At 40.6% G+C, this 57,671-nt stretch carries 43 protein-coding genes (2 of these 43 cut by a window edge); 20 read left to right on the forward strand and 23 right to left on the reverse strand.

What is annotated here, in order from left to right:
• From SNE25_RS17345 to SNE25_RS17405, 13 genes are all read left to right on the forward strand, one after another.
• Positions 1 to 266: the 3' portion of an ABC transporter permease gene (locus SNE25_RS17345; protein WP_321560256.1), read on the forward strand. The gene continues 1,738 nt to the left of window position 1, outside the view; the window shows 266 of its 2,004 coding nt (coding positions 1,739-2,004); the start codon falls outside the window, past its left edge; it ends in the stop codon at positions 264 to 266.
• Between the two features lie 42 nt (positions 267 to 308).
• The gene (locus tag SNE25_RS17350; protein WP_407667049.1) at positions 309 to 662 is read left to right on the forward strand and encodes an ABC transporter permease; all 354 of its coding nucleotides are present in this window, start codon (positions 309 to 311) and stop codon (positions 660 to 662) included.
• Between the two features lie 224 nt (positions 663 to 886).
• Positions 887 to 1,297 (forward strand): GNAT family N-acetyltransferase, encoded by a 411-nt coding sequence (locus tag SNE25_RS17355; protein WP_321560257.1) that lies wholly within the window; start codon positions 887 to 889, stop codon positions 1,295 to 1,297.
• Positions 1,298 to 1,518: 221 nt separating this feature from the next.
• Positions 1,519 to 3,936, forward strand: coding sequence for an ABC transporter permease (locus tag SNE25_RS17360; protein WP_321560258.1), 2,418 nt, complete (start codon positions 1,519 to 1,521; stop codon positions 3,934 to 3,936).
• A 37-nt stretch (positions 3,937 to 3,973) separates the two neighbouring features.
• The gene (locus SNE25_RS17365; protein ID WP_321560259.1) at positions 3,974 to 6,331 is read left to right on the forward strand and encodes an ABC transporter permease; all 2,358 of its coding nucleotides are present in this window, start codon (positions 3,974 to 3,976) and stop codon (positions 6,329 to 6,331) included.
• A gap of 108 nt (positions 6,332 to 6,439) precedes the next feature.
• Complete coding sequence (locus SNE25_RS17370) at positions 6,440 to 8,830, forward strand: ABC transporter permease (protein ID WP_321560260.1); 2,391 nt, start codon at positions 6,440 to 6,442, stop codon at positions 8,828 to 8,830.
• Positions 8,831 to 8,860: 30 nt separating this feature from the next.
• Positions 8,861 to 11,239, forward strand: coding sequence for an ABC transporter permease (locus SNE25_RS17375; protein WP_321560261.1), 2,379 nt, complete (start codon positions 8,861 to 8,863; stop codon positions 11,237 to 11,239).
• A 143-nt stretch (positions 11,240 to 11,382) separates the two neighbouring features.
• Positions 11,383 to 13,755 (forward strand): ABC transporter permease, encoded by a 2,373-nt coding sequence (locus SNE25_RS17380; protein ID WP_321560262.1) that lies wholly within the window; start codon positions 11,383 to 11,385, stop codon positions 13,753 to 13,755.
• Between the two features lie 76 nt (positions 13,756 to 13,831).
• A complete protein-coding gene (locus tag SNE25_RS17385) occupies positions 13,832 to 16,231 on the forward strand; it encodes an ABC transporter permease (RefSeq protein ID WP_321560263.1) in 2,400 nt (799 codons plus the stop codon).
• Positions 16,232 to 16,478: 247 nt separating this feature from the next.
• On the forward strand, positions 16,479 to 17,156 hold the full coding sequence (locus SNE25_RS17390) for an ABC transporter ATP-binding protein (protein WP_321560264.1): 678 nt from the start codon (positions 16,479 to 16,481) through the stop codon (positions 17,154 to 17,156).
• Between the two features lie 10 nt (positions 17,157 to 17,166).
• The gene (locus SNE25_RS17395; RefSeq protein WP_321560265.1) at positions 17,167 to 18,621 is read left to right on the forward strand and encodes a TolC family protein; all 1,455 of its coding nucleotides are present in this window, start codon (positions 17,167 to 17,169) and stop codon (positions 18,619 to 18,621) included.
• Positions 18,622 to 18,820: 199 nt separating this feature from the next.
• On the forward strand, positions 18,821 to 19,426 hold the full coding sequence (locus SNE25_RS17400) for a porin family protein (protein WP_321560266.1): 606 nt from the start codon (positions 18,821 to 18,823) through the stop codon (positions 19,424 to 19,426).
• Positions 19,427 to 19,567: 141 nt separating this feature from the next.
• On the forward strand, positions 19,568 to 21,019 hold the full coding sequence (locus SNE25_RS17405; protein WP_321560267.1) for an IS1182 family transposase: 1,452 nt from the start codon (positions 19,568 to 19,570) through the stop codon (positions 21,017 to 21,019).
• Between the two features lie 211 nt (positions 21,020 to 21,230).
• On the opposite strand, the gene SNE25_RS17410 is transcribed toward SNE25_RS17405, so the two are convergent.
• The 8 genes from SNE25_RS17410 to SNE25_RS17445 form a co-directional block, all read right to left on the reverse strand.
• Positions 21,231 to 26,828 (reverse strand): alpha-2-macroglobulin family protein, encoded by a 5,598-nt coding sequence (locus SNE25_RS17410; RefSeq protein WP_321560268.1) that lies wholly within the window; start codon positions 26,826 to 26,828, stop codon positions 21,231 to 21,233.
• A 78-nt stretch (positions 26,829 to 26,906) separates the two neighbouring features.
• The gene (locus tag SNE25_RS17415; protein WP_321560269.1) at positions 26,907 to 27,311 is read right to left on the reverse strand and encodes a hypothetical protein; all 405 of its coding nucleotides are present in this window, start codon (positions 27,309 to 27,311) and stop codon (positions 26,907 to 26,909) included.
• A 62-nt stretch (positions 27,312 to 27,373) separates the two neighbouring features.
• A complete protein-coding gene (gene topA / locus SNE25_RS17420) occupies positions 27,374 to 29,776 on the reverse strand; it encodes a type I DNA topoisomerase (RefSeq protein ID WP_321560270.1) in 2,403 nt (800 codons plus the stop codon).
• 191 nt (positions 29,777 to 29,967) lie between these two features.
• Positions 29,968 to 31,056: a tRNA 2-thiouridine(34) synthase MnmA gene (gene mnmA, locus SNE25_RS17425; RefSeq protein WP_321560271.1), complete on the reverse strand. Its 1,089-nt coding sequence runs from the start codon at positions 31,054 to 31,056 to the stop codon at positions 29,968 to 29,970.
• Positions 31,057 to 31,258: 202 nt separating this feature from the next.
• Positions 31,259 to 31,723: a hypothetical protein gene (locus tag SNE25_RS17430; protein WP_321560272.1), complete on the reverse strand. Its 465-nt coding sequence runs from the start codon at positions 31,721 to 31,723 to the stop codon at positions 31,259 to 31,261.
• A 31-nt stretch (positions 31,724 to 31,754) separates the two neighbouring features.
• Positions 31,755 to 32,270 carry a DUF4468 domain-containing protein gene (locus SNE25_RS17435; RefSeq protein ID WP_321560273.1) on the reverse strand — a complete coding sequence of 172 codons (516 nt, stop codon included), beginning with the start codon at positions 32,268 to 32,270 and terminating at the stop codon, positions 31,755 to 31,757.
• A 34-nt stretch (positions 32,271 to 32,304) separates the two neighbouring features.
• On the reverse strand, positions 32,305 to 32,850 hold the full coding sequence (locus SNE25_RS17440; RefSeq protein WP_321560274.1) for a hypothetical protein: 546 nt from the start codon (positions 32,848 to 32,850) through the stop codon (positions 32,305 to 32,307).
• 60 nt (positions 32,851 to 32,910) lie between these two features.
• A complete protein-coding gene (locus SNE25_RS17445; protein WP_321560275.1) occupies positions 32,911 to 33,297 on the reverse strand; it encodes a hypothetical protein in 387 nt (128 codons plus the stop codon).
• 76 nt (positions 33,298 to 33,373) lie between these two features.
• Between SNE25_RS17445 and SNE25_RS17450 the strand changes: the two genes are divergently transcribed.
• Together SNE25_RS17450 and SNE25_RS17455 are read left to right on the forward strand one after the other, a co-directional pair.
• Positions 33,374 to 33,601 (forward strand): helix-turn-helix domain-containing protein, encoded by a 228-nt coding sequence (locus SNE25_RS17450; RefSeq protein WP_321560276.1) that lies wholly within the window; start codon positions 33,374 to 33,376, stop codon positions 33,599 to 33,601.
• Between the two features lie 331 nt (positions 33,602 to 33,932).
• Positions 33,933 to 34,808 (forward strand): IS982 family transposase, encoded by an 876-nt coding sequence (locus SNE25_RS17455; protein ID WP_321560277.1) that lies wholly within the window; start codon positions 33,933 to 33,935, stop codon positions 34,806 to 34,808.
• A gap of 832 nt (positions 34,809 to 35,640) precedes the next feature.
• Here the strand turns inward: SNE25_RS17455 and SNE25_RS17460 are convergent.
• Complete coding sequence (locus tag SNE25_RS17460; protein ID WP_321560278.1) at positions 35,641 to 36,888, reverse strand: glutamate-5-semialdehyde dehydrogenase; 1,248 nt, start codon at positions 36,886 to 36,888, stop codon at positions 35,641 to 35,643.
• A gap of 3 nt (positions 36,889 to 36,891) precedes the next feature.
• Positions 36,892 to 37,971 carry a glutamate 5-kinase gene (gene proB, locus SNE25_RS17465; protein WP_321560279.1) on the reverse strand — a complete coding sequence of 360 codons (1,080 nt, stop codon included), beginning with the start codon at positions 37,969 to 37,971 and terminating at the stop codon, positions 36,892 to 36,894.
• A 605-nt stretch (positions 37,972 to 38,576) separates the two neighbouring features.
• Here proB and SNE25_RS17470 point away from each other — a divergent pair.
• Positions 38,577 to 41,537 carry a TonB-dependent receptor gene (locus SNE25_RS17470; RefSeq protein ID WP_321560280.1) on the forward strand — a complete coding sequence of 987 codons (2,961 nt, stop codon included), beginning with the start codon at positions 38,577 to 38,579 and terminating at the stop codon, positions 41,535 to 41,537.
• 78 nt (positions 41,538 to 41,615) lie between these two features.
• Here SNE25_RS17470 and SNE25_RS17475 read toward each other — a convergent pair whose 3' ends face one another.
• The 8 genes from SNE25_RS17475 to SNE25_RS17510 all read right to left on the reverse strand — a co-directional run bounded on the left by SNE25_RS17475 (position 41,616) and on the right by SNE25_RS17510 (position 48,963).
• Positions 41,616 to 42,242, reverse strand: a complete 627-nt coding sequence (locus tag SNE25_RS17475; RefSeq protein WP_321560281.1) for a LysE family translocator — start codon at positions 42,240 to 42,242, stop codon at positions 41,616 to 41,618.
• A 95-nt stretch (positions 42,243 to 42,337) separates the two neighbouring features.
• Positions 42,338 to 43,048: a phosphoadenylyl-sulfate reductase gene (locus tag SNE25_RS17480; RefSeq protein WP_321560282.1), complete on the reverse strand. Its 711-nt coding sequence runs from the start codon at positions 43,046 to 43,048 to the stop codon at positions 42,338 to 42,340.
• A 1-nt stretch (position 43,049) separates the two neighbouring features.
• The gene (locus SNE25_RS17485; RefSeq protein ID WP_321560283.1) at positions 43,050 to 44,531 is read right to left on the reverse strand and encodes a TSUP family transporter; all 1,482 of its coding nucleotides are present in this window, start codon (positions 44,529 to 44,531) and stop codon (positions 43,050 to 43,052) included.
• Between the two features lie 51 nt (positions 44,532 to 44,582).
• Positions 44,583 to 46,673: a nitrite reductase gene (locus SNE25_RS17490; protein ID WP_321560284.1), complete on the reverse strand. Its 2,091-nt coding sequence runs from the start codon at positions 46,671 to 46,673 to the stop codon at positions 44,583 to 44,585.
• Positions 46,674 to 46,913: 240 nt separating this feature from the next.
• On the reverse strand, positions 46,914 to 47,348 hold the full coding sequence (locus SNE25_RS17495; protein ID WP_321560285.1) for an RrF2 family transcriptional regulator: 435 nt from the start codon (positions 47,346 to 47,348) through the stop codon (positions 46,914 to 46,916).
• A 96-nt stretch (positions 47,349 to 47,444) separates the two neighbouring features.
• Entirely contained in the window at positions 47,445 to 47,723 is a 279-nt protein-coding gene (locus SNE25_RS17500) for a SelT/SelW/SelH family protein (RefSeq protein ID WP_321560286.1), read from the reverse strand.
• Between the two features lie 17 nt (positions 47,724 to 47,740).
• Positions 47,741 to 48,136: a VOC family protein gene (locus SNE25_RS17505; protein ID WP_321560287.1), complete on the reverse strand. Its 396-nt coding sequence runs from the start codon at positions 48,134 to 48,136 to the stop codon at positions 47,741 to 47,743.
• Complete coding sequence (locus tag SNE25_RS17510; RefSeq protein ID WP_321560288.1) at positions 48,133 to 48,963, reverse strand: MOSC domain-containing protein; 831 nt, start codon at positions 48,961 to 48,963, stop codon at positions 48,133 to 48,135. Before SNE25_RS17510 ends, SNE25_RS17505 begins: the two co-directional genes overlap by 4 nt.
• Before the next feature lie 244 nt (positions 48,964 to 49,207).
• Here SNE25_RS17510 and SNE25_RS17515 point away from each other — a divergent pair, with 244 nt between their 5' ends.
• Both SNE25_RS17515 and SNE25_RS17520 read left to right on the forward strand, forming a co-directional pair.
• Positions 49,208 to 50,917 (forward strand): GMC family oxidoreductase, encoded by a 1,710-nt coding sequence (locus tag SNE25_RS17515; protein WP_321560289.1) that lies wholly within the window; start codon positions 49,208 to 49,210, stop codon positions 50,915 to 50,917.
• Between the two features lie 13 nt (positions 50,918 to 50,930).
• Positions 50,931 to 51,662, forward strand: a complete 732-nt coding sequence (locus SNE25_RS17520) for a ThuA domain-containing protein (RefSeq protein ID WP_321560290.1) — start codon at positions 50,931 to 50,933, stop codon at positions 51,660 to 51,662.
• A gap of 70 nt (positions 51,663 to 51,732) precedes the next feature.
• Here the strand turns inward: SNE25_RS17520 and SNE25_RS17525 are convergent, their stop codons facing one another.
• From SNE25_RS17525 to SNE25_RS17540, 4 genes are all read right to left on the reverse strand, one after another.
• Positions 51,733 to 52,992, reverse strand: coding sequence for a nucleoside permease (locus tag SNE25_RS17525; RefSeq protein ID WP_321560291.1), 1,260 nt, complete (start codon positions 52,990 to 52,992; stop codon positions 51,733 to 51,735).
• Between the two features lie 160 nt (positions 52,993 to 53,152).
• Entirely contained in the window at positions 53,153 to 53,755 is a 603-nt protein-coding gene (locus SNE25_RS17530; protein ID WP_321560292.1) for a bifunctional nuclease family protein, read from the reverse strand.
• 25 nt (positions 53,756 to 53,780) lie between these two features.
• On the reverse strand, positions 53,781 to 54,758 hold the full coding sequence (locus tag SNE25_RS17535; protein ID WP_321560293.1) for an electron transfer flavoprotein subunit alpha/FixB family protein: 978 nt from the start codon (positions 54,756 to 54,758) through the stop codon (positions 53,781 to 53,783).
• Positions 54,759 to 54,793: 35 nt separating this feature from the next.
• Positions 54,794 to 55,531, reverse strand: coding sequence for an electron transfer flavoprotein subunit beta/FixA family protein (locus SNE25_RS17540; RefSeq protein ID WP_321560294.1), 738 nt, complete (start codon positions 55,529 to 55,531; stop codon positions 54,794 to 54,796).
• 45 nt (positions 55,532 to 55,576) lie between these two features.
• Between SNE25_RS17540 and SNE25_RS17545 the strand changes: the two genes are divergently transcribed.
• Both SNE25_RS17545 and chrA read left to right on the forward strand, forming a co-directional pair.
• Complete coding sequence (locus SNE25_RS17545; RefSeq protein ID WP_321560295.1) at positions 55,577 to 55,918, forward strand: tetratricopeptide repeat protein; 342 nt, start codon at positions 55,577 to 55,579, stop codon at positions 55,916 to 55,918.
• Between the two features lie 124 nt (positions 55,919 to 56,042).
• Positions 56,043 to 57,242 (forward strand): chromate efflux transporter, encoded by a 1,200-nt coding sequence (gene chrA / locus SNE25_RS17550; RefSeq protein ID WP_321560296.1) that lies wholly within the window; start codon positions 56,043 to 56,045, stop codon positions 57,240 to 57,242.
• Between the two features lie 155 nt (positions 57,243 to 57,397).
• Here the strand turns inward: chrA and dnaB are convergent, their stop codons facing one another.
• Positions 57,398 to 57,671 carry the 3' portion of a replicative DNA helicase gene (dnaB, locus tag SNE25_RS17555; protein WP_321560297.1) on the reverse strand. 1,292 nt of this gene lie beyond the right edge of the window, so 274 of the gene's 1,566 nt are visible here — the last part of the coding sequence; the start codon falls outside the window, past its right edge — the gene reads right to left on this strand; it ends in the stop codon at positions 57,398 to 57,400.

The raw sequence follows: 57,671 nt of genomic DNA on the forward strand, positions 1-57,671 counted from the left end.
GTAAATTTACGGCAGGCGATCTGTCTAATAACGCGGGCACAATAGTGGGGGTTGTGAAAGATTTTAATGCAAAATCATTGTATACACCAATTGAGGCAGAGTACATCAGTACTTTCCGGTCAGCCTATCAGTATATCGGGGTACGGATAAATATGAAAAACCAGTCGGCCGCAATGGCGCAGATACAAAAGACATGGCAGTCGGTTTTTCCGGATAATGTATTTGAATACCATTTTCTGGATGAACAGATAGCAGACTTTTATTAAAAAGAAGAACTGCTGAACAAACTTATTACATCAAGCGCTATTATAGCCATTTTTATAAGTTGCCTGGGTTTACTCGGTCTCATATCATTATTGACGCTGCAACGTACAAAAGAGATAGGCATAAGAAAGGTGCTGGGAGCGTCAATAACCAATATTACCACATTATTATCGGCCGATTTTTTAAAATTAGTGTTGATTGCGGTAATTATAGCATCTCCGCTCGCATGGTTCATGATGAGTAAGTACCTGCAGAATTTTGCTTACCGAATTGACATCCAGTGGTGGATATTTGCCGTTACCGCTGCTATCGCTTTACTAATTGCTTTTGTAACCGTTAGTTTTCAGTCTGTAAAGGCGGCTATGGCTAATCCAATAAATAGCCTGCGGAACGAATAACCTGTAAAAAATATGTAAACCTGTAATTAAGATTATACAAGTTACAGGCAATATCTCATTATGTTTGCTTATTAGATAATATAACAATAGAATTGTGACATTAACATGAGTTAAAGCCGGTTATAATCATAATTCCTGCCCCCGGAATGATTGGTGCAGTGTGTAAGAGTTAATTATGGCTTGGTTTTCAAATTAAAATTAACCTAATCATTAACACAATTGCTATGAGATCTGAAATTTACAATTTAATGCTCCCCTTACTTGACGACCCCAGCGGAATGTACGCTATGGACGATTTGAATGCTTATGTAGATAAGATCATGCAAAAAGCTTGTGTAATTTCGGTAATGGAGGAAGGGGTATTGCAGGGATTTTTAGCATATTATGCCAATGACCATGTAAATAAAGTTGCATTTTTATCAATGGTTGTGATTTCGCCATCCGTACGAAAAATGGGATATGGCAGAAGGCTGGTTGACTTTTTTATTGCCGACCTGGTACTTAAAGGGTTTAAGAAATGCCTTACTGAAGTAAGAGAAGACAATATAAAAGCCCAAAATATATGTAAGCGGGTTGGTTTTTCCTGTATAGGAAAAAAGGACAAATACCTGGTTATGGAGAAAATGTTATCGTGAACTTTTACCAGTCCTTTGCAACCATTGTTTAATATTCTAATTAATTCTGTACCAGCTTTATTGCGTACAATTAAACTCTTTAAAACACTGTATCATAACCGTACACATAGTGTTACGGTTGCGTACATGTTCTCTGTATGATTTTATATCAGTTAATTGATTTTCAGATAATTATGTTTTTGGTATAGGTTTTAGCCCGGTATGCTGATAACCTTAAAGATATGCTGAAAAATTATTTAAAAATAGCCTGGCGAAATATAATACGTCATAAAGGGTACTCCATTATTAATGTAGCCGGCTTAACTTTAGGGATTGCAGCTTGCCTGCTCATATTTATCATTATTAAATATGAATTAAGCTTTGATACCGCCCAACCTAATTTTAAGAACATATACCATGTAGTAATCCAGCAAATTCATGAGGATGGATTGCATTATACACCGGGTGTACCAGCGCCTGCAACAGATGCCCTCCGGGTTGATTTTCCACAGGCTAAGGTGGCGGCTTTAAATTCCAGTTATGGCAGCCAGATCACCGTGCCAGATAACAACACAGGCAATAGTACAAGCGATAAAAAGTTCACGGAAGATGTAGGTCTGGTTTTTATTGAGCCGCAATTTTTTGACATTTTTAGCTTTAAATGGCTGGCGGGTAATCCGGCTGTTTTAGCGGAGCCTAATATGGTAGTAATTAATAAAAGTACCGCCATAAAGTATTTTAACAACTGGAACGATGTTACCGGGAAAATCCTGAAAATGGACAACCTGATAAACCTGAAGGTAGCCGGCGTTGTTGATGACGCGCCGGCGAACAGCGATTTTCCATTTAAAGTAATGGTATCGTACATTACCTGGAAACAACACCCCAAAGAGTATGATTATGAAAACGACTGGGGATCTATAAGCAGCAGTCACCAGGTATATATGTTGTTCCCCAACACCGGTGTAAATAATATCAATAAACAACTCGTTGCATTTACCAACAAGCATTACGAAACCGGAACCAAACGCCGGGTAATTTTTGCCCAGCCTTTGTCGCAAATGCATTTTGACACGCGCTTTGGTAACACCATCGGCGATCATCAAATGAGCATGGCTACTTTACGCACCCTGTCATTTATTGCGGTGTTGATCATTATCATGGCTTCTATCAACTTTATAAACCTTGCAACGGCACAATCTGTTGGGCGGTCAAAGGAAGTGGGTATACGCAAAGTGTTGGGAAGCACCCGAAATCAACTGGTAATGCAGGTAATGGGTGAAACCGCCATCATTGTAACAGGAGCGGTTTTGCTGGCGGTTTTGGTAGCCAAAATAGCCATACCTTATTTAAAAAATATTGCCAGCGTGCCAGATAATATCAATTTGTTAAACACAGATAGCATATTGTTTTTAGCAGCGGTAACTTTTGTGGTGATACTGTTGTCTGGTATTTATCCGGCTTTAATAGTATCGGGTTTTAAACCGGTGCTGGCCCTTAAAAATAAAATCACTGCCGCCTCCATAGGCGGTATACCATTACGCAGGGTGCTGGTTATCGCTCAGTTTGCTATATCTCAATTGCTTATTATTGGTACCATTGTGGCTGTAAGCCAGATGGATTATGTGAACAAGGCCGATCTGGGTTTTAATAAAAACGCCGTACTGGTTATACCAGGTTATACCGATAGCCTGAGCCTGCGTAAAATGGATTCATTTAAGCAGCGTGTATTGCAAAATGCGCAGGTACAATCGGTAAGTTTTTCGTCAGATGCGCCATCATCTGATAATAACTCGTCGATGAATTTTTACTTTAACCATTCTACTAAAGATCCGGGTTTCAATACCTATTTAAAATATGGCGATGCAGATTATTTTAAAACCTTTCAACTCCATTTTGTAGCTGGAAAGGGATATGACGTAAGTGATACCGCCCGTCAGGTAGTAGTTAATGAAACATTTATTCACAAATTAAATATTCTGAACGCACAGGATGCCATAGGAAAAACCGTTCGTTTGGGTACGGAAGCAACATTGCCTATTAGCGGAGTGGTTAAAGATTTCAAGACTAACTCGCTGCGCGAAACGGTAAAGCCAATTGTGATATCGGCCCACAAAGCATATGAATCGCATGTAGCCATCAAAATAAGAACCAACAACCTCTCCAAAACCGTTGCCGAATTGCAAAAGATGTGGGAAAATACTTATCCGGAATATGCCTATAACGGGTATTTTCTTGATCAGAACATAGCCAATTTTTATAAGCAGGAAAATCAGATGGCATTGGTTTATAAAATATTTGCAGGTATAGCCATCTTTATCTCGTGTCTGGGTTTATATGGCCTGGTATCATTTATGGCGGTACAACGTACCAAAGAGGTAGGTATCCGTAAAGTTCTGGGCGCATCGGTTAGCAGTATTGTCTACTTGTTCTCTAAAGAGTTTATGGTGCTTATAACCATATCATTTGTTATAGCTGTGCCTACCGCCTGGTACCTGATGACCGGTTGGCTGCAAAATTTTGCATATCGCATTTCCTTAAGTATATGGGTGTTTGTACTGGCCATAGTAACATCTGTAATTATTGCGTGGATAACAGTGGGTTATAAGGCAATAAAAGCAGCGTTGGCAAACCCGGTAAATAGTTTGCGGAACGAATAAGGTTTATACCACAGATATAATCTAAAACACAATAGTCATGATAGGTAATTATTTTAAAACCACGGTGCGTAGCCTGTTAAACAACCGGGCTTATAGTTTTTTAAATATTGCCGGTTTGGCAATAGGTATAGCCTGTGCTTCCCTGATATTTTTGTGGGTACAGGATGAATTTACCTACAATCATAATTTTGAGAAAAGGAATAATCTGTATACCATTTATGAGAACCAGACCTACGAGGGCAAAAAATCTACCTTTCATGCTACTCCTGGCCCTATGGCCGCGGCGTTAAAAACAGAGATCCCCGGTATAAAAAACACTGCGCGAATTGCTGGTAAAGACAACCTGTTGTTTTCCCTTGGCGAAAAAGCCATCAGAGAAGAGGGAAGCTATACCGATCCGGAGATATTTTCGATGCTGAAACTATCGTTTGTTCAGGGCGATGAGTCAAATGTATTCAGAGAGTTACATTCGGTGGTAATTAACATAACCATGGCCAGGAAATTTTTTGGTGATGCCAATCCAGTTGGCAAAACCTTAAAAATGAATAATGAGCAGGAGTTTACCGTTACCGGAGTTTTTAATGATCTGCCTAAAAACTCAACCTTTCAATTTCAATGGCTTGCGCCCATAAAAAACATTGACCACAAAGCTCCCTGGATGAATGACTGGAGCGCCAACTGGGCGCATACCTATGTTGAGTTAGAACCATCAGCTGATGTAAACGCGGTAAACCAAAAGTTACTTCATTATATCAAAACAAAGAAAAACAAGAACACCACTGAGTGTTTCCTTTTCTCGATGAATGATTGGAACCTGCATGACAGCTTTACTGATGGAAAAATGGATGGGGGCCGTATAGAATATGTGTGTTTATTTGCGGCCATTGCCTTTATCATTTTAATTATTGCCTGCATTAATTTTATGAACCTGAGCACGGCACGTTCTGAAAAACGCGCTAAGGAAGTAGGTGTACGCAAGGTAATGGGGGCAGGCAAAGGCAAACTGATAGGCCAGTTTATAGGCGAGGCGGTTATTATGGCGTATATAGCCGTGTTTATGGCCATAGGCATCGTATATATAGCAATGCCATTTTTCAATAACCTTGTTCAAAAGGAGCTTGCCATTAATATTATGGAGCCCGGGCATCTTATTTACCTGATAGCGATAGGGTTGGTTACCGGTTTGCTGGCAGGTAGTTATCCGGCTTTTTACCTTTCGTCTTTTAATCCTATTACGGTTTTAAAAAGTATGAAACTGCCATCGGGCGCCGGAGCAGGTTTTATCAGGCAGAGTTTAGTGGTAATACAGTTCTCTGTTTCCATTATCCTGATCATCGGTACGGTTATCATTTACCAACAAATACAGCATGTAAAAACCAGGGACCTGGGGTATAACAAAAACAACCTTATTTATGTAAGTACCCAGGGTAAATTGATTGATCATTTTGAAAGCGTTTATAACGATCTGAAAGCAAGCGGAGTAGTAGAAGACGCTTCACTAAGTGATTCACGCGTATTGGAGGTTGGCACAAATACCGATAATTATTCATGGGATGGAAAAGACCCGTCAAAAAACCCGCTGATCAGCTGGGAAAATGTAAATGCTCAATTTATAAAAACTATGGGTATAAAACTGGCTGCCGGCCGGGGGTTTTATGCCAATGCCTCGCTTGATAGCAATAACGTAATTATTAACCAGGATTTGGCCCGGCAAATGGGTAAGCAAGGGCATATAGGCGGCATTATAAGAAATGGAGAAAAGAGTTTTCAAATAGTAGGCATCGTTAAAGATTTTCTTTACAATGATATGTATGCCGGAGGAGGCCCGCTTTTATTATATAATCATCCGACAGGAACCAGTGTATTAAGCATTCGATTTAAGGATCAGGCAAACATACAGGATGCGTTAAGCAAGATTGGTACTATCATTACGACAAACAATCCGGGTTACCCCTTTGAATATAAATTTATGGATGATGACTTTGACCAATTGTTCAAAACCGAAACCTTAACCGGGAAGCTGGCGGGTACATTCGCGTCACTGGCTATCATTATATCCTGCCTGGGCTTGTTTGGTCTGGCTGCCTACACAGCCGAACGGAGGATTAAAGAGATAGGTATCAGAAAGGTACTGGGCGCGTCGGTGACCGGTTTAACGGGCCTGTTATCAAAAGATTTTTTGAAACTGGTTGCAATTTCATGCCTTATCGCTTTCCCGGTTGCCTGGTGGGCCTTAACAAACTGGCTGCAAAATTATCAGTACAGGGTTAATGTTAACTGGGTTGTATTCGCGGCGGTAGGAGTGTTGGCTATGCTTATTGCGCTGGTAACCGTTAGCTTTCAGGCTATTAAAGCAGCGTTATCAAATCCTGTTAAAAACTTAAGGACAGAGTAGCAGCATAAAGCTTAAAGCCGAAGGCTGAAAGCTTTAAAATATTTAAGACGGAATAGAAACTTAAAAGCTTAAAGCCGCAGGCTTTAAGCTTTAGCTAAAGAAAGCATCATGATAAGGAATTACCTGAAAATTGCCTGGCGCAACATTATAAACAACAAAGTTTATAGCGCCATAAATATATTGGGGCTTGCCGCCGGTATGGCAGTTGCCCTGCTTATTGGTTTATGGGTGGTTAATGAGTATTCTTATGATCTTTTTTTTCCTAATTATAAGCAATTATACCGGGTTGAATTGAATTTTACATCGCAGCATGATGGCGAACATACCCAGACGGCTTTGTCAATTCCACTGGCTGATGTATTACGAAAGGATATTCCTGAAATTAAACGCGTTGCCGAAACCGATTGGGTGGGTTGGCAATGGCACTCATTAATGGTAGGTGATAAAAAGCTTTACCTGGGTGGTGGGGCAACAGCGCCCGATTTTCTGAAGATGTTTCAGTACCCTTTTATTCAGGGCAACAACAGGGCCGCGTTCACCGATCCTTATTCTATTATTTTAACAGCAGCTACAGCCAAAGCCTTATTTGGAAATGCCGATCCGATGAATAAGATGGTACGTATTGATAATCAGCAAAATTTAAAGGTAACCGGCGTTTTAAAGGATATCCCTAAAAATGCCACCCTGCAATTTAGCTACCTTACACCATTTAGTTTTAAGGAACAAACCGAAACCTGGATGAAGAACGCCCGCACAACCTGGACAAATAATTCATTCAACGCGTTTGTAGAATTGCAACCGGGCATAAGCCTTGAACAAGTGGCGCCTAAAATTAAGAATTTGGTATATGCTCATAGCCCGCAAATGCGGCCTGCGAAGCCCGTAGTAATCCTCCATCCGTTGAAAGACTGGCACCTTTATTCTGATTTTAAAAATGGCAAGCCTGTTGGCGGTTTTATTGATTATGTACGGATGTTCAGCATCATTGGTATACTGGTATTACTTATAGCTTGTATCAATTTTATGAATCTCTCCACCGCACGATCAGAGAGACGGGCACGAGAAGTAGGGGTCCGGAAAGCCATTGGTTCGCAGCGGAGTAATCTGATAGCCCAGTTTTTAGCTGAGTCTGTTTTGATAACCTTCATCGCCTTTTTCTTTTCTATATTATTTGTACAATTAGCGTTGCCTTCTTTTAACACTCTTGTAGAAGGCTCCATTCGTATCCCTTATGGTAACCCCGTATTTTGGAGTGTAATGATATGTTATGTATTGATAACCGGTTTACTGGCAGGAAGCAGACCTGCCTTCTATTTATCGGCATTTAACCCGGTAAAAGTTTTAAAGGGGGCAATAAAAGAAGGGAAAGGGGCAGCGTTACCACGCAAGGTATTGGTTGTGGCACAGTTTAGCTGCTCTATAGCTTTAATTATCAGTACTATTATAGTTTATCAACAAATACAGCATGCCAAAAGCAGGCCTACGGGTTATAATGCCGACAGGTTAATGATGTCTGATATGAGCAGCGACCTGAACAATAAGTACGATGCGCTTAAAAATGATTTATTGGCAAGCGGAATGGTTGAAAGTGTTGCTGCCGCTTCAAGTCCGATAACCAATATTTACAGCCACATGTCGCTTGATAAATGGCCGGGTAAAAATGCAGGTGACGAAGGCGTAAATATTGCAGCCATATTCGTGTCTGACAATTATTTTAAAACGCTTGGCATGCAATTAAAAGAAGGCCGGGATTTTACTAACAGCTGGACCGCCGACTCAACAACTGTAATACTCAACGAAACGGCAGTAAAAAGGATCGGACTTAAAAATCCCATAAATCAATTAATAACCTGGAATGGAAATACCACCCCGGTGCGGATTGTCGGCGTTGTTAAAGATGCCTTAATGGAGTCGCCTTTTACACCGATTTCGCCAACTATTTTTAGTCACGGGCACCAGGCAAACAATATCATGTACCGTTTATCGCCTAATGTTAACACGCATGATGCTATTGCAAAACTCACCAAAATATTTGATTCGTATAACCCGGCCTATCCGTACATATACCAGTTTGTTGATGAAGAATACAACCATAAATTTAATCTCGAAATGTTGGTAGGTAAACTGGCCGGTGTGTTTGCTGGGCTGGCCATTTTAATTTCGTGCCTCGGCTTGTTTGGGTTAGCAGCTTATGTTGCCGAACAGCGTACAAAAGAGATAGGCATCCGTAAGGTATTAGGAGCCTCTGTTACCCAGGTTTGGCTGCTGCTTTCAAAAGATTTTATTTTGCTGGTAACAATTAGTTGCGGAATAGCATCACCAGTAGCCTTTTACTTTTTGCAAAACTGGCTTCAAAAATATGATTACCGTATAACTATAGGGCCCTGGGTGTTTATAATTTCGGCTTTGGTGGCAATGGTTATTACATTGTTTACCATTAGTTTTCAGGCTATTAAAGCTGCACTTACCAATCCGGTTAAAAGTTTACGGAGCGAATAAAAAGTTAAAAGTTTTAGCATAAAAAATATCATGATAAAGAATTACATTAAAATTGCCTGGCGTAACTTAAAGCGTAATAAAGCTTATGCCGCTATCAGTGTTATCGGTTTGGCTTTGGGCATTGCCTGCGGTATACTGATTTTTACACTGATTACCTATCACCTGAGCTTTGATAATTTTCATAAGAACCCGGACAGGGTTTTCCGCATGTATACCGAATGGCATGATGATGGTATTGGCCGTTCGCAAGGAGTACCTCAGCCTTTAGGCAAAACTTTCAGGAGCGATTTTACACTGGCCGAGAAAACCGCACGGGTAATTAATTTCCGGAATAATTTAATTACAATAACCAAGGGGAATGATGTTAAAAAGTTCAGGGAAGAAAGTGGCGTTGTTTTTACCGAACCACAATACTTTGATATACTGAACTTTCCATTACTTAAAGGTGACAAAAAAACGGTATTGGTACGGCCAGGAGAAGCTATTATTACCGAAAAGATAGCGCATAAATACTTTGGCAGTGATAACGCGATAGGAAAAGTAATACGCCTGGATAATAAAGTTAATTTTACTATAACCGGGATATTAAAAGACCTGCCACCCAATACCGACCGCAAACAGGAAATATATGTATCGTATGGCAACATGGATGAATATACCGATAAGGGTCGTGAAGATAACTGGGGCGGAGTATATAGCGGTAGTGAAGCCTTTACCCGTTTAAAGCCCAATGTGAGCGTGGCCCAGGCAAATGCTGCCATGGCGCTTATCGTAAAAAAACATTATACCGGTCGCGATTTAAAAGTGTGGATGTTTAAATTACAACCGCTTAATGATATACATTTTAACGCCGATCTTGACGGCTATGCCGATAAGAAATACCTGTGGGCATTGTTCTTTATTGGCGTGTTCCTGATTATAACCGCCTGTGTAAATTTTGTTAACCTGGCAACAGCCCAAGCCCTTAACAGGGCAAAAGAAATAGGGATCCGCAAAGTACTGGGAAGCCTTCCGCATCAGTTGTTCTGGCAGTTTATTGCCGAAACGGCTTTAATTACTTTGGCTGCGGTTGTCATTGCCGTTGGCTTATCTTATGCAGCCCTCCCGGCTATAAACCATTTGTTTGAGTCAGAAATGCAGTTTGATAAAGGGCAGCTGTTGCTTTTTATAATTTTTGTAAGCATCGTAGTTGTTTTCCTTTCGGGTTCATATCCAGGACTTGTGCTGGCGCGGTTTCAGCCTATACTGGCGCTTAAAAGCAAGCTGTCACAAAAACATATTGGCGGTTTTTCATTACGCAGGATCCTTGTCGTTACTCAATTCTCTATTTCGCAGGTGTTAATTATAGGTGCTATCATCATCGTATCACAACTAAATTATTCACAAACTGCCGATCTGGGTTTTAATAAAGATGCCGTAGTGTTATTGCCCATTCCACAAAACGATAAGATGAAATTGAGCACCATGCGCAACCGCATAAACCAGGTGCAGGGAGTGGAAAAGGTGTCTTATTGTTACCGGCCGCCGGCTTCGCAATCAAATAACTCAACCGATATTTACTATAATAACCGGGCAGAGTCGGAACACTGGGGTATAAATACCAAACAAGGTGATGAAAACTTTCTGTCAACTTTTGGAATAAAGCTGGTAGCAGGCAGAAACTTTTTTCCGGCAGATAGCACGCGGGAGTTTTTGGTAAATGAAACTTTTGTAAAAAAACTTAACCTAAAACCGCAGGACGTTATTGGTAAAACAATAAGTATTGATGGAAAATCAATCAAGGCGCCGATAGTTGGGGTAGTTAAAGATTTTTATAATTATTCGTTCCATACTGAAATTTCGCCGATATGTATTATGCCCGATTATAGAGGGTATTCTACCTGTGCAGTTAAAATAAACATGCTTCATGCTAAATCTTCTCTTGCATCCTTAGAACGGATCTGGAATGAGACATTTCCGGAAGAACTATACTCTTATGAGTTTTTGGATGATAGCATCCGGAAATTTTATGAGATGGACAAAATACAGCTTAAACTGGTAGAGGCCTTTGCAGGTATTGCTATATTGATAGGCTGTTTGGGCTTATACGGCCTGGTATCATTTATGGCTGTGCGTAAAACAAAGGAAATAGGGGTACGTAAAGTATTGGGCGCAAACATACAGCATGTGTTATGGCTGTTTGGCAAAGAATTTACCAAATTATTGCTTATCGCCTTTGTAATTGCGGCACCCCTGGCCTGGTGGGCCATGCACAATTACCTGCAGGATTTTAAATATCGTATCACTATAGGGCCAGGCATATTCTTGGTGTCCATACTGTCAACATTTATTATTGCTGCCATAACGGTAGGCTACCGCTCTATTATCGCGGCATTGGCCAATCCGGTTAAAAGTTTAAGAAGTGAGTAGTGAGTAGTGAGTAGTGAGTAGTGAGTAGTGAGTAGTGAGTAGTGAGTGGTGAGTGGTGAGTGGTGAGTGGTGAGTGGTGAGTAAAAATGCCCGGCAATTTAGTATTTAGAGTTTAGCTTTTACGATTTAGAGTTTCCAATATAATGATCAAAAATTATTTAAAAATTGCCTGGCGCAATATCATTAATAACAAAGCATACAGCGCTATTAACATACTGGGTTTGGCTGCGGGAATGGCCGTGGCATTGTTGATCGCATTGTGGGTTGCCAATGAATATTCATACGATAAGTTTTTGCCCGATACCGACAGGCTATACCAGGTGAGGCGCAATTTTAACAGTAACGGAGAAACGCTTACGTTTAGTTCTACTTCGCTTAAGCTGGCTGATGCGCTTCGTAATAATTTTCCCGAAATTGAATATGTAGCCGAGACGGATGGTATTGGTTCGCACGGACTGATGGTAGATAATAAAAAGTTGTTCCTGAATGGTCCGCAGGTGGGAAGCGATTTTTTAAAAATGTTGAAATACCCGATGCTGCGGGGGAATGCAGGAAATGCGCTAAATGATCCTTTTTCCATTGTGCTTACACGGGCTACAGCCATAGCTTTATTCGGAAACGTAAACGTGATCAATAAAGTAGTGAAGATTGATAACGCTTATAACGTAAAGGTTACAGCCGTTTTAGATGATATTCCATCAAATTCATCCCTGCAATTTAAATATCTTTTACCATTTAGCTTTCTGGAGCAAACCCAGCGCGAAGGTATGAAAGGAGCACATGGCAGTTTTGGTAATAATGGTTATAACATTTTCGTAAAACTAAAACCAGGTATATCCTACACGCAGTTAGCTCCCAAAATAAAGAATATGGAAAAGGGCGAGGATAACATAAATGCCAAAAACTCTGATGTGATCATGCAGCCCATGCCCGATTGGCACTTATATTCCGACTATAAAAATGGTGTAGCGAGCGGCGGTTTTATTGAGTATGTACGCATTTTTAGCATTATAGGGATTTTAGTATTGCTGATTGCCTGTGTAAATTTTATCAACCTTACAACCGCCCGGTCAGAAAAGCGTGCACGTGAGGTGGGCATACGTAAGGCTATCGGGTCGCAGCGTAAGCACCTCATCTTTCAGTTTTTAACCGAGTCGGCGTTGATTACGTTTATATCGTTTCTATGTTCCGTAATGTTTGTGCAGATAGCGTTATCGCCGTTTAACGCGCTTACTGGTACAGCAATCAGCATACCTTTTCAAAGTATTTCTTTTTGGTTGATCGCATTGGGCTGTGTGTTATTTACCGCACTTATTGCGGGTAGCAAACCTGCTTTTTACCTTTCGTCATTTAATCCGGTTAAGGTTTTAAAAGGGACAATACAGATTGGCCGCTCTGCGTCTTATTCCAGAAAAATTTTGGTGGTAATGCAGTTTAGTTGTTCTATTGCTTTAATTATAAGTACGGTCGTAATTTACCGGCAGATCCAATTTGCTAAAAACAGGCCTGCTGGTTACAGCATCAACCGCTTGCTCACCACAAACTCCAACGCCGACCTGAATAAAAATTTCCAGGCCTTAAGAAACGAATTGCAGCAAAGCGGTATTGTTCAAAGTATTACGTCGGCCTCAAGCCCGGCTACTGATATTTACTGGCATAATAATATTGATCACTGGCCTGGTAAGTTTGCCGGTGAAACAGTTGAAATGGGCATAGTATTAATTACCAATGATTATTTTAAAACCCTGGGTATGCGCTTTGATCAGGGTAGGAATTATACCGGTGTAGCTTCCGATACTTTAAACTTAATATTTAATGAAGCTGCTATCAAACGCTTAAGGCTAAAAAATCCAATCAGTCAGATTATAAATTACAATGGCAGAAATATAAAGATCATTGGTGTGGTAAAAGACGCGCTGATGATTTCGCCCTTTGCCAAGGCTGATCCAACCATGTTTGTTTACAGCGCTAATACACAGGATAATATCATTTACCGATTGGCCTCAAATGTAAATCCGCATGACGCTATTGACAAACTCAATCAAATTTTTGCAAAATACAGTCCAGCATATCCGTTTACTTACCGTTTTGTTGACGATGATTATAACCGGAAATTCAGTCAGGAAGTGTTAGTAGGTAAACTATCTGGAATTTTCGCCTGTTTGGCTATTCTTATTTCATGCCTCGGTTTATTTGGGCTGGCCGCCTACATTGCTGAGCAACGCACCAAGGAGATAGGCGTACGTAAAATATTAGGTGCCAGCGTGAGCCAGTTATGGTTTTTGTTATCTAAAGATTTTGTGCTGCTGGTAATAATAAGCTGCATAATAGCTTCACCAGTGGCGCTTTACTTTTTGCAAAACTGGCTGCAAAAATATGATTACCGGGTAAGTATTGGTCCGGGAGTGTTCCTGACCTCGGCTGTTGCAGCTATCATTATTACGCTGATAACCATTAGCTTTCAGGCAATAAAAGCCGCCATTGCCAACCCGGTTAAGAGTTTAAGAAGTGAGTAGTAAGTGGTGGTAGTAAGTGAGTGGTGAGTGAAAATGCTCAACAATTTAGAAATTAGGATTTAGAGTTTCCAATATCATGATCAAAAACTATATCAAAATTGCGTGGCGGAACATTTGGAAAAACAAAGTTTTTTCGGCCATCAACATCGTAGGCCTTTCGGTAGGTATGGCCGCCTGCATTGTTATCATGTTGTTCGTTTTTTATGAGAAGAGCTTTGATAGCATGCACACCAAAAACATTTACAGGTTAAATGAAGTGCAAAAGTTTGAGGGAATGGCGGCGTCGCAAAAAGTGGCCTTATCCATGTTTCCGATGGGGCCTACGTTGAAAAATGAGTTTCCCGAAATTAAGAATTTTACACGTATACGTTGGCAGCAGAAATTCCAAATTACTTATGGCCTCAAGAAAATATTCTCGCCACAGGTGCTTTTTGTTGATTCGACATTTTTGAAAATGTTTGATTTTAAATTGATACGCGGTGACAGGGAAACAGCTTTGCTAAAACCTCACAGCGTATTACTGACCGAAGAAACCGCGAAAAAAATATTTGGAAATAACGATCCTATCGGTAAAACGATAACACATTATGGTGACGACACCACCAGTTATGCCGTTACCGGGATTTTGGCCAACGTTCCCAAAAACTCCCAGCTGCAGTTTGATGCTTTGTTTTCATTCAATACCATTTTTAAGCCTCAAATGTTTACAAACTGGGGCGGTAACTGGCTAAATACCTATCTTGAACTCGCGCCCGGTACCGATATAAGGGCCCTTGAAAAGAAATTTCCAGCCTATCAAAAAAAATATATGCGCAAGGACAACTGGAAATTTTACGATCTGTTCCTGTTATCGCTTAAAGATGTTCATTCCAATGCCGCCGATATAGGGTTGGATTATGTTAATTATCAAAAATTTGATCAGAAACTCACTAACCTGTTTGCTATAATAGCTTTAATTGTACTGGTGATAGCCTGTGTTAATTTTATTAACCTCTCTACGGCACGATCTGCAGAGCGGGCTAAAGAGGTTGGGGTACGAAAATCAATAGGTGCACAGCGTTTTCAGCTTGCTGTACAATTTTTGGGCGAAACGGTATTGCTCTCGTTAATAGCTTTGGTTTTTGCCGCAGTACTGGTTGCCATTGCGTTGCCGTATATTAATAACCTTAGTCAGCGCGATATCAGCCTGCCATTGATGAATAACGGCGGATTGATCATAATTATTTTCCTTTCTGCCATGTTTATAGGGGTTGTCTCAGGTATTTATCCCGCAGTATTTTTGTCTTCTTTTCAGCCGGTTAAGGTGCTTAAAGGTTCGGTTGAAATCGGTAAAAATAAGAGTTCATTGCGAAATGTGCTGGTTGTAAGCCAGTTCACAAGCGCTGTTATATTGATGATAGCCACCGTATTTGTTATTAAACAGCTGCGGTTTATGCAACGGCAGGACCCCGGATTTAGCCGCGACCAGGTAGTTACGGTACCATTGAATATGGTATCACCTGCCAAATATAGTTTGCTAAAGCAGGAATTGCTTAACAGTTCATTGATACAGGGCGTTACCGGAAGCCGGGATATTCTGGGCAGCCACCTTGATCAAACCGGGGTTGAATTTAAATTAGGTGATTCACCACTGCGCAACTTAACATCAACTATATTAATTGTTGATCCTGACTATTTAAATCTGTTCAAGATAAAGCTGCTTATGGGTAAAAACTTTTCTTCTGAAAAATCTTCAGAAGGAAAAGAGTATATTATCAATGAAGCTTTGGCCAAAGAGTTATTAAAGGATCATAAAAACAAACCAATGTCGTCGCTGTTGGGGCAGCATTTTGGCTTTGATTCATCAAATGTGATTACCGGGATAGCTAAAGATTTTAATTTTAATTCGTTGCATTACAAAATAGAAACCCTATTTATGGTTAGTTCTAAAGATAATGGTCTTAGGCAGTTATCAGTTAAAATTAACGGAGCAAGGGCTACAGAAGCTATAGCGTTTATCAGGTCTGTTTGGATGAAGGAACTTCCCGACCTGCCTTTTGAATATCAGTTTCTTGATGATCATTTCAGCGAAGTTTATCGTGTGGATAGCCAGGTAAGTACTGTGGTAAGTATTTTAGCGGGGCTCATTATCATTATTTCGTGCCTGGGCTTATTTGGCCTTGCCTCATATTCGGCCGAAAAACGGATAAAGGAAATTGGTGTGCGCAAGGTTCTGGGTGCATCGGTACAAAATATTGTTTTACTATTATCAAGCCATTTTATACGGCTTGTAATAATAGCCAATATTATTGCCTGGCCAATAGCGCTATATATAATCAATAGGTGGCTGCAGGGTTTTGCATACCGTATAAATATAGAATGGTGGGTGTTTGCCATAGCCGGAGGAGTATCCATCATTATAGCTTTTGCCACTGTAAGTTTCCAATCAATTAAGGCCGCCACGGCAAATCCGGTTAAAAGTTTAAGAAGCGAATAAAATTTAAAGCCGAAAGCTTAAGGCAAAGAGCGTTTGGCTTTATGCTTTAAACGTTCGGCTTTTTCGTTGTATCATAACCGTACGCTTCCTGTTACATAAGCGAACAGTATTTATATTATATGTTTGATATAATATACTGATTCTTAGTGTGTTAAAAGTTTGGTATATTATTGATACTTGATTGCACGAAATGAATTAATATTTTTAAAACAACTAACAAATAATTCACAAACTCAATAATCAACAAATGTTATCACTTCAGCATGTTTCGAAATATTACCAGGTAAGCGGACTTAAAAATTTTGTACTGAACGACTTGAGCCTTGATGTTGATGAAGGGGAATTTATCTCCATTATGGGGCCTTCTGGTTCTGGTAAATCATCATTGCTTAATATTATTGGTATGCTTGATGAACCTTCTGATGGGTATCATTATTTTGCCGATCACGCGGTACACCAGCTTAAAGAAAAACAGCGCTCGGCGCTATATAAACAATATATAGGTTTTGTTTTCCAGGCTTATCATTTAATTGATGAGCTTACCGTATATGAAAACATTGAAACTCCGCTTATTTACCAGGATTTTAAAGGCACCGAACGTAGGGCCATGGTAGCTGATATGCTCGACCGTTTCAGCATTGTTGGCAAGAAAGATCTTTTTCCGGCACAATTATCAGGCGGACAACAGCAACTGGTGGGTATTGCCCGAGCGTTAATAGCTAAGCCAAAATTGTTACTGGCCGATGAACCTACCGGTAACTTAAACTCTAAACAAGGAGAGGAGATCATGGAACTGTTCCGTAAGCTGAATAAAGAAGATGGGGTTACTATTATACAGGTAACACACTCCGAAAAGAATGCCGAATATGGTTCGCGTATCATTAACCTGCTGGACGGTAGAATAGAATCCTCAAAACAACTCTGATTATACAATAATGCGATATTTTAAATTTATATTTTTTGGTTTGGTTACGCTTTCTGCCGTTAAAGTGCAGGCGCAGGGCCAAACCCAATCGGCAACACTAACAGATTCTATACTATCCGTAAGGCAATGTGTTGAAATTGCTATAAAAAACAACCTGGAAGTAAGGCAAAGTGAGTTGGATATGCAACGTCTGCGTATAGGTTATAATCAGGCTAAAGAAAACCTTTTGCCTGCAATAAACGGTACTGTGAATCATAGTATAAACAGTGGGCGTAGTATCAACCCGTTTACCAATAGCTATGTAACCCAGTCATATACTTCGGGCGATTATAGTTTAAATGCCAACTTAACGATATTCAGCGGTTGGCAGTACTTAAATGCCATTAAGCAAACATCCTTAAATTACCAGGCAGGCAAAATGGATTTCCAGCAAGCCAAAGACCAGGTGACCATTAATGTAATAACCGCCTATCTTTTAGTGTTAGACAATACTGAATTATTGACCCAGGCTTATAACCAGCTCGATGTATCAAAAAAGCAAGTTGAACGGCTGGAGATCCTGGAAAAAGATGGCGCCAATAAATCAGCATCTGATCTGTATGATCTTAAGGGAACCTATGGTGATAATCAGATCAGCTTAGTTAATGCTAAAAATACCCTGGAGGCATCAAAGCTAAGTTTATTACAGATATTAAATGTTCCATACAAGAAAGATCTTAAACTTGAACCCGTTAGTGTAACGGATGTGGCTAAACAAACAGATGAAAATTCTGACCAGATATTTAATACATCCTTACAGCAACTTGCTTATGTAAAAGCTGCAGAATTGAGGCGCCAGGGGGCCGAAAAGGGAGTTAAAGTAGCTAAAGGGGCGTTAACACCCTCCATCTCGTTATTTGGGGGGATAACCACCAATTATTCGAGCGCGGCACAAAATGCTGTATTCAGAGATTCCTCCGTTGTCAACACAGGAGGATACGTAAATACACCAACAGGTCAGCAACCTGTTTTGGCGAAACAGGCTAATTTTGATAATCATAATATAGGCTATTACGACCAGTTTAAAAATAACTATGGTACTCAGTTTGGTGTTCGGTTAAGTATTCCCATTCTGAATTATTTTCAAAACCATAATAAAGTAAAACTGGCTAAAATTGATTTGCAGGAATCAAAATATATTGAAGAAAATACTAAAAATGTGCTGAGGCAAAATGTTGAACAGGCGTATTTGAACATGACATCGGCATACAGCAGGTATAATGCGCTTGTTGATCAGGTTAAGGCCTATACCGAATCATTCAGGACAATAGAGATAAGGTTTAACTCAGGTGTTATAACTTCTGTTGATTTTGTAATTGCCAAAAACAACCTCGATAAGGCTAATATAAACCTGATCAACGCCCGGTATGATTGCTTTATCTACAACAAAATACTTGATTACTATCAAGGCCGTTTAGCTTTTTAAAAACAAGAATTTCTATTGATTCTGTAAAAAATTTATACTTTTATTCCGGATTTAAACCCCCGATATCCGTCTTATAATGTTTTATTTACAAACCTGTAAAACATTATGAGCCGGATATTGCTAATTAATAGGTAGTTACTGTATGGTATCTGCTTATAAAAATTCAAAGCATCCATTACCTTAAAAACAAACAATTAATATGAAAAAAACAATTATCTTAACTTTAAGCATTTGCTTACTTTCTATTGGCATGGCATCGGCCCAGGTTATACCAAATTTTTCATTTGGTGTAAAAGGTGGTATAAACTACTCCAACTTCCCGTCAAATGGTATTTTTAATAACAGCAACCGTGCAGGTTACCTGGCTGGTGTTTGGGCGAGGGTAGGTGGTTTGGGTCTTAATTTTCAGCCGGAGCTTTATGTTACCGGTAAGAATATAAATGTTAAGGCTGATAACTCTTCTGTAGAGAATAAAGCTAAATTCACCAGTATTGATGTACCATTGCTGGTTGGCGGTAAAATTGGCGCATTTGGTTTGGGCGGTCGTTTTTACGGAGGCCCGGTATTTTCATTTACCGTTAATAAAGATCAAAGTGTCGGCAATGCTTTTTCTGACGCTACCGCTTTACGTTACAAAGATGCTAATTATGGCATTCAAGTTGGTGCAGGATTAGATATCAGCAGTCTGTCAGTTGACCTGAGATATGAAGGCGGTTTAAACAAAATACCTTACGGTAATGATAACTCACATACCCGCGTAAGTGTATTTAGCCTTTCTTTAGCTTATAAGCTGTTTTCTTTATAAGCAGGGGAATAACCACTTATAAAGAAAAGCCCTGTTAATATTAGAGGGCACTGAAAAAGTCCAAATGGACAAAAGGAGTAGAAGACGAGGGTTTTCTACTCTTTTTTTTGTATCTTAAATCGTCGAAAGAAAGCCACCAGGATGCTTGCCCAACAACAACAGATACAGTTTAGCGCGTTTTCAGGTCTTTATGAGCTGATCGTTCCTAAAGACAATCTTCTTCGGAAGATCAACGACCTGATAGATTTTACATTTATCTATGATGAACTGATCAGCAAATACAGCATTACTAACGGCCGGGCAGCAGAAAGCCCTGTACGGATGTTCAAGTATCTGTTGTTGAAAACGGTTTATACGGTTTCAGACGTTGATGTGGTTGAGCGTTCGCAGTATGATATGTCTTTCAAATATTTCCTTGATATGTCGCCTGAAGAAGAAGTTATTGATCCCAGTTCATTAACAAAGTTCAGAAAGCTGCGGCTAAAGGATAATGATCTGTTAAACCTGCTTATTGGTAAAACGGTGACCATAGCTATTGAAAAAGGGCTCATCCGCTCAAAATCCATTATTGTTGATGCTACCCATTCCCTGTCGAGATCCAACCCGTATTCAGCATTGGAAGTATTGCGGGAACGTTCAAAGTTACTCCGCAAAGCTGTTTATGCGATAGATGAAGATATGAAGGCAGGCATGCCCGAAAAGAACACAGCCGACGAATTGGAAAAAGAACTGGCTTATTGCAGTGCATTGGAAAAGTATATTGAAGCCGATCAACCGTTATGCCAGATACCTGCGGTAAAAGAAAAACTGAATCTATTGAAAGAGACAGTAGCAGATACTCAGGAGCACTATATAGTATCTAAAGACAAGGATGCCAAAACCGGCCATAAATCAGCTGATAGCTCATTCTTTGGTTATAAGACCCATTTGGCGATGACAGAGGAACGCATCATTACCGCTGCGGTAGTAACATCAGGTGAAAAAGGTGATGGTCCGGAGCTTCCCAAACTTTTAGAAATCAGCCAAAACAATGGGATCAACGTAGAAAAGATTATCGGGGATTCAGCTTATTCAGGAAAAGACAATCTTGAACTGACGAGCACTCAAGAGATAAAGATTGTAGCCAAACTAAACCCTTCCATCACTCAGGGTTTCAGAAAGGATGAGGACAGATTTGACTATAATAAGGATGCCGGCATGTTCGTCTGCCCGGCAGGGCATCTGGCTATCCGAAAAGCACGCGGCGGGAAAAAGAATATCGGCGAGAATCAGGTAGACACCTATTACTTTGATGTTGAAAAATGTAAGATATGCCCATTAAGAGAGCATTGCTATAAGCCCGGCGCGAAGGCTAAAACCTATTCGGTCAGCATTAAATCAGACATGCACCTGCAGCAGATGGCATTCCAGGAAACGGCAGAGTATAAAGAAAGTATCAAACACAGATATAAGGTCGAAGCGAAGAACAGTGAGCTAAAAAACGTTCATGGTTATGACCGGGCAATAGCTTACGGTATCGAAAATATGCAGATGCAGGGTGCGTTGGCCATCTTTACAGTAAATCTTAAGAGAATCATCAAGCTGATAAGCTAAGTGCCAAGTTAAAGCGGCTGCTTTGTCATCAATTGCACCTTTAATCGGCTCATATCAGCCCTAACAAATCACCCCATCCCCTAAAATAAAAAAGCGACCAAGTAAAAGTTGCCTTTTCTATTGGTCGCTTCAAATACTTCAGCTTATTAAGCTACTTTTTCAGTGCCCTCTCAATTTGACGGGACTTTTTTTTGCTCATTACTTTTCCTGATTATTTTGTTACATCAACCCATTGCCCTTTAATGAGGCTGTTGATGGAGTGATTGTACATGGCTTCGCAGTAAACCGCGGGCAGGTAGTAGTGACCGGCATAGGCCGCGTTCAGCATTACATAGTAGGTAACTTCCTTGCCTTCGGTTAAACTGAAATAGGTGTTCACCCGATCGTCGCGAATATCACGATAATCAGATGGTGATGATTTAAATGCCTCATCATTGTTTAGCATCCGGCTGTTCAGTATCTCCCAGCCCGAAGGGAATATCTGCGTAAGTGCCAGGTTATCATATCTGCCGCGCCTTCCCGGGTTTTTGATGTTCACCTGCGCTACAAAATCAGTTCCCTGTTTTAATGACGACGGATCGATTGGCTTACCGCTCATGGTAAAATACCCAATCCTCATCTGCATGATCTGTGGATCAATAAAGGTTTTAACATCCAGGCCAGATGATGGCTGCCCTTTTTGTATCAATCTTACATACAGCCGGTTTGCGCCGTTATTTTTAAGCGATACTTTGCCACCGGTTACAGATAAACCGGTTTGCCACATATACGATGATGAATTAACATTTGCTTTGGCGGCACCTGCCTGGTAATTAAAAGTAAGCTTACCATCCGATTTATTTTGCCCGCAATATTGCGCTATAGCAATGAGCGAATAGGCAGTAGTTTGGGTACTGTACCAATCGTCTTGCGATAAGCGTGCGGCTACGGTGCGCAGCAAACCAGCCGCCCTTTGCTGCTGGCCAAGCAAGGTAAGGGTTTCCAGGATCATAGCCTCATCGCGCAAATCAGAACCGTAAGTGCCGTACATGGTATAATAAGGCTTAATGTTGGTTGGTAAGCCTGCTACCATCCTTAAACCCATTTCCGGTTGCCCGGCAAGCTTATAAGCTGCTGCAAGGCGCCATTTGGCTTCTACGCTCAGGTATTTAAACTCCCGCAGGCGGTTCATGGCGCCCAGCTCTGGTGAACGTGCAAGCGCGAGCAGGTATAAACGATAAGCCTGGTTCAAGTCATCTCCATAAAAACTGCGTGAATCGGGTGCCCAGATTACTGCCTTTTGTTTTTGGTATTTCTTCCATTGTTCTAAAAAGCCCAGAGGCATGCTGTAACCTTTTGCCTGAGCTGCAAGCATAAAATGACCGGCATAATTAGTACCCCATTCGTCAGCGTTGCCGCCATCAGGCCAGTAGCTGAGGCCGCCCCCCTGTACCTGGAAGCCATTTAGCCGGGCAATGGTAGCCTTGATATTTCTTTCAGACTCGGCTTTTTGCCTTGGCGAAAGGTCAAGCAACTGATCAAGATATAGCTGTGGAAATGCCGCCGAAGTAGTTTGCTCCACACAACCATGCGGGTAGTCGATCAGGTAATCCAGCCGCTTATCTAAATTCAAAGGCGGTATGCTGGCTATTTCCAAAGTGTTTTTATTGGTTCCGTTAATGCCCACTGCCTGATATGCCGTATTCCAGGTTTCGCCGGGTTTAAGTTCTTTTTCTAAGATCCTTGTTACCGGCGGGTTAGGGTTTCGTACATTCAGCTCAACGTCATAAGCCGCTGTTTCCGAGCCGCTTTTGGCTATGATCTTTACTTTGCCTACACCCACAAAATCCTTTACATTTAAATCAAATGTCACCAGCTGATCGCCGGTTTTGGCAAAGGTGAGTGTTTGGGAATTATTACCCGTTAGGTTGCTAAACGCATTTGATTGTACGGTAATTGTAACCGTTTTAATATTCGGCTCCATAGCGAATACGGTAACAGGCAGCTGTACTTTTTCTGACGGGCCCAATACACGCGGCAGGGTGGCTAATATCATCAGCGGCTTTTTAACGGCAACGGCCTTTTCTGCCATACCATAGCCACCATCGTGCCCGGCAATAACCATAGCTTTAACAGAACCCACGTATTGAGGTAATTTAAAGGGCGTGGTTTGCTTTTCACCCTTGCTAAGGTGAAATGGCCCCATAAATTTCACAACGGGCTTAAATCGATTTACAGACACATTCTTGTTAGTGCCCAGGTTACCGTCGCCGCCTATACTTAAAATACGCTCCAGTCCACCTCCAAAAGCGCCTATCACGTAATCAAAGAGGTCCCAGGTTTTTACACCTAATGCTTCACGTGCATAAAAAGCATCATGAGGGTCGGGAGTTTTATAATTGGTAATATCGAGCAGGCCTTCGTCAACAATAGCGATGGTATAGGTCATTTCCTTGCCCGATGCCTCAGAAACCGTAATAGCCGATTGTGTTTCGGGTCTTATCTTATCAGGCATGCTGATCACCGGTTTCAGTATAGTTTCGGGGTTATCCACTTGTAGCGGTATAGCGCCGTACATACGTATGGGCAGGTCGTTCACTGTTTGGGAATGCCTTTGCAGCAGCGTAACATTCACAAAAACATTGGGGGCCATGGTTTCATCAACTGTGAAGCGGTACTGGGTTTGGCCTTTTTTTGTATCTATCCAGGTGGTTTTTAAAACTTTGCTGCCATTTTCAAGGCTGATCAGCGCGCGGCCGTCTGCGGCGGTTGGGATGGTAAGTGTAGCTTGTTCGCCAACCTTGTAACTTGGCTTGTCGGACGTGAATGACAGCATAGCCGCCTCGGTTGGGTTGGTCTGCTGTAATCTTTCCGACCAGTTTGGCCAATCAACGTATATAAACTTGCCTGTAGAGTGACCTGTTTGCTCATCCTTTACCTTGATCAGGTAACGTCCCCAATCGGCTTTAGGGATACGTAAGGTCCATTTACCGCGGCCATTATTGAGTTGTATGCTTTCGGTTTTAATAAGCTTGTTATACTTGTCCTGGGTGAAGTTACTTGTTTCATCGCCGGTCTGATCCCACCACCAGCGCCAGTGTACTTTATATAGTTCAAGCTGCACATTACGGGTGCCCGTCAAGGCGTTCCCATTTACATCAACATCTGCGATATCAACCTGATGATCTTTATCTGTAACCAGCATACCCGAAAGATCGCTGCCGGCAGGTGTTTTAATGCCCACATAACCCGTATAAACATTGTAAGGTAATGTGGTTTGCTGTATGCTGAAATTACCGCCTGGTTCAAAAACTTTTACCACAAAATTGGCTCTTAACTGTCCCGGCGCTTGTTTTTCTACATTGATATCGGCATTAACAGCGGCAATACCATCGGCACTAAGTTTACCATCAAATATTGTTTGGGTTTGTGTATTAAAGGCCAGTGTGGGATCGTCAAAAACATAATCAGGATATTTTTTGAAGTTTGTTGCCTGCGGCGATAAAAACGCGTCGACTTTAGCCTTCAGGCTTTGAGCAGCCCCGCCAAACAGCCATTGCGCGCTTAGCTTGCCATCTGCATTATTGCCTTTGGTAAGTTCAGTGGCACCACCAAATGTCAGGTTTAGCTTCATGCGGTTTGGCATGATGGTTTCAACCTTAATTTTCTTTTCAAACAAAGCACCGCCAACTTTTACTTTTGCTGTCCAGTTTCCGGTAGGTGAGGAGGTTTCGGTAGCGGTGTGAAAGCTATAAAAGCCATCAATGGATTTTGTTTGAGTTATGCGTCTGTAAAGCCTTCCGTTAGGGTCATACAATTCAAACTCTACCGGATGATCGGGTGGAAGGGTTTTCAATTTATCCTCAAGTATAAAGGAAACATATATCGAATCGCCTGGCCGCCAAACACCGCGCTCTCCGTATATAAAACCCTTCAAACCGCTTTGAACTTCCTCGCCACCTACATTAAAACGGGTGAGGGGCAGGGAGCTTCCGTCATCAAGCTTTAAATAGCCGCGTTGTGAGCCTTTTTTGGCTACCAGCAAATAAGGTTTCCGTTTAATATCAAACTGAACAATGCCATCGCTGCCTGATGTGGTTTTAAAGATCACCTGCTTTTGATAATCCAGCAATTCGAGGTCTACGTTACCCATGGGCTCGGCGCTTAAAATATTAGTTACTGCAACCAGCATAGTATTGTTTGTACCTCGCTTGGCAATAAGACCAATGTTTGAAGCAATTATATTGCGGGTTGCCCAGCGTTGTTTGGTAAAATACGACGGGGTACAGGCATTATCCCTGTCCTGCCATTTGTAGCCATCGGGATAATAGTTATCGTATCTCGACCAAAAATCATCGTCCTCATCATTTACCTTGCCGCTGTTGTTGGTATAATCATCGCCTCCGTAGTCGTCATATTCATCGTCGCCGGTTTTTACACCAGTACCAGGGATACTGCAGTTATATAACGAGTATTCTTTCCTGAAACCGATCACTACCCTGTAAATAGCGCCAGGTTCGGTGCGTATCATCTGGTCTATATCAAGCATAAACCGGTTCTTTTTGTTCAGATTCAGACCTTTATCACCATCAAGCCTGATGGTTTTTTGAACGATTGGTTTACCTACCTGCCGCAACTCGGCACCACCATCAAAACCATTATTCTGAAAATATTGCGGCACATTGTTTTCATATATTTTAATGATACTTACATCAACCGCGTTCAGGTTAACCGCCTCAAAAGGCATCATGAGCCTGCCCGAATCTGGCAATATTACACCCTTGCCGGGGATGGTTACGTTTGGTAACCTATTTTCGAAGAATACATTGGCAGTGTAAGTTTTAGTGATCTTTTTATGCGATATGTTTTCAACCCCTTCATTTACAAATACGCTGTAATTGCCCTGCAGCCGCTCTGGAGCATAAACCTTTACCATGCTGCCATCAATGGTATAGGCTGCATCCGCAATATTGGTAATGCCAATTAAACCATTAAGTTCCTGACCAACCATTATGGCATCAGAGAATTGAACCAGTACATACTGATCATTATCCTGCACTGCGCGAATATCAAGCACTTTAAAATCGCCGATAGCAGGCACATCAAAACGTTGATTACCATTTTTATTTACCTGTAAGCTATTCCCATCCCAGTTAACAGTTAAAGGCGTCACCTTGCCCGATTGTCTTTTTAGGCCCGTTATTTTAAAATGGTGGGTTTTGATGCCGGTATTGTGTTCCCATGTTATTTTAACGGGGAACTCGTAATTTACTGTGATTAGTTTTTCAATAAGGGAAGGGTCTTCGGTATCGGCGGTTTGTACAGTACCATCCAGCCTCATTTCATCTGTGGAGGTGCTGGTGGCGGTTTGTAAACCATTAAAGCTTACGTTAAAATCGGGCCTTATAACCTGGAAGCCAAATTTAAAATGATCAAATTTTTCGGGCACCTTTATTAACTGGCCCAGGTTAAAATCGGCGGTATAGTTTTTTTCGGGATCAAGTTTGCCGGAGGGCTTAAACTCAATGGTACGGGCATCCACCCAATAAGCTTTTCCCTTTATTGAAGGCGAAAAATCAAAAAGATAATTAAGTTGTTCATTTTGCTGATGGGTAACCTGAACCTGACTGGCCAGACGTATCCTGATAGTGCTCTCTTTAGAGATAACACCGGTGGTATATGATTCAATGTATTTACTAAAAGCGGGATCGACCTTTACTTTTTTGCGGCCGTTGGCAACAATGTAAATCACCAATAAAACCAGCACAATTGATGTGCTGACAGTAATAAGGATTTTACGTCTGCGGAATCTGGTATATCCGTTCTCCATAAATAGGTTTATTTAAGATCATGTAAATTAAAAAATTTATGATAATAAATAATTAAACGGAGAACTTATTTTATTGAGCTATAATATCATAACCCCAGGTTTGTTTAATACCGGGATCTTAATAAAATTCATTTCTACGATACTTTCGGGCAGGAAAATGAACTTTTTATCATAAATGTTTTTATTAATATAATAGCTGAGCCAATATTCATTATTAAGACCGAACGTTTGCTCATCAATAGGTTCAATAAGTTTGAATGATTGTTCCTTAACCTCCGGAAACATGTGTCGTAAAGTTGAGGTTTTTACCTGCACGCCATCTTTTTCACCATATCCCTTAGAGGTAACCAGCACATTTTCAATTGGCTGGTTTTTAAGATTGATAAGATAAACATACCATATCTTGCTTTCTATACTCTCGCTCTCAAGTGCTACGGCGATAGCAATATCCTGTACGTTATTTTCGGGAAGGTCTTTTATCATATCATTTGGAGTTTTGAGCGCTGAGTTTTGAATTTAGAGTTAAACTCAGCACCCTCACTAATTTATTTTTTCTTGGGCGCTGCCTTTTTCTTGGCCGGAGCTTTTTTTGCTGCTGGTTTTGCAGCCGCGGCTACTTTAGCTTTACCAAACCGTCCTTTTTTTGCATCCTTGGGCATTGCATCGGCCAAGGCTTTACATTCCTCATAAGTAAGAGTCAATGGATCCCTGTCCTTAGGAATTTTAACGTTCAGCTTGCCAAACTCAATATACGCGCCCCAACGTCCGTTTAATATTTTCACATCCGGATCTTCATCAAAAGCCTTGATAAGCTTCTCGGCATCTTTTTTTCGTTTGGCATTAATTAACTCTATTGCCTGTTCTTCAGTAACGTCTAACGGGTCAATTTCTTTTGGTAAAGAAACAAAGGCACTGTTATGGCTTATATATGGCCCGAAACGACCGATAGCCACTTTCATTATCTTGCCTTCATATTCGCCAACAACTTTTGGCAGCTTAAATAATTCAAGCGCTTCGTCAAGGGTGATGGTTTCTATACTTTGACCATTTCTTAAGCTTGCATACAAAGGTTTTTCCTCTTTATTTTCGTCGGTAGCGCTTTCACCTACCTGTACAAACGGGCCATAGCGACCAATACGTACAGATACTTTTTTACCGCTTTCGGGATGGACACCTAATTCGCGTTCGCCGGTAGCTTTGTCGGCGGTTTCAATGGTGCTTTGTACTTCTTTGTGAAAAGGGTTGTAAAAGTCGTGAAGCATCGCTGTCCACTCCTTAAGCCCCTGTGCTATTTCGTCAAATTGTTTTTCAACGCTGGCGGTAAAGTTAAAATCAACAATATCATTAAAATATTGTACCAGGAAGTCGTTCACTACAGCGCCAATATCGGTAGGGAATAGCTTACCTCGTTCGGCTCCTGTGTTCTCTGTTCTGGTTTCTTTAACTATCGCTTCACCTTTTAAGGTTAATACCCTAAAGTTGCGTGTTTTACCTTCGCGCTCTTCTTTAACCACATATCCACGGTTTTGGATGGTTGATATGGTAGGGGCGTAGGTTGACGGACGGCCTATGCCCAGTTCTTCCAGTTTTTTAACCAGACTTGCCTCAGTATAGCGCGCCGGCGGACGAGAGAAGCGTTCGGTAGCCGACATTTCCTGAAGGGCCAGGCGCTGACCGCGGGTTAACGGTGGTAACATGGCGTTTTCTCCGTCTTGCTGGGTATCTTCCTCGTCATCTTCCGATTCAAGGTAAACTTTCAGGAAACCGTCAAACTTCATTACTTCGCCATTGGCAATTAATTCTTCTTTACGGCTTGATATACTGATTTTTGCAGTGGTTTTCTCAAACTGGGCTTCACTCATTTGCGAAGCGATGGCACGTTTCCAGATCAGTTCATATAAGCGTTTTTCGGCCGAATCTCCATCAATAGTATGGTTATTGAAATAAGTAGGCCTTATGGCTTCGTGTGCTTCCTGCGCGCTGGCGTTCTTGGTTTTATATTTACGGTGATGGTGGTATTTTTCGCCATAGGCAGATACGATCTCCTGCTGGGCAGCATTTAACGCGGTTTCAGACAAATTAACTGAATCTGTACGCATATAGGTTATATAACCCGATTCGTAAAGCCTTTGGGCAACCTGCATGGTACGTGCTACAGAATAGCCCAGTTTTCTGCTGGCTTCCTGTTGCAGGGTGGAGGTTGTAAACGGAGCCGCAGGCGAACGTTTGGCTGGTTTTGTTTCTAATGAACGTACATCAAAATCGGCACCAAGGCAATCATTTAAGAATTTTTCAGCATCTTCCTGTTGAGCAAAACGCTCGGGCAGTTCGGCTTTAAATGCTTCTTTGCCTTTACCAAATATGGCTACAATTTTAAAAGCAGCTTCTGATTTAAATTTGTTAATATCTCTTTCGCGGTCAACAATTAACCTTACGGCTACTGATTGTACACGCCCGGCAGAAAGCGATGGTTTAACCTTTTTCCATAAAACAGGAGAGAGCTCAAAGCCTACAAGCCTATCGAGCACCCGGCGTGCTTGCTGGGCATTTACCAGGTTATAATCAATTTTACGCGGGGTATCAATGGCTCGTAAAATGGCTGGTTTTGTTATTTCATGGAAAACAATACGTTTAGTAGTTGCGTCCTTTAAACCCAATGTTTCAAATAAATGCCAGGATATAGCTTCTCCCTCACGGTCCTCGTCCGATGCGAGCCAAACCATTTCGGCTTCTTTAGCTAATTTCTTTAACTCGCTCACCACCTGTTTTTTGTCAGATGGTACTTCGTATTTTTGAGTGAAGTTATTAGCTATGTCAATCGCATCTTCAGACTTTACCAGGTCACGAATATGGCCATAACTTGACTTTACTGTAAAGTCTTTACCAAGATATCCTTCGATAGTTTTGGCTTTCGCCGGTGATTCAACAATGAGTAGGTTTTTGGCCATTTAAGCAGTTATTTTTTTGCAAATAAAACATAAAGAAAGGGAAACGCAAGAAGAAAATTGAAATGATGTAAAGTTGAAATACTCCAAACTTGTTTTAGAGGAGGGGAAATGTTGAAAATATATAAAGCCTAAAAGCTACTTACAGGCAATAAAAAAAGATTGCAACATTTTAGTATTACACCAAGCGATATCTACATCAGGAAACCGCCGCCCAGCAGGTCATTGCCTTCATAAAAAACAGCAGACTGTCCGGGCGCGATGCCTGATACGGTATGATGAAAATCAACTTTCATATGTTCGCCCATTTGTACTATGGTGCTTTGTGTGCCGGCATCTTTATACCGTATTTTGGTAATAGCCTCTAAAGGTTCGTTTATAGCAGCATATTTAACCAGGTTAAGGTTTTTAACCCAGGCTTGCTTGCGTTCCAGCTCATCGGCGGTACCTAATACAACAGTATTGGTTTGCGGATCAATGGCGGTAACAAACATGGGCTGACCTAATGCTATACCCAAACCTTTACGCTGACCAATGGTATAAAACGGATATCCCTGGTGTTTACCTACAATGGTGCCGTTTGTGAGAACGAAATTACCTGCGCCGATCCGTTCATCCAGATCTTCAACTTTGTGCCTTAAAAAGGCTCTGTAGTCGTTATCGGGTACAAAGCATATTTCATAGCTTTCGCTTTTGCCCGCGAGCTCAACCTGGCCCATATCCATGGCCATTTGCCTGATCTCAGGTTTAGAGAAACTGCCTAAAGGGAATTTAGTACGTGCTAAATTTTGTTGCGAAACACCCCAAAGCACGTATGACTGGTCTTTATTTTCATCTTTGCCTTTTGATATTACATAGCGGCCATTATCCTGCAAACGGATGTTGGCGTAATGACCGGTAGCAATAAATTCACAATCGAGTTTGTCGGCACGTTTTAAAAGAGCGTCCCATTTAATATGGGTATTGCATAAAACACATGGGTTAGGGGTACGGCCGGCAAGGTACTCATCAACGAAGTTATCAATCACAAAATCGCCAAACTCACTCCTGATGTCCAGGATATAATGCGGGAAGCCATAACCTACCGCCAGCGCGCGCGCATCATTGATACTGTCAAGACTGCAGCAGCCGGTTTCTTTTGAACTACCACCAGATGATGCATAGTCCCAGGTTTTCATAGTAAGCCCAATAACTTCATAACCCTGCTCATGCAGCATTACTGCTGCTACCGAACTATCAACACCACCGCTCATTGCCACTAAGATCCTGCCATGCTTACTCATAATGCTGCAAAGATACCTTTTTGATTTTTATGTTGATACATTGTAAGGTCAACAGAGGGTAAAATGAATATCCGGTAGTAAATATTAACCCGTTGGCGGAATTAATTGGCCGGCCAAATGCCTTTTATTCAGCTATTAACCAAATATAGGGCCGAAAGGAAAAATTGCAAGTTTAAAAACTCTGATGCTTTCGATAGTAAGGTCAATGCTTTATATTACAAAAGCAATCATGAGGATGGGGACAAAACCAAACAAATATATACCATGTAAGAACAAGTAATCCCACAATTCCTGCAAACCATGTACCTCGAACAATAAAGTTCTCGTTTCGTTGTGATCGTTTTAAAGTTCGGTCAGAAATCTCATCTACCGCTTTTTTTCTTTCATTTTGTATTTTATAGCCTCCAGTTTCCATAAAATATCTACCATCAAACGTTGCCATAAATTCATCAACAATCTGTCGATTGTATTCATTTACACCGTATGTTACAGATTCTTTAAGTAAATAGCCATCTTTTTCAAGTTTTAGAACTATTTCATTAAATTCTTTTGTCTCATAATTCGGAAACGAATTGCGAAATTCTTCATAACCTATACGTGTATTATTAATGGAAATGAGAGCAGTTAAAACCTGATCTAATTTTTCAAAGGGTGATAATGTACTCATGAGAGATTATTGATTGGTCTTCTTGTGTAAACTACCAATCATTTTTAGTAGTTGTTTGTACAAAAGCCTTGTTAATTGATGCTGTCAAATTGTATATTTCCTCATTACATTTTTTTTGTAATGCTGCATATTGTCTTTTAATAATGCCTTTTGCACCCCAAGGAGTTTTTAAGACTTCACCATTTTTAATTATACCATAACCAGAATGTTCAAAAACTCCTATGTCATATTTTATTTTTCCGTTTTTGAAATAAAGCTTTATGGTGTAATCAATATATTCAACTTTAGTTCCTGCGAGTAGGGCAGTTGTTGCTTTGCCTATAATAGTTCCTGCTTCTTTGTCTTGAACTTGGATAACTGATTTTGAATTTTTGTAAGTATTACCGAACCATTCAAGTCCAGTTGAGTATAATTGATCTTTGGTTCGAGTACTATCCAATTTGATGATGTTAGTAGTATCGATAGCAGTGCCTGACACTTCTATTGATTGTGCTTTTGTATGTATGGAGAAAAAAATTACAAAGCTAAAAAGGAATAGGTATTTCATTTTACTTATTTAATTTAAATGAACAAGAGTTGTATTAAACACCAATTCTTATTACCAAATAATCTTCATGTTGATTTAACATATCGTTATGATCTTTTAAAACCCTTACTGGGAATTTCTTTGTATCAACTTTTCTTGCTACTTCTTTTTTATCAATTGCGTTAACAGCACTTGTCTCTAAATTTTCGTTGAATGTTAACGAAATGTCCGGAACGATGTCGTTAAACGCATAGGTAACAACATTCAAATCCACAATTTTATTTCTACTAATGTGAGTACCATAAAGTTCTTTATAATAAGAATTTGTTAACTTATTATAATTTAGTTTTGGCGGAGTAACACTACTCATTATGAATTGCTTACATAGTTCCAAGTTTATTTTATGAGATAAAATATTTGCGTCTTTTCTCGTTTTCGCCAGTAGAAAAACTGGAAATAAATATTCATTATCAGAATCTGTAGCCAGAAAATGATACTCAACGTAATATTCGTCCATTACAAAGTTTTTATTATAGTAATAAACTAAGATATTTAAAATTTTGCTAAACCAAGATTTTATATTATTAAGTAGTTTTTTCATACTTAATAATATAATACACAATTACTTAGAAATGAATCCTGTTAATCTATTTATAATGATTTAAATAGCCTTTGAATATGCTGATATATCATTGTTTATTGCTGATTCATCGTAGATAGTTAATCCTCTGCCATCTGCTCCCAATATTCCCTTTCTACTCATTGAATAATACATCCTTCCGAAATTTAAAGCCTGCGCAAAATCCTTTCTTTTTAAGGCATTAAGGTAATTGCCCAATGCTTTCAGCAATAAGAAATATCTGAAGTATAAGTAACCATAAATTGCTAAACAAGCTATTATTGAGAATATTATATAACTTGGTATTTGTTCTTCTGTGACCTTAAAGAACTTAAAACCACCGATTGCAGCAAGTATTAATATTGGTAGAAATGCGTAGCGTACAAAATTAAATGTAGCTCTTAATGCGCTTAATTTATTTTCTAACATTGTTTTAGTTTAAGTTCTGCAATTATATAGCATTTATGCTATATTTCAAAATATTAGTATATGCAGTTTTGTTGTGATGGCAAAAACTCATATAGTTGAACCTATAGCGATTGAATTATTGGCTAAGAATGTACGAAAGTATAGGGTGAAAGCTAATATCAGCCAGACTACGTTGGCCAACTTGGTGGGTGTGAGTTATAGTCAAATTGCCAGAATAGAATTAGCAGAAATCAATACATCAGTAAGCATGATATATTTGATAGCTGTTGCATTAGAAATAGAACCAAGCAAGCTATTGGAATAATCTCTGGTAGAAGTCAATGTCTTAATCCCCATACAACTTATGGGAGATATTGTCCTATTTTATGGTTCAATTTATTTAAAATCCCAAATCCATACTACAGGTTAATAAATTTAACTAAATATATAGTTTTCAAGCTTGGTATAATACTGGCAATAGATGCAACTTTTTAAATGAAGTTGCTATGATTTATGCCCATACCTTATTACAAATCAGTATCCTAATCAAGAAAGCTATTCCCAATATAATAGCATTGATGCAATTGTTTGTCGCCTAAAATTCATTTACAAGTAGTCGAACTTCAGTGCACAATATCAAAACTACTTTTGATAAAATGATTGATGCTCTAAAAGAAATTTTAGGTGAGCAACCTTCTTTGCTCAAAACCAGAGTCCGGCCCGGCCCAAAAATAAAGTTTACTGATATAGATATTATAGCCCTTAGTTTAACCGCAGACCATTTGGCATTGAATAGCGAAAATTATCTGTTTGCAGCTCTAAACTCTGATTATAAAGAATGCTTCCCCAATTTATTAAGCAGAAGACAATATCATGACAGGCGTAAAAATCTAAAAAAGGAAATTATTTATCTCCAAGGCATAATAAATCGTAAAATGGAAAAACCACGTAAAAGTCAAGATATTTATGTCATTGACTCTATGCCGTTAAAGATATGTAAAATGGCCAGAATGTTTCGTAGTACGATTTGCAAGGATGACAGTAGTTTAATTCCTAAAGAATCTCAGTGTTGGGCTCAGGATGAATCGTATTATGGTTTTAAGTTAAACGTGGTATGTACAGGAGAAGGGGTTATAAAGAAGTTTAAAGTTGATGACTCAACAAGACATGATATTCATTATTTAGACGAAATTGGTGACGATTTTAAGGGGTGTCGAATTGTAGGGGATAAAGGTTATATAAGTAAGGGTAGAAAGCAAGAATTATTAGATACCTACAATATCCATTTAGAAACTCCATTTAGGAAAAATCAAAAGAATCCAAAGCCATTTATTTATGGCAAAGTAAGAAAAAGAATAGAAACACTCTTTTCTCAGCTAAATATTCAATTTGATATTCAACGAAATTTTGCAAAGACGACAAAAGGATATCTCACACGACTTTACTCAAAGTTATGTACCATAACTTTACTTCAGTACATCAACAAAAGCAAAGGAAAGCCGATAGGGCAGGTGCAGTATGCTTTGATCTAACTTCATGCCGGGCAATTAAAAATAGCTGCCCGGCCCATTTCATTCCAAGACAATATCAGGCCGGGCACAATGCCAAATTTCAAGTATTAATCAAGAAAAATAACAATTAATGATTAGCTAAAGTATTGATTTATAATCTCAAAAAAAGGAGGTTGCTTAAAGTGAAATTAATTCCGCCAACGGGTAAATATTATTATTAACTAATGGTTAATTGTTTCTTATTGTCAGATATTTATAGATATTATATGAAGTGTTTGTGTGGGATATGTGCTCATAGATTATAATTCCCTGTTATGGATTTTTTAAAAAATATTTGATTAGGTAAACTAATAAAGGAGTCTGAACAGTCTTTTTTACGCCGGGGAATTCATTCCTAAATACTCCTGAATATTTTTTATATAAAAGCTATTTTTAAAAAGGTGCAAAAAAAATGCAGCCAAATGAGCCTAAAACGATAGAAGCGACCGTTTTTATCGGTAATGAGCCTTACGTAGATTTCAAAGTTAAAAGCTTTTTTTTGCTATTATTTTAAAGAATAAATATGCAACTGACTATTGTAAAAAACATGTTAGTTTTTTGTTAAAAAAAATGCAAAAGTGTGTTGAACTATTGCAGCATCCGCTCCACGAATTAAATTTGCTTATATCCTAATTGATTTAAAAATGATTGGCCATTTGACACTTGAACAGAAACTGCAAGGAGTGATTTTAGTGATTATTTGCTTTGTTGCTATCGCGAACTATCTGATTTAATAATAGCGAAACCGAACAGTGAGAAAATTTAAGGTGCTTTTTTAAGCACCTTTTTTTTGTGATTATATGTTAATTTAATGTTATGGATTGCGGGTTTGTCCGTTACCTCTAACTATCCATTTATAACTTGTTAATTCGTCAAGACCCATCGGCCCCCGGGCGTGTAACTTTTGTGTGCTGATGCCAATTTCGGCCCCTAAACCAAACTGGGCACCATCTGTAAAGGCAGTTGATACATTGGCGTACACAGCCGCCGCATCTACATCATTTAAAAATGTTGCTATATGATCAGCATTTTCGGATATGATAGCCTCACTGTGTTTGGATCCATTTACCGCTATATGCTCAAGGGCCTGCGTAAAACTATCCACCGTTTTAATGGCCATTTTCATTGACAAAAATTCGGTACCAAAATGTTCCGGATCGGCTTTGTGCACGAGCCCTTCGGTGTAATTACCTTTCAAAACGGCATAAGCGGCTTCATCGGCAAAAAGCTCAACCTGTTTTTCTTTTAAAATATGGGTGAGCCGCGGCAGGTCATTAACGCGGTCCGAATGTATAATTAAACAGTCAAGAGCATTACATACGCTTACCCTACGGGTTTTAGCATTTGCAATAATTTCCGCGCCTTTCTCCAGATCGCCCGATTCATCAAAGTAAGTATGAACAATACCTGCACCGGTTTCAATTACCGGCACTTTGCTGTTATCACGTACAAAATCTATGAGCGACTGGCTCCCGCGGGGTATCAAAACATCTACCTTACCAATAGCATTTAACAATGCCGCGGTGGCTTCGCGCTCTGCGGGCAGCAGGGTTACCACATTAGTATCCAAACCGTGTGCAAGTAATACTTTATGAATAACAGCTATGATGGCTCTGTTTGAAAAATCGGCATCGCTGCCACCTTTTAAAATGCTGATGTTGCCGGTTTTGAAACACAGGGCAAATACATCAAATGTTACGTTAGGGCGTGCTTCGTAAATAACTCCAACTACACCTAATGGCACGCTGACCTTAGTAATTGATAAACCGTTGGGCATATGTGTTTCGGATAACTGTTTGCCTAAAGGACTATCTAACAGAGCCACATTGATCATATCGCCTGCAATAGCTTCAATTCTTGCGGCGGTAAGTTTCAGCCGGTCATATTTGGGATCGGCCGGATCCATACGATCAAGATCCTTTTGGTTTTCGGCCAGCAGATGGTCGGTTTGAGCTATGGCTTCGGCAGCCACATCCCTTAACACCTGGTTTATAAGTGCAGGAGCAAGCGTTGGCTTTCTGCCGGCTATAAGCGCGTCCTGAAAATAGTTATCGTAATTCATATATTAACCCTGTAAATAAAGATAATCATAATGCACTAAAGGCTTTTGATTTTTCACCCCAATTCTTTCCCTGGCTTTATCGGCTCCGTATTCGGCAATGCCTAAGCCAACAGATTTGTTTTTTTCGTCTATCAGCTTAATAATATCGCCTTTTTTAAAATCGGTTATTACCTTGATAATACCTATCGGCAGTAAACTGGTAGCTTTATTTGATATTAATGCAGCTTTGGCGCCATCGTTAACCTGTACAATGCCGGTTGCCGACTTTTCAGAATGTGCTATCCACTTCTTTTTGCCCGATGCTATTTTATTAGGAACAAACCGGGTATGAATAACCTTATTTTCCAATACATCGGTTAAAATATTGTCGCGGGTTCCGTTGGCAATATGAACAGCTATACCTAATTGTGCCGTTTTTTGCGACATGGTTGATTTGGTGATCATGCCACCACGGCCAAACTGCGAACGGCCCGAAGAAACAAATGTGGCAAAGTCAACAACTGACCCGCTAACTTCTTCAATTACTGCAGAACCGGGGGCTTTTGGGTCGCCATTATAAATGCCATCAACATTGGTTAAAACAATAAGGGCCTGCGCATTCAGCATAGAAGCAATAAGACCTGCAAGCTCATCATTGTCGGTAAACATCAGTTCGGTCACCGATACCACGTCATTTTCATTAACAACCGGGATTACCTGGTGTTGTAATAGTAGTTCCAGGCAGTTTTTCATGTTCAGGTAATGCATCCTGTCCCTGAAATCTTCTTTGGTAACCAATACCTGCGAACAAAGTATATCAAAACGTTCAAAAAGATGGGAGTACGTATTGATGAGTTTAACCTGACCTATAGAAGCCAATAATTGTCTTGCGGCTATGGCATCATATTTTTCAGAAATGCTGATCAGGCTTCTGCCAGAGGCTACCGCGCCAGAGGAAACCAGTATTACTTCCTTTCCTTGTTTCTTTATCGCGGCTATTTGTCCAACTAAATGTTCTATCCTTTCCAAATCGGGGAGCCCGTTTTCCTGGGTAAAAACATTTGAGCCAATTTTGATAATGATACGCTGATAATTGAAAGCCATTCCTGATTACGTTGATATGCAAATATTGATAAAAATGATCGATATAAATTGATTATTAAGTCAAAAAAATCAAAAATGATACAGAAAAAGTTTAAATTGATATAAAATTACTTTTTTATGTGGTTTTTGGTTTGTTTTTGAGTGATTTATGTATTGTGAGTATTTAATTTGATATCTTTTTGATCTGTTTCTGTTTAAAATTGGTTTTATCTGCATGGTTTTTAATGAAAAATGCTTGATTTTGACTTTTCAATAAACTAAGTTACTGATATATAGATGTAACAAATTTAGGGTTATCAATCACAATAGGAGAGACCAGAGCGAATTTGGCAGTTTGAAATAAAACGCGTTGCGACACAAAAATTCATAACCAAACCCAAGAGTGATTATTAAAAACTAAAAAAAGAAGAAAAAAATTTGGAAATAGTAAAATTTTCCTATTTTTGTCGACTAATTCTATAGATTATGTATTATTACTGCAAGAATAAAACTATTCATACACCCCAAATGCAGCAGTTTGTCATGTGTTGTTGCTGATTGCGTTAGCCCTGCATCTATCAAACACATTAATCAACGTTATTTAAAAACCACCACCTCCTTACTTCATGAAAATTTTTACAAATTCACTAAAGGTCATAGTGCTTTTACTTACCCTTATACCTGCCGTAAGCTATGCTCAGCTTAATGGCTCCTATATTTTAAGCGGAAAGGTGAATGACGACCATGGGCAGCCCTTAGTAGGAACTACGGTTACCATTAAGGGTACTACCAATAAAGCCGCAACAGACAGCACCGGTAAATTTTCGTTAACAACCAGTGCCAAATTACCTTATACACTGGTTTTTACCGCGGTTGGCTTTCAGTCGCAGGAGTTTTATATTAAAAATGCCAACAGTGCTTTAAATATTCAGTTAACTACGCAGTCGTTATTGATAAATGAGGTAGTCGTTACCGCATCGCGCAAGGAAGAGAAATTGATGCGCTCACCCGTAGCTATCGAAAAATTGAGTATCAACGCCCTTAAACAATCGCCTGGCCCAAGTTTTTACGATGCACTTGAAAATGTAAAAGGCGTACAAATGACCACCACCAGTATTACGCTCAAAGTACCTAACACCCGCGGATTCAACAGTCCCAACAACTTCAGGTTTATGCAGTTGGTTGATGGGGTAGATATGCAGTCGGCTACGCTTGGTGTACCATTGGGTAACGCCATTGGCCCAACCGAGCTGGATATTGCCAGTATTGAAATTACCCCGGGCGCTGCGGCAGCGTTATATGGCACAAATGCTATTAACGGTTTATCAAACCTGTTTACCAAAGATCCGTTTAAATACCAGGGTTTAAGTTTTTATCACCGCCAGGGTTTAAACCATGTTGGTAACGATGCTTTGGGCGCAAGTTCACTTACTGAAGACGCTTTACGTTTTGCCAAGGCATTTAATGATAAGTTTGCCTTTAAAGTTAACTTTAGCTATCTGCAGGGTACCGACTGGCAATCAAATACCATAAAAGACCAAAACCCGCAGAACCTGAAAACGGCCAATCCGGCTTATCCGGAATTAAGCGGCGCAAGCAATGCGGCTTACGATGGGTGGAACAAATACGGTGATGATGCCCTTGCCGGAAGTAATACGGTAGTTGTAAAGGGTATAGTAGTGGATGGTGTTGCAAGGCCAAACCTTACTGTAGCCCGTACCGGTTATAATGAGATTGATCTGGTTGATCCGAAGGTATCTAACTTAAAAGTAGATGGAACCCTGGCGTATAAAATAACTCCTAATACTGTATTGTCATATACTTATCGTTATGGCAGGATGGATGGCGTTTTTCAACGTGGTAACAAAATTTCGCTTGACGGTGCTACCGTACAAAACCATAAAGTGGAGTTAAAAGGGAAAGACTTTCTGGTTAGGGCTTATGAGTCGATTGAAAATACAGGAAATTCATTTAACGTTAAACCGCTGGCAGATAACCTCGACCTGAATCACGCCAGTAACTCGGCATGGGGTACAATATTTAAAAACGCGCTTACAGCTTATGGTAATGCCAATGGAGGTTTAACTTCGGCAAACCTCGCCGCTGCAGAACAGGCCGCCCGTAAGGCCGCTGATGCAGGCAGAGTTGAGCCAGGCACTCCTGAGTTTAACGCGTTACGGAAAACTATTATAGGAATTAATAACTGGGATATTAAATCGAGCCTGATACCTGATGCCCCTGCTACCGGTGGTGCTGCTTTAGTTCAAAAAAGCCACATGTTTAATGCCGAAGCTCAATGGGACCTAAGCAGTAAAGTAAAAGTTGTTGACCTGCTGGCAGGTGGTGATGTGCGTGTTTATTCGATCATTCCGGATGGTAATAACTTTGTTGACTTTAGCCGTCCTATTGCAGATAGGAACACCCCGTTAACCGATGGCTCTTTTGGCAAAAATGTGATCTATAAAAAATACGGCGCTTTTACCCAGGTTACCAAAACTTTTTTTGATAACAAGCTGAAATTATTTGGTTCTATCAGGTGGGATTATAATCCTTATTTCGATCCTAAATTTACCCCTCGTTTGGCTGCTGTTTACACTGTTAATGAAAATCACAACTTCAGGTTTACTTTCCAAAATGGTTACCGTTTCCCATCATTGTTCGAGGCTTTATCTTATGTGAATAATGGTCGTGTAAAACGTGTGGGAAGCCTGCCGTTTATTAACGACGGACTTGGGTATTTAGGTAACAGCTATACACAATCGTCGGTAACTGCCTTTAACGCCGCTGTAAACGCTGCTCCGGGTAGCGCAAGCGGTACAGATGCTACCGCGCTCGCCAACAGAAACCTGTTAAAAGTGGCCGACCTGCCACCTGCAAGGCCTGAGCAAATTACCTCATACGAAATTGGGTATAAAGGCATCGTGGCCAATAACAAGGTATTTATTGATATAGATGCGTATACCAACCGATATGACGGCTTTTTAGGCCAGGTTCAGGTATTTGTACCCAATGGCGCTACCGTTGGCTCAGATGCAGCCGTACTATCTATGCTTGACATTAACCGCGACCCAACTACAGGCAGTGCAACAAATGCGCCCAGCCAGGGCCAGAGCAGGTACCGCGTGTACACCAACGCCAAAAATATTTATCATAACTATGGCTCATCTGCAGGTTTAACCTATAATTTTTATAAAAGGTACACCATATCGGGCAATGTGAGCTTTAACAAATTAAAAGCTCAAACAGCTTCAGATATTTTTGTAACCGGCTTTAATACACCAGAATGGTCAGGTAACGTGTCTTTCGGTAATCGTGAGGTAGCTAAAAACCTTGGCTTCAACATCGTATACAAATGGCAGGAATCGTTCTTATGGGAAAGCCCGCTCGTGACAGGTACCGTACCTGCCATAGGCACTTTAGATGCGCAGGTTACTTATCGCGTGCCGGTATACTATGCTACCTTTAAATTGGGCGCGAGCAACATATTCAACAAACGCTATATCCAGTATGCCGGTGGGCCAACAATTGGTGGCTTATATTACGTATCGGTTACACTTGATGGTTTGCTAAGCAAACAACAGCAATAGTACTTTTTAATACGTTTTATATAGTTTTTTTAAGGTGGATGGGCAGAAATGTTCATCCATTTTTTTGTATAATAAGATTTATCTTTTTGTAAAAGCGATCTTAACCCCCATCAGAATAAAGGTAACTGCAGAAAACTTATTTAACCAATTGCCCATTTCAGGGTTTAATTTTAGTTTAACAGAAAGAGATCCTGCAAAAAAGGTTAATACCATAAACCATAATAAACCGATGAACGCATAAGTAATCCCCAGAAAGATAAAGGGGATTGCGCTATGGATATATGCCGGATGTATAAACTGAGGAAAAAACGCCAGAAAAAAAATGGCAACCTTAGGGTTTAATGTATTGGTAAAAACGGCGGATATAAAAGTGTTCTTTGCAGAAGATGGTTCATCCGGTTCAGATGAGGCTAATAAATTCTGTTTGGTAAACAACTTGCTAATGCCCATGTAAATGAGATAGGCCGCTCCTAAATATTTAATAATACTAAACGCCATGGCCGATTGCGCTAAAATAAGCGACAGCCCGAAAGCGGCCAGGGTAGTATGCACCAATACTCCTGTACTAATCCCCAGCGTTGCATATATGCCAGATTTTCTGCCTTGTGTAATTGATTTGTTCAGGATGAACATGGTATCAATCCCCGGAGAAATTATAAACACGAAAGAGGCAACCATAAATGCCGGAAAATTAATAATGCTCATACTCCGCAAATTTAATTATCTGTTTTGGTTTGGAAATAAAAAAAGCCGGAGATCAATTGATCAGCCGGCTTAGGTGTATAATTAAAAAAGCACCTTTAATGTTGTTTTACCTCATGTAATCCGCATTCTTTTTTTGATTGATCTTCCCACCACCAGCGACCGGCCCGGAAATCCTCACCTTCGGCTACGGCACGGGTACAGGGGGCACATCCTATGCTTGGGAAGCCTTTATCGTGAAGTGAATTATAAGGAATATTATATTGTTTGATGTAAGCCTTCACATCGTCTAACGTCCAGTTAAAAATAGGGTGGAACTTTACCAGTTCGTTCTGCTCGTCCCATTCCACGTTTTCCATATCATGGCGGTTAGCCGACTGATCGGCACGGATGCCGGTTACCCACAGCTTATTGCCTTTGAGCGCTCTTTTTAGAGGCTCAATTTTACGAATGCCACAGCACTCCTTACGGTTTTCAACAGACTCGTAAAAGCTGTTCGGGCCCTTTTTGTTTACCATTTCCGCCACCAGGTCCTGGTTAGGGAAATAGGCGTATATAGGCTGTTTGTACCTGTCCATAGTGCTTGACCATACAGAATATGTTTCACGGAAAAGTCTGCCGGTTTCTAATGTAAAAACCTTAATAGGTATGTTGTTGGCAAATATCATGTGGCTTATAGCCTGATCTTCCCAGCCAAAGCTGGTGGAGAATACGATCTCTCCCGGAAAAAGCTCCGCCAACTGCCTGAGCGCATCCACAGGCTCAAGTCCGGCAGTTATATTTTTTATTTGTTTGATAACGTCGCTCATGTTATAAAACTTTTGAAACAAAAGTAAAAATTGATTTCAGGCTTACCAGTATAACAATTATACCTACCGAAACCATGATTGTTTTTGTTGATATCTTATTAGAAATACGGGCTGCTATAGGTGCCGCCAGCGCACTGCCCAGTATAAGGCCTGCTACTGCCTGCCAATGATCGCTGCTTACCATGGTGATGAAGGTTAAAGAACCCATCATCGCGATAAAGAACCTCGACAACTTCACCGTACCCAGTGAAAAACGGGGACTACGGCCGCCGGCTATCAATGTTGATAATACAATAGAACCCCAGCCACCACCGCCAACAGCATCAATAAAACCGCCGCCTAAACCAAGCAACGAAATGCGTTTTACCTTATCAGCTGATTTTTTGCGCTTAACGTTAAAGGCCTTTGATAGTATAACCATACCTAATATCAAAGTATATAAAGAAACCACAGGTTTGGTGTACTGACTATAGTGCTCTAATGAGGATAGCAGGTAGGCACCGGTAACCGCGCCTATAATGCCGGGGATAACCAATAATTTAAATAATTTCCAGTTAATGTTACCCATGCGGTAATGCATCCAACCGGCAATGCCACAGCTCATTATCTCCGATAGGTGAACCCCCATACTGGCAGATGCCGGCGGAATACCCATAGACAGTGAAAATGTAGTAGAAGTAACACCATATGACATGCCAATAGCCCCATCTATCATCGCGAACACAAACCCGGCGCCTAAAAAGTAATAAAATATAGGATCGATGCCGGTTACAAAATCTTTAAATACGGGTTCCTTTAAATAAAGCGTTGTTACTACAATAGCTATGGATATAATAATAGTTGACCATATCAACCAGATGAAATTTTTATTAACCTTTGCCTTGGGCTCAACTAATATGGAGGTTACGCTATTTAATTTTTTAACCTTATAGGCAAAATCGCCGGTCAGGGTATTCCTGAGTTCGCTCATTTGCTGTAGGCTGATGTCAAGCTCATCGGGCAGGCTCTCATTCAAAACCTCTTTTAAACGCTTGGCTATAGTTGGCGATTTTCCATTGGTTGAAATGGCCAGTTTAAGGTCGCCCTTTTGTACTATCGAAGCCAGGTAAAAATCGCAAAGCTCGGGTTTGTCTGCTACGTTAATGAGTAATTTACGATCATGTGCCGATTGACGGATGTAATTATTCAGGTCGCTGTCATTAGTAGCGGCTATTACCACTTCTGCAGTATGAAGGTCCTCATCAGCAAATGATTTTTGAATAATATTTACCCCTTCATGCTGTGCTGCAAGAGCGTGTACTTCGGGCAAAAATTCACGCGAAATAACTGTTACCCTTGCCTGGTTACTGTTATTTAAAATAGCGGTTAGTTTTTCTAAACCAACGTTGCCGCCACCAACCAGTACGGTATGCAAGTCATTCAGCTTTAAAAAAACTGGAAACAATTGATTGCCACCGGTTTCCTCGTTCTGAATCTTAGTCAAGCTGCTATCCTTTGGCAATAATGTCATACTCTTTTTTATTTAGCGGGATCATTATTGTACCAACGCTTCTCTTTTAGCCTTGCTTTTTTCTAAAAATTCGGTAGCCTGCGCTAAATATGTTTGAGCAAATTCAGCTGATGGCTCGTGCTGATTGATCTGTAATATCAGGTCGTTAAAGCTGCTTGGTAGATCAAATTCGCCATTGCTTACATAGTTATTATCGAACTCACGTACAACGCCTATTTGTGTGCTGGCATTTATGCTTTTATCTAACAATAATGCTTTTGCAGAACTTAAAAATACATTGTAAGCATGGTAAATGGCATCTGACCATGCACCTGCTTCAAATGATTGATTTGCCCAGCCCAATTTTTCTTCCGACTCGTAAAGCAGGGTGGCTACAAGGTCAATGATCACACCGGCGCACTCACCAACGCCTATAGCGCTTACATAGGTTTCCTGGTGGCCCCAGTCAACAAATTCATCCTCGGTAAGGGTGGTTAAATCGGCAAGAGGTTTTAATAGCCTGTAAAAATAATCTTTACCCTGCCTGTCATAGTAGGCATGGAAAGTTTCACCTTCTTCAGACAATGCTTTGAAATCATCAAGCACAGCCCTTAAAACATCGGTAGCTCTTTTTGATGGAACCTTGATCACGCGTTCAGCAGCACGGCCAACACCATCACCAACAGTACCGCCGCCTAGCATAACTTGTACAGAGGGAAGTACCCTTGTACCGGCTTTAAGCGAGCTCCCGTGGAAACCGATATGCGCTATACCATGCTGACCGCATGAATTCATACAGCCACTTATTTTTATCTTGATATCGCGGTTATAAATAAAATCTTCGTATTCATTATAAATCAGGTCTTCCAGTACCCGCGCCATCGTCATACTGTTTGATATGCCCAGGTTACAGGTATCAGTGCCGGGACAGGTGGTAACATCAGCTACGCTGTCAAACCCCGGAGCCGCGAGTTCAAGTTTTGCCAGGCCTTCGTATAAAGCAGGTAAAGCTTCTTTACGGGCAAATTTTAAAAGCAAACCCTGGTTTTGGGTAATCCTTATTTCGTCGGCTACTAAAGGCTCTAAAACTTTTACCAGTTCGCGGGCAGTAGCGGTTGATATATCACCAACAGGTACTTTAATGTACACACCAAAATATCCTTCTTGCTTTTGCTCAAACACGTTGGTAGCAAGCCATTGCTCATATCTGAATGGATTGCTGATATTTATTTCCGGATAAGCAGTCTGCTCAGGAATGGCAGGCAGAGCAATTGTATCGCGGTTAATAGGGTATGTTTTAACTTTGATGGCCTTTCTTTCAACCTCAGCCAAACGTAAAACCTCCTCCAATCCAATTTTCTGGATAAGGTATTTTAAACGGGCTTTGTTACGGTTGGTACGTTCGCCATAGCGGTCAAACACCCTGATTATAGTTTCGATGTATGGTATCAGCTTGTCTTCCGGTAAAAATTCTTCAACCAGGTTCGCTAAAAATGGCTGTGCGCCCAAACCTCCGCCTAAATATACCTTAAATCCCCGTTCACCATTACTGTTTATTTTAGGGATGAGGCCAATATCGTGGATATATGCAAAAGCAGTATCGGCATCGCTTGATGAGAATGATATCTTGAATTTACGGCCCATTTCCTGACAGATTGGGTTGCGTAAAAAGTATTCAAAAGCGGCATGGGCGTAAGGTGATACGTCAAACGGTTCCTGAGGATCAATACCCGCGGTAGGAGAGGCAGTTACGTTTCTTACTGTATTTCCACACGCTTCGCGAATGGTTATATCATCTTCCTGTAGTTTGGCCCAAAGCTCAGGGGTACGCTCAAGGCTTACGTAATGGATCTGTATATCCTGACGGGTAGTCAGGTGCAGGTTGCTGCTTCCGTATTCGTCAGAGATATCGGCAATGCGCAGCAATTGTTTAAAAGTAACCTTTCCAAATGGCAATTTAATGCGCACCATTTGCACACCGGGTTGTCTTTGCCCGTAAATTCCCCTGGCCAGGCGCAGGCTTCTGAATTTCTCGTCATGTATTTTGCCTTCGCGAAAAGCCCTGATCTTTTCTTCAAGCGCAATGATATCTTTCTCAACTACCGGATTCTCCAGTTCCGTTCTGAAGCTTTGCATATATTATGTTATTATAGTTTAATCAATTATAAAAAAAGCCTCTTTGGCTTAGGCTAAAGAGGCGTATATGGTTAATACAAAAATTACAGCCTTGCCTTATTATGTTTTAACAGGTAACACATGATGTTTTTGTACGCTATATATTTACTGTAAAGGCCATTCAATTACCAAATATATACATAGTATAGGGAAATGGTAGAATTTAATTTAAAAAAGTTTGGTTTTGACAGTTAAATGAGATTACGGATGTATGAGTGATTGCTCTCTGGTGATGATATCAGCTATGCTGGTTTCGCTTAATATTTTTAACGTAGCATCCCGTACGTCTACAAAAACATCTCTGATGCCGCAGGTGGTTTCCTGGTGGCATTCATCACACTTATGATAAAAATTAAGACTTGCGCAGGGTACCATGGCAATAGGGCCGTCGGTAATACGCATAATACTTACTAAATAAATATCTTTTGGGTCGCGGTTAAGGCTGTAGCCACCTCCCGCGCCTTTCTTACTATAAAGAAAGCCTGCGTTGCGCAGGTCTAACAATATTTGCTCAAGAAATTTTTTGGGGATACGTTCGGCCTCGGCGATCTTTGAGATCTGCATAGGTGGCTGATCCATATTTTTGCCCAGGATCACCAGTGCCTTAATAGCGTATTTTGTTTTTTTGGATAGCATTTTCTAAAATAAAACTAACAAAGGTAAACAAGAATTTTTGTTAATTATAAATAAAAATATCGAGTAATACTATAGGATACAAGTATACTATCATATTTATCTGCTATCGGAGTGCCCTAAGCTTTTGCCGGGGTTAACATGGTCGCGCACTATTTGCTTCAACTCCTTAATTTCGGGAAAGCGCCCTTGTTCCTTACGATCAAATAGTACTGTGCTATCAACGCTAATGGTGTATTTGCCGCTTGTTTCGGAGGGGTGGAGGGTTACACCATAAATATCATCAGTAAAGGTTGTGAGCAGTTCCTGGGCCATGTACGCTGCCCGCATCATCCAGTTGCATTTTGGGCAATATTCAATGGTGATAGTTGGTTTCATTTTTAAGTGTTTATTTATTACCCTTTAATGGGTTGTATCAGATCCCATAAATTGCCATATAGATCTTCAAATACAGCTACTGTGCCATACTCTTCGGTCAATGGCTGCCTTACAAAATTGATATCAAGTTCAAGCATGTTATGATAATCCCGCCAAAAATCATCTGTATATAAAAACAAAAATACACGTTTGCCAGATTGGTTACCGATGGCTTGCGTTTGTTCATCATTAGCTGCTTTTGCCAGTAAAATTTGGCATTGCGATTGTTCGTCGGGAGCAATTAATACCCATCTTTTGGTTTCACTTAAAATGCTGTCTTCAATTAATATAAAACCAAGTTTTTGAGTGTAAAATTCAATGGCCTCATCATAATCCTTAACCAACAGGGTAATGTGAGCGATATATTTTTTCATTGTTGAGATACTATAAAACGATCCTCTTCGTGGGTGGTTAATGTGGTAATCGTATCTCCAACAGCAATTATACCGGTGCCTTCATGAATCAGGTTTTGCCCGAACATGATCTTTTTGTTTTTTAAACGGTATGAAGCTAATGTTTTTAAAGGCTCTTTTGCCTTTACCCCGGTTTGCTGGTTTATGGTGGTGAGCACACAACGGGCGCAGAGCTTTGCACCAAAAAAATCAATACCGGCTATTTGAATATGATCCATCAGGTCCTCTTCATACGGCTGTCCGCCTGTAAAAACAATATTTGGCCTGAACCTGTCCATTGGTAAAGGTTCGGCAAGGCGATTGTTTAAATCATTAAGTGATGCCTGTCCGATCATCATAAAAGGATAAGCGTCAGAAAACGAAGTGATCATCCCTTCCCGGGCATATCTCTGATCCACCTCACGATGAGTATCATCGGGCATATAAACAAGCCGGCATTTTAGCTGGAGGGCTTCGCTAAACCAGTTATCCATCTCATGGCTAACAAATACACCTTTGCAGGTATCATCCCATATAGCCACTTCCTGTTTGATTTGATTGTTTAATTTAAAGGGGATTTTTATTGGATCTTTTAGTGGACAGGTGACCAGTAAACCATCATTTTCAAGATGTACCTTTAACAAAGCCATTTGCGGGAACTCTCTTTGAGTTAGAAAACTGTTGTGTTCATCAACCAGCATCCAGCGCCTGTCGTATTTAAAACCACGATCGGTAACCTCTGCCCGGGCGAGGGATATGCCACCTAACGATTTTATGGGGTAAATATTTAATTCACTTATGGTAAGCATCAGCAATAACAGGTAAGGTATAAAAGTATGAAATTTGGAACTGTTTTGAATAAGAGGAAATCCCAATAAGCAGCAACGATATATTTTTTGACATTATGCTTAACAAAACTATTTTACTGGCCTTTTCACAATCGATTGTATTTTTTACACTACTTCATTGCTTTAGTTGATTTTAATTAATAATATTGTTTTATCCAATTTCAAAACCAACACAAGAATTAACGTATAAATAATTTGTGAAATTATGCCATTAAACAATGTAAGCGGCAAAGCTAAGGCCGATAACACCTATGATGCGATAGTTATCGGATCTGGTATAAGCGGGGGCTGGGCTGCTAAAGAATTAACCGAAAAGGGCCTGAAAACAATTATGCTTGAACGCGGACGAAATTTTGAGCATATAAAAGATTATAAAACTGCCAGTAAAAATCCATGGGATTTTGAACACCGGGGCAGCGTAACACAGGAACAGCGCCATGTTCGTCCGGTAATTTCACGTAATTGGGGCGCTACAGAACCAATAATGGATTACTGGGTAAACGAACAGGAAGCCCCATATACGGAAATTAAGCCATTTAACTGGTGGCGCTCTTATCAATTAGGCGGCCGTTCTATTTTGTGGGGCAGGCAAAGTTATCGCTGGAGCGATCATGATTTTGAAGCAAATGCAAAAGATGGCTGGGCAATTGATTGGCCAATACGTTATAAAGATATTGCTCCCTGGTATGATCATGTAGAGAAATTTATAGGAGTAAGTGGTTCACTGGAGGGTTTAGAGCAACTACCCGATGGGCATTACCTGCCGCCAATGGATATGAACTGTGTGGAAAAAGATGTGGCAGAGCGGATTAAAAAGAGCTACAACGGTTCAAGGCACATGATCATTGGTCGCTCGGCCAACCTTACTGCTGCCATACCGGGCCGTACAAAATGCCAGTTCAGGAACAGGTGCTGGGAGGGATGCCCTTTTGGCGGATATTTTAGTACGCAATCATCGACCTTACCGGCTGCTTTGGCTACAGGTAACCTTACCGTAAGGCCATACTCTATAGTTACCAAAATACTATACGACAAGGACACTAAAAAAGCAACCGGTGTTGAAGTGCTTGATGCGGAGACCAATAAAACGTATGAGTACTATGCCAAAATTGTGTTTGTAAATGCATCTGCCTTAAATAGTGCGTGGGTGCTCATGAACTCTGCCACAGACGTTTGGCCGGGCGGACTGGGCAGCAGCAGTGGCGAGCTTGGACATAATATAATGGATCATCACTACAACCTGGGAGCATCCGGTTCTGTAGATGGGTTCGAGGATAAATACTATTACGGCCGTCGTGCAAACGGTATTTATGTGGTACGTTTTGCCAATTTATTTGGCGATAAGCGGGATTATTTACGTGGCTTTGGTTACCAGGGCGCGGCAAGCCGCACCGGCTGGAGCAGGGAAATTGCAGAACTAAACATTGGCGCGCAATATAAAGATGCTATAACCGAGCCTGGAGAATGGCAAATTGGTATTGGAGGCTTTGGTGAATTGCTGCCTTATCATGAAAATAAAATAACCCTTGATAAAACCCGCAAGGATAAATGGGGTCTGCCGGTTTTGGCTATGGACGCCGAAATTAAAGACAACGAAAAGAAAATGCGTATCGATATCATTAAAGAAGCCCAGGCTATGCTGGAAAGTGCCGGTGTGAAAAATGTAAAAACACACGACCGAGGGCATAACGTAGGGGATGGCATACATGAAATGGGTACAGCCAGAATGGGTCTTGATCCAAAAACCTCAGTTTTAAATAAGCATAATCAGGTATGGGATGCCAAAAATGTATTTTGTACGGATGGCGCTGCCATGACCTCATCGGCGTGCCAAAACCCATCATTAACTTATATGGCATTAACCGCGCGGGCCGTTGATTTTGCCGTGGGTGAATTGAAAAAGGGAAACATTTAATTATCAGAATAACATGAAACAAAAATTAAAATATCTATTAATTGTATGTCTTTTGGTAGCCGCCGGAGCGCAGGTTTGGGCCAAAGGGAAAGCTAAAGTATTGGTGTTTAGTAAAACAGCAGGCTTTCACCATAACTCCATTGCTGTTGGTGTACCTGCTATTATAAAACTTGGTCGGGAAAATAATTTTGACGTTGATACTACTACCAATGCCGAAAAGTTTACCACGGCCAATTTAAAACAATATGCAGCAGTTATATTTTTAAGTACCACCGGCGACGTTTTGAATGATACCCAGCAAGCTGCTTTTGAGCAATATATTAAAGCAGGCGGCGGATTTGTAGGTGTACATGCGGCTACGGATACCGAATATGATTGGCCGTGGTATGGTAAACTGGTTGGCGCTTATTTTAAAAGCCATCCAAAACAGCAGGAAGCTACCCTGAATGTGGTTGACCGTAATTTTATTGCCACTAAACACTTACCTGCAACATGGAAAAGATGGGACGAATGGTATAACTACAAATGGATAGCGGATGACCTGCACGTACTGATCAAGATTGATGAGAAAAGCTATACCGGAGGAGAAAATGGTGACAATCACCCTATGAGCTGGTACCATGAATTTGATGGCGACAGGGCATTTTATACCGAACTCGGCCATACCGATGAATCATACGCCGATCCTTTGTATCTAAAACATTTGCTGGGCGGTATACAGTATGCCATCAGCGGAAAGAAATAAAAATATAATAACAGTAACAGAAAAGCCGGTTTAAACCGGCTTTTCTGTTTATAAAAATATTTAGTGTAGTTTATGCGTGCTGTATAGCATGTTTAAGCGCCGCGTTATGTTTATAGCGAAATACAAACGGGAATATAATAGAAATTACCAGGGCATATCCGGCAAAAGTAAGCCATATACCATGCCAGTTTTTGCTATGATCGGGCATAGTGAAAAACTTATCGATGATCATACCGCTCGCGATACTTCCAAAAAAAGCACCAAAGCCATTTACCATCATCATAAAAAGCCCTTGGGCACTGGCTCTTATCTCCGGAGTAGTCTGGGTTTCTACAAATAAGGAGCCTGAAATATTAAAGAAATCAAAGGCCATACCATAAACAATGCAGGAACCGATGATCATCCAAAGGCCACTGGCTGGATCTCCAAAGGCAAATAAACCAAATCGTAAAACCCAGGCCAGCATGCTAAACAGCATTACATACTTGATGCCGAATTTGCGTAGGAAGAATGGGATAGCCAGGATAAACAATATTTCAGATACCTGGGATATAGACATAATGATAGCGGGGTATTTTACAGCTATGGTATCTTTATAAGCAGGTACATTGGCAAAATCATGTATATAGGTATCGCCATAAGCATTGGTAAGCTGCAGAGCTGCTCCCAACAATAGCGAAAAGGCAAAAAATATAGCAAACTTAGGGACTCTAAATAAGGTAAAAGCTTTTAAACCTAATTGTTCAACAAAGGATTTATGAGCGACTTTGCCTAAAAGAGGGGGGGCTTTGGGTAAGGTAAACGAATAAATACCCAATGTAAGGGCCATTGCCGATGAAATATAGAATTGATTGGCCGAAGTTTCGTTATGAGTAAGGCTCACAATCCACAAGGCCGCAATAAAACCAATCGTTCCCCATATACGGATAGAGGGATAGGCTTTTACAATATCCTTATCGCTGTTTTTTAAAGCCGAGAAAGCTACGGTTATAGATAATGACAAGGTTGGCATATAAAAGACCATATTCAATAGCATCACCCAGAAAAAAGTAAATGGATTAGTTACAAGCGGGAGCGAAAATAAGGTCATTGCTCCTAAAATATGCATCACGCCATACAACTTTTCGGCATTTATAAAGCGGTCGGCAATAATTCCCGCAAGGGCAGGCATGAAGATTGCCGAGATACCCATAGTTGAAAAAATAGCTCCGAAATGCTCACCCGACCAATGTTTATTCTGAAACCAGTATACTGCGATAGTGAGTAGCCACGATCCCCAGATAAAATATTGCATGAAATTCATCAGTATTAAGCGGAACTTAATATTCATAAGGCACCTGGTTTAAATAATTTTAGTCAGTGTTAAATTAAAAATGGAAAGTAGTGAAATAAATGTAAATCAAAAAGATATAATCAACAGGATTTATTGAATTTGAGTAAAATATCTATTTGACTAATGTGGAGTTGAGCAACTATTTATTTGTATAAAATCAGGATGCTTTACGCTTGTTTAATTCGTCGCGTATTTTGGCAGCTTTTTCGTATGATTCTTCTGCCAGGGCTTCCTGTAATTTGGTTTTGAGCTCGTCGATACTTAAAGAGGCAAAACCACTGCCCACTGTTGAACCTACGGTTTTTTCCTCCGGTGTTTCGTTGATATTTTCAAGGTAAACAAAATCATTACCCTCAATTACGATACCCGCGGTAGAAAGTATAAATTCGTAAGTGAAAATCGGGCAATCGAATCTAACCGCCACAGCTATAGCGTCGGACGTGCGGGCATCAATTTCAACCGTCTTTTTCCCGTCATTGCAAATCAGTTTGGAATAAAATATTCCGTCGACCAGATTATAGATAATGATCTCCTGTACCTCTATCTGGTAGGCTTGTGCAAAACTCTTGAACAGATCATGCGTGAGCGGGCGGCTTGGAGTCATTTTTTCTATTTCGATAGCTATAGCCTGAGCTTCAAAACTGCCTATAATTATAGGTAACCTGCGGCGTCCGCTTACCTCGCCTAAAACTAAAGCATAAGCGCCTGATTGCGTCTGACTGTATGACAACCCTACAATATCAAGCTTAATTTTTTTCATGTTATTACCCATCGCACCTAATAATTTATGCTGAAGCTTTATATTCTTTTACGGCTGCTATTAATTTAGGCACTACGTCAAAAGCATCGCCAACAATACCATAATCGGCAACTTTGAAAAAAGGAGCCTCGGGGTCTTTGTTGATAACCACAATAACTTTCGAAGAACTGATGCCTGCCAGGTGTTGTATCGCACCTGAAATTCCTATTGCAATATACAAATTTGGACTAACAGCAATGCCTGTTTGTCCAACGTGTTCACTATGCGGGCGCCAGCCGGCGTCTGACACCGGTTTTGAGCAGGCTGTAGCCGCGCCCAACAGCGAGGCAAGTTCTTCTACCATTCCCCAGTTTTCAGGTCCCTTAAGGCCGCGTCCTGCAGAAACAACAATTTCGGCGTCGGGTAATGATACTTTATCGGTTGAGCGTACAATCTCCTTGATCATAGCTTTAAAGTCCGAATCTTTTGTTTCAGCAGTAAAGTCTTCAACCTGGGCTGTTTCACCGGTTTCTGTAACTTTATAGGAGTTAGGTACCAGGGCAATAACCTTGTTGGCTGATGTTAGCTCAACAACAGCAAATGCTTTGCCAGAAAAAGCGGTTTTTTTAACGGTGAACTTACCACCATCCTGCTGAGGTAATGCTACCGCGCCATCGGCAACACCGGCCTCCAGCTTTACACCTAATCTTGGTGCTAAGCCACGGCCCGAGAATGTGTTGGATAACACCACAATATCAGCGCTGTGTTTTTTCGCAGCTTCGGCGATAATGGATGCATAAGCCTGGTTTACAAAATTTTTGAGCTTTTCGCCTGAAACGTTAAGCACTTTTTCGGCGCCATATTTACCCAGGGCGGCCAGTTCAGCGGCGTCAACGTCGCCTATAGAGATAGCCACAAGGCTGGTATTATTTTGATTGGCAATGGCCCGGGCGTAGGTTACGGCTTCAAAAACTGATTTTTTGAATTTTCCACCGGCATTTTCCGCATATATTAAAACTGACATATATTATGTGTTTCTTGAAATCGATTTGAATTTATTTATATAACACGAGCTTCGGTGTGTAAAAGCTCAACCAGTCTGGCGGTATCATCAGCAGGTACAAGTTTTACCTGTCCGCGTGGGGCTGGAGTTTCATAACTGAGAACCTCAGAAAATGTTTTAGCCTCAACAGGTTCAACAACAGTCAGTGGTTTAGTGCGCGCAGACATGATACCACGCATGTTTGGTATTTTGGGTTCGGCAACGCCCTCGGCAGTGCCTGCTACAAAGGGGAAGGGGATGGTAAGTGCTTCTTTGCCGCCTTCAATTTCGCGTTCTACAGTAGCGCTGCTATCATCGGCGTCTAATTTTTTGATGATGGATACTGATGGAATATCCAGCAGTTCGCCCAGCATACCGGCAACTTTTGAGCCATTATAATCGATAGACTCGCGTCCGGTCAAAATAAGGTCGAACGGGTTTGCTTTTACGTACTGGGCTATCTGATAAGCCACATACCAGGCGTCGTGCGGTTTCGCATTTATACGTACCGCGTCTGTTGCGCCAATAGCCAGCGCTTTACGGATTGTGGCTTCTGTATTTACCTCGCCAACATTTATTACCGTTACAGAACCTTTACCGCCATCAGTAAGTTCAATAGCACGTGAAAGGGCTATCTCGTCATAAGGGTTTAGGATAAACTGAACACCATTTGTATTAAATTGGGTGTTGTTATCTGTAAAAGTTATTTTTGTGGTGGTATCAGGAACATTACTTACACATACCAAGATCTTCATATCAATAGGTTTTTGCAAATTTAATTAAAAAAGATAGAGTTTAAAATGGAGTTGAGCAGATTAGATAAGCTACTGGAATTTATAAAAAATGAGCCGGAGGATGAGTTTTTAAAATACGCTCTTGCTACGGAATATCTGCGTCTTAATCAGGCAGATAAGGCCCTGATTTATTATGAAGATCTGACCACGAATCATCCAGACTATGTGGGTACTTATTACCACTTAGGTAAATTATATGAGGCGTTAAACCGTAAGGAAGACGCTATAAATATCTACGAAACAGGCATGAAAGTGGCAAAACAGAAACGCGACAACCATGCTTTTTCGGAGTTACAAGCTGTTTACAGACAGGCTATGGGAGTTGAGGAAGATGATGACGATTATTAAATAGTTCATAGATCATAGTTGGTGTTTCATGGTTTGGATGGGGTAATTTTTATCGACACTCATTATTAAACTAATACTTACTGCTATGAACAATGAACTATTAACTGTGAACTAACTATTATTAATGAAAAAACGACATCTTCTGTTTCTACGTGATGTTTTCATTTATACATTTACCGCATTTGGCGGCCCGCAGGCTCATATAGCCGTTTTGCTGCGCGAATTTGTTGAAAAAAGGCATTATATAACCGAAAGTGAGCTGATGGAGCTTAATGCGTTATCGCAGGTTTTGCCCGGTCCGGCATCTACGCAAACATTGGTTGGTATAGCCTGGAAGGTAGGCGGGCTACGCTTAGCCCTTATTACCTTTCTGATATGGATACTGCCTTCGGCTACCATAATGGGGTTAGCTGCCATCAGTTATAAAATGTTTGCCAATCAGGCTAAATTTTCACATATCATCAGTTATGTTCAACCCATTGCTGTTGGGATTGTGGCTTATGCTACTTACACATTTGCAAATCGGTTTTTAAAAACAAGGGTAAGCACCATGCTGGCTATTGGGTCGCTTATTTCAACACTTATTTTGCAAAATGCTTATGCCTTCCCTTTACTCATTTTATTAGGGGGCATCATCTCGTCGGCTATGGAAACCCAGCAACAGGAAAACGAACTGCGGGTTAAGCTATATGCTAATGTAAATCCTAACAAGGTAGCCTATTTTATCGGGATACTATTGTTTTTTGCGGCATTAGGTGCCATCATTAACCAAACATCGCCATTTAGCTTACCGATACGTTTATTTGAAAATTTTTACCGTAACGGCATACTCATATTCGGCGGCGGACAGGTCATGGTACCTTTAATGTATACGGAGTTTGTGGAGGTTAAACATTACCTGAGTAATTCTGAATTCCTGTCGGGTTATGCGTTGCAACAAGCGCTGCCCGGTCCTACATTTTCGTTTACTTCTTTTTTGGGCGGAATTACTTTAGGCAACAAAGGTTTTGGCGTAGGCGGGCAAATAATCGGCAGCCTTGTAGCCGTTATTGGTGTAAACACTCCAGGATTGATACTTATTTTATTCATTGTACCTTTTTGGGAAGATCTGAAAAAAATTACCCGTATTAAGAATTCTCTGAGCGGTATAAATGCGGTTTCTGTTGGTTTTATGGCTACAGCCTTTATTTTACTGGTAAGGCCGTTTGGCGGTAACTGGCTTGCTTATGGCTTAATGGCAGGTACTTTTGCGTTGTTGCATTTTACCAAAATAAAAACCCCGATAATTATCATCATCGGGATACTGTTGGGGCTATTCTTTTAAGCCCCCCAGCCCCCTAAAGGGGGAGTTCTTGATGTGCAGATATGCAAATTTCAGATGTGTAAATGATTTTATAAAAAACATAAAGCCGGGCTTCTTTGAAGTCAGGCTTTATGTTACAATGGGTATCAAAACTCCCACTTTAGGGGGCTGGGGGGCTAAAACGGCGGTTCATCATCAATGTCATCCATACGCGACGGACGAATGATGAAGTTGCTCTGTTTCTCAAAATCCTGTGACGGGGCCAGGCCAGAGAACGCATTACCCGAAGCAGGAGGGAAGCCTTCCACGCCTTCTTCAAGGTTGGCGAACTTAACGTATTTGCCCACAAATTTTAATCGTACCGTACCGGTTTCACCGTTACGGTGCTTGGCTATAATTACCTCACCTACATTATTGGTAGGGTTACCATCTTCATCTTCTGTTAAACCA

Source organism: Mucilaginibacter sabulilitoris, from assembly GCF_034262375.1.
Lineage (GTDB): Bacteria > Bacteroidota > Bacteroidia > Sphingobacteriales > Sphingobacteriaceae > Mucilaginibacter > Mucilaginibacter sabulilitoris.

Excerpts from the sequence above, each read along its gene's own strand:
- SNE25_RS17355 (WP_321560257.1), top strand. The coding sequence starts at position 887 with ATGAGATCTGAAATTTACAATTTAATGCTCCCCTTACTTGACGACCCC.
- SNE25_RS17360 (WP_321560258.1), top strand. The coding sequence starts at position 1,519 with ATGCTGAAAAATTATTTAAAAATAGCCTGGCGAAATATAATACGTCAT.
- SNE25_RS17365 (WP_321560259.1), top strand. The coding sequence starts at position 3,974 with ATGATAGGTAATTATTTTAAAACCACGGTGCGTAGCCTGTTAAACAAC.
- SNE25_RS17370 (WP_321560260.1), top strand. The coding sequence starts at position 6,440 with ATGATAAGGAATTACCTGAAAATTGCCTGGCGCAACATTATAAACAAC.
- SNE25_RS17375 (WP_321560261.1), top strand. The coding sequence starts at position 8,861 with ATGATAAAGAATTACATTAAAATTGCCTGGCGTAACTTAAAGCGTAAT.
- SNE25_RS17380 (WP_321560262.1), top strand. The coding sequence starts at position 11,383 with ATGATCAAAAATTATTTAAAAATTGCCTGGCGCAATATCATTAATAAC.
- SNE25_RS17385 (WP_321560263.1), top strand. The coding sequence starts at position 13,832 with ATGATCAAAAACTATATCAAAATTGCGTGGCGGAACATTTGGAAAAAC.
- SNE25_RS17390 (WP_321560264.1), top strand. The coding sequence starts at position 16,479 with ATGTTATCACTTCAGCATGTTTCGAAATATTACCAGGTAAGCGGACTT.
- SNE25_RS17395 (WP_321560265.1), top strand. The coding sequence starts at position 17,167 with ATGCGATATTTTAAATTTATATTTTTTGGTTTGGTTACGCTTTCTGCC.
- SNE25_RS17400 (WP_321560266.1), top strand. The coding sequence starts at position 18,821 with ATGAAAAAAACAATTATCTTAACTTTAAGCATTTGCTTACTTTCTATT.
- SNE25_RS17405 (WP_321560267.1), top strand. The coding sequence starts at position 19,568 with ATGCTTGCCCAACAACAACAGATACAGTTTAGCGCGTTTTCAGGTCTT.
- SNE25_RS17410 (WP_321560268.1), bottom strand. The coding sequence starts at position 26,828 with ATGGAGAACGGATATACCAGATTCCGCAGACGTAAAATCCTTATTACT.
- SNE25_RS17415 (WP_321560269.1), bottom strand. The coding sequence starts at position 27,311 with ATGATAAAAGACCTTCCCGAAAATAACGTACAGGATATTGCTATCGCC.
- topA (WP_321560270.1), bottom strand. The coding sequence starts at position 29,776 with ATGGCCAAAAACCTACTCATTGTTGAATCACCGGCGAAAGCCAAAACT.
- mnmA (WP_321560271.1), bottom strand. The coding sequence starts at position 31,056 with ATGAGTAAGCATGGCAGGATCTTAGTGGCAATGAGCGGTGGTGTTGAT.
- SNE25_RS17430 (WP_321560272.1), bottom strand. The coding sequence starts at position 31,723 with ATGAGTACATTATCACCCTTTGAAAAATTAGATCAGGTTTTAACTGCT.
- SNE25_RS17435 (WP_321560273.1), bottom strand. The coding sequence starts at position 32,270 with ATGAAATACCTATTCCTTTTTAGCTTTGTAATTTTTTTCTCCATACAT.
- SNE25_RS17440 (WP_321560274.1), bottom strand. The coding sequence starts at position 32,850 with ATGAAAAAACTACTTAATAATATAAAATCTTGGTTTAGCAAAATTTTA.
- SNE25_RS17445 (WP_321560275.1), bottom strand. The coding sequence starts at position 33,297 with ATGTTAGAAAATAAATTAAGCGCATTAAGAGCTACATTTAATTTTGTA.
- SNE25_RS17450 (WP_321560276.1), top strand. The coding sequence starts at position 33,374 with ATGGCAAAAACTCATATAGTTGAACCTATAGCGATTGAATTATTGGCT.
- SNE25_RS17455 (WP_321560277.1), top strand. The coding sequence starts at position 33,933 with ATGATTGATGCTCTAAAAGAAATTTTAGGTGAGCAACCTTCTTTGCTC.
- SNE25_RS17460 (WP_321560278.1), bottom strand. The coding sequence starts at position 36,888 with ATGAATTACGATAACTATTTTCAGGACGCGCTTATAGCCGGCAGAAAG.
- proB (WP_321560279.1), bottom strand. The coding sequence starts at position 37,971 with ATGGCTTTCAATTATCAGCGTATCATTATCAAAATTGGCTCAAATGTT.
- SNE25_RS17470 (WP_321560280.1), top strand. The coding sequence starts at position 38,577 with ATGAAAATTTTTACAAATTCACTAAAGGTCATAGTGCTTTTACTTACC.
- SNE25_RS17475 (WP_321560281.1), bottom strand. The coding sequence starts at position 42,242 with ATGAGCATTATTAATTTTCCGGCATTTATGGTTGCCTCTTTCGTGTTT.
- SNE25_RS17480 (WP_321560282.1), bottom strand. The coding sequence starts at position 43,048 with ATGAGCGACGTTATCAAACAAATAAAAAATATAACTGCCGGACTTGAG.
- SNE25_RS17490 (WP_321560284.1), bottom strand. The coding sequence starts at position 46,673 with ATGCAAAGCTTCAGAACGGAACTGGAGAATCCGGTAGTTGAGAAAGAT.
- SNE25_RS17495 (WP_321560285.1), bottom strand. The coding sequence starts at position 47,348 with ATGCTATCCAAAAAAACAAAATACGCTATTAAGGCACTGGTGATCCTG.
- SNE25_RS17500 (WP_321560286.1), bottom strand. The coding sequence starts at position 47,723 with ATGAAACCAACTATCACCATTGAATATTGCCCAAAATGCAACTGGATG.
- SNE25_RS17505 (WP_321560287.1), bottom strand. The coding sequence starts at position 48,136 with ATGAAAAAATATATCGCTCACATTACCCTGTTGGTTAAGGATTATGAT.
- SNE25_RS17510 (WP_321560288.1), bottom strand. The coding sequence starts at position 48,963 with ATGCTTACCATAAGTGAATTAAATATTTACCCCATAAAATCGTTAGGT.
- SNE25_RS17515 (WP_321560289.1), top strand. The coding sequence starts at position 49,208 with ATGCCATTAAACAATGTAAGCGGCAAAGCTAAGGCCGATAACACCTAT.
- SNE25_RS17520 (WP_321560290.1), top strand. The coding sequence starts at position 50,931 with ATGAAACAAAAATTAAAATATCTATTAATTGTATGTCTTTTGGTAGCC.
- SNE25_RS17525 (WP_321560291.1), bottom strand. The coding sequence starts at position 52,992 with ATGAATATTAAGTTCCGCTTAATACTGATGAATTTCATGCAATATTTT.
- SNE25_RS17530 (WP_321560292.1), bottom strand. The coding sequence starts at position 53,755 with ATGAAAAAAATTAAGCTTGATATTGTAGGGTTGTCATACAGTCAGACG.
- SNE25_RS17535 (WP_321560293.1), bottom strand. The coding sequence starts at position 54,758 with ATGTCAGTTTTAATATATGCGGAAAATGCCGGTGGAAAATTCAAAAAA.
- SNE25_RS17540 (WP_321560294.1), bottom strand. The coding sequence starts at position 55,531 with ATGAAGATCTTGGTATGTGTAAGTAATGTTCCTGATACCACCACAAAA.
- SNE25_RS17545 (WP_321560295.1), top strand. The coding sequence starts at position 55,577 with ATGGAGTTGAGCAGATTAGATAAGCTACTGGAATTTATAAAAAATGAG.
- chrA (WP_321560296.1), top strand. The coding sequence starts at position 56,043 with ATGAAAAAACGACATCTTCTGTTTCTACGTGATGTTTTCATTTATACA.